Consider the following 56,667-nt stretch of genomic DNA (forward strand, 5'->3'; position numbering starts at 1 on the left):
CGTGGGTGGTCGGTGGGCGGTGGTCACCAGCTCTTGTTGCGCACGTCGTGCTCCTTCCGGGTTGTGCGGTCGGGGTGGGTGAGTCACCAGGACTTGTTGCGCACCGCGGGCTCCTTCGCTGTTCGTGTTCGGGCTGGTCGGGTGGTGTCACCAGGACTTGTTGCTGCTCACGGGGTCCTCCTCGTCGGTGGTGGGTGGTCGGTGGGTGGTGGTCACCAGCTCTTGTTGCGCACGAGCGGCCTCCTCCCGGTCGTTGCGGGCGTGGGCGGGCGGTCACCAGGACTTGTTGCGCACGGGCTCGCTCCTCTCCGGGGCGATGGACGGGTGGGCACGGCGGTCACCAGCTCTTGTTGCGCACGGTCACTCCTCTGCCGGCTTGCAGCGGCGGCGTATGGCGGTGTCGACGGGCCGGGTCGCGGCGAGCGCGTCCGACGTCGACGGCTGTCGGATCCGGCCCTGTTCACCAGCTCTTGTTGCGCACCGTGAACTCCCTCCGAAGTGGATGCGGCGCAACGGCATGGCGATTTTCGAGCCGACTTGTTGCGCATGCACCAATTCCTCTTTCCGTTTCCGGAATGCGTGCCGAATCGACGGGTCGCGTCGATGCGGTGGCGTTCGTCGTGGTCGTCGCGGTTCTGCGCGCGCTGAATTCGGCGGGTTCCGGGAAACGTGTTCCGGTGTGGGCCGTTGGCGCGCAGGGCCGTCCGGCGCGTGCTGCTCGTGTCGTCGCGACCTCGTGGTGGAGGGCGGCGACCGTGCGGGCACGGCGGGAACGGCGGGTGTCGTCAGTGCCAGCTCTTGTTACGCACCGCGCACCTCCTCCTGCGTCGTATCGGCAGTCGACCACGCTCGGTGACCCCCGGCACGTTCTCATGTGCCGTTGGGCTCACTGGCCATGACAGAGGCCGTCGCGATCAACTATTCTCACGTCCGGTGACAGCCGGACGACTGAGAGTATGAATGAGTAGCGAAGTGGGCGACGGAAGTACTCCGGACGGAGCATTTCCACGCCTGTGGAAAGTCACTCGATGGGCCGTGTGGAACGTGCCTGCTCGAGTGATGCTGCCTGTTTTCATGGTGGAACTGACGGCACTCGCTCTGGTCGTTCTGAGTGCCACCGCTCCGGGTGTGTCCACCGGGCGTCTTCTCGATGCGGCGACGCTGATGTTCCTGGGTGTCCTGCACACCGAGATCGCGGTTCGCGCCGAACGGGTGCGTCGCCGCGTCACCGAGACCCCGCACGTCGACCTCAGCTCGGTCTGGACGTTCGCCGGTGCGGTGCTGCTGCCGCCGGTGCTGGCCACGCTGGTGGCCGTCGTGGTGTTCACGCACCTGTGGTGGCGGGCGTGGCGGCCCCGGGTACCGGTCTACCGCCAGATGTTCAGCACGGCCACGGTCGTGCTGGCCTGTCTCGCGGCGGGCGCCGTCGTCAACTACGTGGCCCCTCATCACGTCACGGCCGGTCTCGGCGCCGGTACCGGTCCGGTGGCCCTGGTCCTGGCCCTGCTCGTCTACACGACGATCAACAGCGGGCTCATCGCCGGCGCGATCGCGGTCAGCTCACCGAACCCCACGGTCACCACGGTGCTGGGCCACTGGGACGAGAACGCGTTGGAGCTAGCCACGCTGTGTCTGGGCGGGCTCACGGCGATCGTCCTGGCCATCAACCCGTGGCTGGTCCTGTTCGTGCTGCCGGCGCTGCTGGTGCTGCACCGCGCGGTCCTGGTGCGTCAGCTCGAGGAGGCGGCCAGCACCGACGGGAAGACGGGCCTGCTCAACGCGGCGGCCTGGCACGCCTACGCCCAGCGCGAGGTGTCGCGCGCGGTGCGGCAGGGCGGCTCGGCCTCGCTGCTGATCCTCGACCTCGACCACTTCAAGTCGGTGAACGACCGGCACGGTCACCTGGCGGGCGACGAGGTGCTCGCGGCCGTGGCGGCGACGCTGCGCACGGAGGTGCGCGACAACGACCTGGTCGGCCGCTTCGGCGGTGAGGAGTTCGTGATCCTGCTCCCGGGTGTCGACGACAGCGACTACGGCAGTGCGGAGCTGCGCCTGGTCGCGGACCGCATCCGGCGCCGCGTCGAGGCGCTGTCGATCCAGATGCCCACGCCCGACGGGCCGCTCACGATCAGTGGGCTCACCGTGTCCGTGGGTGGTGCCGCGTTCGGCACCGACGGCACGGAGCTCACCCGGCTGTTGGAGACGGCCGACTCCGCCCTGTACTCGGCCAAGCGTGCGGGCCGGAACCGCGTGCACGTCGGCCTGCACAGCAGGAACGAGGGCGCGTCGGGTCGGGAGCCCGGGCCGGCGCTGCACGAGGCGGAGAGCGGCGAGTCCCCGGCCGCGGGCTGACCGCCCGTCGACGCATCGTCACCTCTCGTGACGTCCGGGGTGCGAATCCACCCCGATGAGTGACCGACTGTCGACTGACAGTTCCGTGTGCGGTCACTAACCTCGACCCTCGTCGGCATCGGGTGCCCGGGGGGAGGCTCGATCGTGTTCGCGTTCGCCGCTCGCTGGGCCCTCCGGTCCGAACCGGTCCGGGTGCGGCTGCTCGTCGTCGCCGCGGAGCTGCTCGCGGTGGTGTTCGTCGCCGCGGGCTGGCTGGTCGGCGGTGGGCCGAAGGGCGACGACGTCGTCCTCGCCGCGTGGCTGCTGGTCCTGGGCCTGGTGCACATCGAGGCGGCCACGGGCATCGAACGGGTGCGCCGCCGGGTCGCGGCGACCGCGTACTTCGACCTCAGCTCCGTGTGGACGTTCGCGGCGGCGCTCCTGCTGCCGGTGCGGCTGTCGGCGCTGGTCGTCGTCGTGCTGTACGGGCACCTGTGGCTCCGCGTGTGGAAGCCGGCCGGGGTGCCGATGTACCGGCTCGTGTACACCGCGGCGACGGTCGTCCTGGCGGCCCACGCGGCGTACGCGGTGGTCGCCCCGGTGCGCGACGCGGGCGCTGGGCAGGGGCTGCCGGCGCTGGGCTGGGTGGCGCTCGCCGCGGCGGCCTATCTCCTGGTGAACAACGTGCTGGTCGCGGCGGCGATGGCGTTGGGCGAGGGCCGGCCGTCGGCGCGTGAGCTGGTCGGCGGTGTCGACGACCACGTCCTCGAACTGGCCACGCTGTGCCTCGGTGTGATGGTCGCGCTGGCTCTCACGGCCGACCGCTGGACGGCGGCGCTGGCGCTCGCACCGCTGCTGGTGCTGCAGCGGGCGGTGCAGGTCCGCCAGCTGGAGGAGGCGGCGACGACCGACCCGAAGACGGGCCTGCTCAACGCGGCGGCGTGGCGGGCGGAGGCGGTGCACCTGCTGGGCCGGGCGCGGCGCACGCACGGCTCGGCCGCGGTGCTGATCGCCGACCTCGACCACTTCAAGGCCGTCAACGACACCCACGGGCACCTGGTGGGCGACGCGGTGCTGGCGGCCGTCGCGGCGGAGCTGCGGGCCGAGGTGCGTCAGGACGACCTGGTGGCGCGGTTCGGCGGTGAGGAGTTCGTCGTCCTGCTGCCCGATCTGCCCGGCACGGGCGTGGGTCGCCGTGAGGTGCTCGCGGTGGCCGACCGGGTGCGGCGGCGTGTCCAGGGTCTCGGTGTGCCGGTGACGACGTCGGCGGGACCGCTCGTCGTCGACGGTCTGACGATCTCCATCGGTGGCGCCACGTTCCCGGCCGACGGCCAGGACCTGGAGTCGGTGCTGGCCGCGGCCGACGCGGCGCTGTACGCGGCGAAGGACGCGGGCCGCAACACAGTGCGGGTCGCGGCCGCGCCACTGGTCCCGCAGGCGCGCGCTGCGGAGGACTGATCGCCTCGCGGGCGGGGGACCGGCACCGCACGCCGACGGGCCGTGTGCCGCTCGTCGAGCGGGGGCGGCGGGGGCGTGGACGCGCCGGGTCGAATGATCCCCACGACCGTATGGTGGGGGAGTGAGCCTGTTGCGTTCCCTCCACGGCCCGCGTGACCTCCGCCGCCTCGGCCCGGACGAGCTCGCCGAGCTCACGTCCGAGATCCGGCGGTTCCTGGTCGCGTCCGTCTCGCGCACCGGCGGCCACCTCGGCCCCAACCTCGGCGTCATCGAGCTGACGATCGCCCTGCACCGGGTCTTCGACTCGCCGCACGACACCCTGATCTGGGACACGGGCCACCAGGCCTACGTCCACAAGCTCCTCACCGGCCGTCAGGACGGCTGGGAGCGGCTGAAGATGACGGGCGGGCTGTCGGGCTACCCGAACCGTGCCGAGAGCGAGCACGACGTCGTGGAGAACAGCCACGCGTCGACGTCGCTGTCGTGGGCGGACGGGCTCGCGCGCGCCTACGCGCTGAAGGGCGAGAACCGCCATGTCGTCGCCGTGGTGGGCGACGGGGCGCTCACGGGCGGCATGGCCTGGGAGGCGCTGAACAACATCGCGGCGGCCCCGGACCGCAACGTCGTCGTCGTGGTCAACGACAACGGCCGTTCCTACTCGCCGACGATCGGCGGGCTGGCCGACCGGCTGGCGTCGCTGCGGCTGCAGCCGGGCTACGAGCGGATGCTCGACGCGGGCAAGCGCGCCCTGCGCGGCACGCCCGTCGTCGGGCCGGCGCTCTACGCGGGCCTGCACGCCCTCAAGGCCGGTGTGAAGGACGCGATCAGCCCGCAGGAGCTGTTCTCCGACCTGGGCCTGAAGTACTTCGGCCCGATCGACGGGCACGACGTGGCGGCGATGGAGTCGGCGCTGCGGCGGGCGCGGCGGTTCGGCGGGCCGGTCATCGTGCACGCGGTGACCCGCAAGGGCAACGGCTACCTGCCCGCGGAGAACGACGCGGCGGAGCAGATGCACAGTCCGTCGGCGTTCGACCCGGCCACGGGCCTGCCCACCGGCCCGAAGACGCAGGGCTGGACGAGCGTGTTCTCCGAGGAGATGGTGGCGATCGGCGAGCGCCGGCCCGACGTCGTGGCCATCACGGCGGCGATGCTGGGCCCGGTGGGGCTCGCGAAGTTCGCGGAGACCTACCCGGAGCGCTGCATCGACGTCGGTATCGCCGAGCAGCACGCGCTGACGTCGGCGGCGGGGCTCGCGCGGGGCGGGCTGCACCCGGTCGTCTGCCTGTACTCGACGTTCCTGAACCGCGCGTTCGACCAGCTGATGTTCGACGTCGCGCTGCACGAGCAGGCCGTCACGCTGGTGCTCGACCGGGCTGGGGTCACCGGCAGCGACGGACCGTCGCACAACGGGATGTGGGACCTGTCGATCCTCGGGATCGTCCCCGGGATGCGGGTGGCCGCGCCGCGCGACGCGGGGACGCTGCGCGAGGAGCTCGCCGAGGCCGTCGCGGTCGAGGACGGTCCGACGGCGTTGCGGTTCCCCAAGGGCGCGGTCGTCGAGTCGGTGCCGGCGCTGCGCCGCGTCGGCGGCTCGGTCGACGTGCTGGCCGAGCCCGCCGCGGGCGCGGAGCGGCCGACGGTGCTCATGGCGTGCGTCGGCGCGTTCGCCGAGCTGGGTGTGGCAGCGGCCGAACGGCTTGCGCACCAGGGCATCGGGGTCACGGTCGTCGACCCGCGGTGGGTGCTGCCGGTGCCCGAGGCCATGGTGGAGGTCGCGGCGGCGCACCAGCTCGTCGTGACGGTGTCCGACTCCGGCCGCCACGGCGGGTTCGGCTCGGCCCTGTCGGACCTGTTGCGCGACAACGAGATCGACGTCCCGAGCCGCGACCTGGCGCTGCCGCAGGAGTTCCTCGAGCACGGCAGCCGCTCCGATGTGCTGTCCGCTGTCGGTCTCACCGCGCAGGACGTGGCCCGCCGGGTCACCGAGTGGGCGTCGGCGCTGCCGGGTTGCCGCGTGGTGCAGGGCGCGGTCGAGGGCGGCGTCCTCGACGCGTCGGCCGCACAGGAGGAGCAGGCGGCGGAGGAGTCCGAGGGCCGGGCCCGCTGATGCGCGTGCTGGTCGTGGAGGACGAGCGGCCGCTCGCCGAGGCCGTGGCCCGCGGGCTGCGGCGCGAGGGCATGGCGGTCGACGTCGCCTTCGACGGCCTGGAGGGCCAGGAGAAGATCGGTATCACCCGCTACGACGTGGTGCTGCTCGACCGGGACCTGCCGTCGATCTCGGGTGACGAGCTGTGCGAGGAGATCGTCGCGTCGGCGGCGACGACGCGGGTGCTGATGCTCACCGCGAGCGGGTCGGTGGCCGACAAGGTCGACGGCCTGTCCCGCGGCGCCGACGACTACCTGGCCAAGCCGTTCGACTTCCCCGAGCTCGTGGCCCGGGTCCGGGCGCTGGGCCGGCGCGCCACGCCGGCCACGCCGCCGTTGCTGGTGGCGGGCGACGTGTCGCTCGACCCGGCCCGGCGCACGGTGCGTCGCGCCGCCGAGCCGGTGGAGCTCACCCGTAAGGAGTTCGGCGTGCTCGAGGTCCTGATGGGGGCCGGCGGCGCGGTCGTGTCGAGCGAGGAGCTGCTGGAGCGGGTCTGGGACGAGAACGCGGACCCGTTCACCACGACGGTGCGCGTCACCGTCATGACGTTGCGCAAGAAGCTGGGTGAGCCGGGCGTGATCGAGACCGTCGTCGGCGCCGGGTACCGCGTTCCGGCGGCGGGCTGACCGGGGCGACCGTGACCACGGCCCGACCATCGGGTCCGCCGGGGAACCCGCCCGGGCGGCGGTCCGGGCCGGGGCTGCGTCCACGGCTGACGGTGTTGGCCACCGTCCTGGTCGCGGGCGTGAGCGCGCTGCTGCTGTGGCTGGGCTGGCTGCTGGTGGGTGGGGTGGCCGAGAGCTCGGTGCCCGCGTTCCCGGCCGGGGGGACGGTCCGCGTCGGCGGGGTGGAGGTCGAGGCCACCCAGGTGGGCCGGGCCGTCGGTGAGGCGGCCCGCGCGGAGGTGCTGCGCGCCGGGCTGATCGCGTTCCCCCTGGTGGTGCTTGCCGCCGCGGTGGTGTCGTGGGTGCTGGTCGGGCGTGTCCTGGCGCCGCTGCACGCGGTGACGGCGACCGCGCGGCGGCTGTCGGCGGAGTCGCTGGACGAGCGGATCGCGCTGCGTGACGCCCGCGGCGAGGTCGCGGAGCTGGCCGAGGTGTTCGACGCGATGCTCGACCGGCTGCAGGCGGCCTTCGACGGGCAGCGCCGGTTCGTCGCCAACGCGAGCCACGAGCTGCGGACGCCGCTCGCGGTGCTGCGCACGGAGGTCGACGTGACGCTGGCCGACCCGGACGCCGATGTCGCCGAGCTGCGCCGGATGGCCGAGGTGGTCCGGGACGCGACGCGGCGGGCCGACGAGCTGGTCGGCGCGTTGCTGCTGCTGGCCCGCACGCAGGCGGTCGACCACGTCGACGCCCGCCCGGTCGACCTCGCGGAGCTGGCCGCGTCCGCGGTGGCGGCGGTGTCGGGGGAGGCGGCGGCGCGGGGCCTGCGGTTCGCGGTGTCGACGGCACCGGCCCACACCGCGGGCGATCCGGTCCTGCTGGCCCGCGTCACCGGTAACCTGCTCGAGAACGCGGTGCGCCACAACGTGTCCGGCGGGTGGGTGGAGGTGGCGACGGCACCGGCCGACGGTGGGGCGCAGCTGCGCGTCGCGTCGGGGGGCCCGGTGATCCCGCCGGACCGGGTGACGGAGCTGTTCGAGCCGTTCCGTCGCGGCCCGCGCGAGCGCACCGGCGACACGCCCGGCAGCGGGCTCGGGTTGTCGATCGTGCGTGCGGTCGTGCTCGCCCACGGCGGCACCGTCCGTGGCGACGCCGTGCCCGGCGGCGGGCTCGCGGTGACGGTCAGGCTGCCGGCGCCACTGCACGTCCCGGTGCCGCTGTCGCGTCCGTAGGCCCCTACGGCGCCCGGGTCTCGACCGCCTGCTCCAGCAGCGGACCGGTCAGCTCGACCTGCCACGGGCGCGCGCCCCCGGCGACGAGGGCGGCGCGGACGTCGCCGTCGGCGGGTGGGGCCCAGCAGATGCGGCGCAGCAGATCGGGCAGCAGCAGGTTCTCGACGGGGATCGTCCACTGCTCGCTCAGGCCGGCGAGGGCGGTGCGGGCCGCCGAGAGCCGGGCCGCCGCCTCGGGGTCGCGGTCGGACCACCGCGCGACCGGTGGTGGACCGTCGCCGGGGACGGTCGAGCGGGGCAGCTCGTCACCGGGGAGCTTCGCCGCCTCGTCGATCGCGGCGAACCAGTACGACGTCAGCCGCCGCTGCGAGCGCCCGCGGAACACCGGCAGAGCTGCCAGCGCGCCGGGGGTGGTGGGCGCGGTCACGGCGGCCTCCACGATCGCGGAGTCGGGCAGGACCCGGCCCGGCGCGATGTCGCGTTCGGCGGCGAGCCGGTCGCGTGCCTCCCACAGCGCGCGGACCGCGGCCAGCGGCCGCGGCTTGCGCACCTTGTGGATGCCCGAGGTGCGCCGCCACGGCTCCGCGCGCGGAGCCGGCGGGGGAGCAGTGCGCACGGCCTCGAACTCCTGCTCGGCGAACCCGAGCTTGCCCTGCTCGGCGAGCATCCGGGCGAGCAGGTCACGCAGTTCGACGAGAACCTCGACGTCGAGTGCGGCGTAGACGAGCCAGTCCTCGGGGAGCGGTCGGCGCGACCAGTCGGCCGCGCCGTGGCCCTTCTCCAGCGCGAGCCCCAGCAGCTGTTCGACCATGGGTCCGAGCCCGACGCGGGGGAGACCGGCGAGGCGGCCCGCGAGCTCGGTGTCGAACAGCGACGTCGGGGCCAGCCCGACCTCGGCCAGACACGGCAGATCCTGCGACGCCGCGTGCAGCACCCACTCCGGCCCCGTCAGCGCGGGTGCGAGCGCGGACAGGTCCGATCCGAGGGGGATCGGGTCCACCAGCGCCGAGCCCGCGCCCGCCCGGCGCAGCTGCACCAGGTAGGCCCGTTGCGAGTAGCGGAAACCCGAGGCGCGTTCGGCGTCGACCGCGATCGGGCCGGAGCCCGCCGCGAACGCCGCCGCGGTGCGCTCCAGCGCCTGCACGTCGGCCACCACGTCGGGCAGGCCGTCGGCAGGGCGCAGCAGCGGCACGGGTCCGTCGGGGTGGCCCGTCCCGTCGGTCGTGCCGCCCGCCCCGTGACGCGGGGGAGCGCTCGGTTGGTTCGTCGTCAGCGGATGACTCCCGCACGCATGGCGAGCGCCACCATCTGGGCCCGGTCGCCCGTGCCGAGCTTGCGCCCGATGCGCGACAGGTGGCTCTTGACGGTCAGCGCCGACAGGCTCAGCGCCTCGCCGATCTCCTTGTTCGACTGACCGTCGGCGACCAGCTGCAGCACCTCCACCTCACGGGCCGACAGCTCCCGTGGCGTGTTGTCGGTGCCCGGGACGCGCGTTCCCGTGGCGAGGAGCGGCGCCACCGTCGGGTCGGCGTAGACGCCGCCGTCCAGGACGCGCTTCACGCCGTCGGTCACGACGGCCGGCGAGGCCGACTTGAGCAGGTACGCCTGGGCCCCGGCCTGGAAGGCGGAGCGGACGGCGTACGGGTCGTCGGACGACGCGAGCACCACGAGCCGGTTCCAGCCCAGCGCGCGCAGCTCGGTCACCAGGTCGAGCCCGCTCCCGTCGGGCAGCCCGAGATCGAGGATCGCGAGGTCGCACGGCCCGTTGGCCTGCGCTCGAGCACGGGCCTCGGCCACCGAGGCGGCCTCGTGCACCGTTCCTGCCCCCATCGAGCGCAGCCGCGCGGCGATCGCCTCGCGAAGGAGCGGGTGGTCGTCGACCACCAGCACCGAGAACAACTCTTCCCGCGGGTGCGGGACCATGGCAGGCGACAGCACAGCTCCGGTGGAACTGCGCGTAGGTACGCCCTGGCCCACAACGGCCACGTTCTTACCTCCCTGGAGTCGGTCGTTGCCCCCCGACCGGCACCAGATCCCCGGGCCGACGGAGAGTTGCGCCCGACCGCCCGAGGAGGTGTCGTGGAGGAAGCCTAGCCCCCCAAGCGGTCTAACGTCGTGTATCCGATCGAACTTCTCCGGGTGAAAGTTACAGCGTTGTCGCGCTGTGTACACCCGTTCGGGTGATCAACTCTCTGTCACCGATCGACTCCGCGCCCGGAAACCGCTGGTGAGCACGCGCTCATACCGTTCGGCGCGCGAGTCGTGGCACGCCGACCGGTGGCAGGCCCGCGGCCGTCGCGACGAGCGTCGCGAAGGCCTCGGCGTGTCGCGTGAGCGTGTCGGGCTCGTCGACCGGGGTCCACGAGGCCCGCAGCTCGACGTCGTCGTCGCGACGCGGGCCGGCGATGTCACCGAACCGCACGGACGACGTCTGGGTCACCGTCCCGCCCAGCGCCGTGAAACCGGCGCCGCACCCGTCGAGCGCCTCGGTCAACCACGACCACGCGATCACCGGGAGCATCTCGTCGCCGAGCTGCTCACGTTCCAGGCGCGCCTGCACGAAGCACACGAGCCGGAACGTGCCGTCCCACTTGTCCTGCCCCGCCGGGTCGTGCAGCAGGATGAGCCGGCCGGACGTGTCCGGCTCGTCGAGGTCGTCGAGGCCGTCGCCGCGGTGACCGACGTCGGCCTCCACGCTGTAGGCCCACGAGAACGGCGCGAGCCGGGGTGGAGCCTCGAGCGGCCGGACGACGAGCTCGGGACGCGGCCGGTACGACGACAGAGCCGCCACCGCCTGGCGGAACTGTGGTGGTGGAGCGGTCGTATCGGGCACGAGCGGGGACTCTAGGTCGCGGCCCGGCCGGCCACCGGCAGGCGCGCCGGTATCCGATCGGGGGACGTGCTCCGACCTGTGGGATCATCGCTCGTGATGGCTGCCCTCCCTGACCTCGAGACCGCGGGTGCGGTGCGTCGCGACCTGCGCGCCGCGCCGTTCCTGGTGGCCGCCCGCGGCGGCACCCCGTCGCGGGTCCCGGTGTGGTTCATGCGCCAGGCCGGTCGGTCGCTGCCCGAGTACCGCGCCCTGCGCGCCGGCACCGGCATGATCCAGGCCTGCCTCGACCCCGAGCTGACCTGCGAGATCACGCTGCAGCCCGTCCGCCGCCACGGCGTCGACGCGGCCATCCTCTTCAGCGACATCGTCGTCCCGCTGTACCTGTCGGGCATCGGCGTCGACATCGTCGCCGGCGTCGGGCCGGTCGTCGCCCGTCCCGTCCGCACAGCGGCCGACGTCGAGGCCCTGCCCACGCTGCACCCCGAGCAGGTCACCCCCGTCACCGACGCGATCCGGCTGCTCACCCGCGCCCTCGGCGAGACCCCGCTGATCGGTTTCGCGGGCGCCCCGTTCACCCTCGCCTCCTACCTCGTCGAGGGCGGGCCCAGCCGCAACCACGAGAAGACCAAGGCGCTCATGCGCAGCGCCCCCGCGGTCTGGCACGCCCTGCTGGCCAAGCTCGCCGACTCGACGTCGGTCTTCCTGCGCGCCCAGATCGCCGCGGGCGTCGACGCCGTCCAGCTGTTCGACTCCTGGGCGGGTGCGCTGACCGAGCGCGACTACCGCTCGTTCGTCGCACCGCACTCCGCCGCCGTCCTCGGCCCGCTCGCCGCCGCGGGCGTGCCGCGCATCCACTTCGGCGTCGGCACCGGTGAGCTGCTCGGCGCGATGTCGGAGATCACCGACGTCATCGGCGTCGACTGGCGGGTCCCGCTCGACGAGGCCGTCCGCCGCACCGGCGGCACCCACCCCGTCCAGGGCAACCTCGACCCGGCCGTCCTGTTCGCCGACGCCGCGTCCGTCGAGTCCGAGGTCCGCCGCATCGCCGCCGAGGGCCGCGCCGCCCCCGGCCACGTGTTCAACCTGGGGCACGGCGTGCTCCCCGAGACCGACCCCGACGTCGTCACCCGCGTCGTCGACCTGGTCCACACGCTGCCCGTCCGGTGACGGCCCCGGCCGCCGCAGCCGCGGTCGCGCCTGTCGTCGCGGTCGTCGGTGCGGGCGTCTCCGGGCTCGCCGCCGCCCACCGGCTCCGCACCCTCCTCGGCGCGGCGGCGCGCATCGTCGTGTGCGAACGCGCATCGCGGACCGGTGGCGTCCTGCGCACCGTCGACCTCGCCGGAGTCGCCGTCGACGTCGGCGCCGAAGCGTTCCTCGCCCGCCGCCCCGAGGTCCCCGCACTACTCGCCGAGCTGGGCCTCACCGGCCGCGTCGTCCACCCCACGACGGCCGTCGCGTCGATCCGGGCGGGCGGGCGCACCGGCCCCCTGCCCACCGGAACCCTCCTCGGCGTGCCCACCGGCGCCGCCCGCCTCGACGGCGTCCTCACCGCCCGCGGGCTCGCCGCCGTCGCCGCCGAACCCACGCTCCCGCTCGACTGGGAACCGGGTGGCGACGTCGCCCTCGGCGGGATGCTCCGCGCCCGCTTCGGACCCGAGATCGTCGACCGCGTCGCCGACCCGCTGCTCGGTGGCGTCTACGCCGGCCGCGTCGACACCCTCGGGCTGCGGGCCACGATCCCCGCCCTCGCCGCCGCCCTCGACGCCGGCGCGGCGTCGCTCACCGAGGCGGCGTCCGGGCTCGCCGGCCCCACCGCGGCCACCGGGCCGGTCTTCGGTGGTCTCGACGGCGGCTACCGGGTGCTGCTCGACGCGCTCACCGCCGCCGCCCGCCCCGAGCTGCGGCTCGACACCACGGTCCGCTCCCTCTCCCGGACCCCCACGGGCTGGCGGCTCACCCTCGGACCCGTCCCGGCGCCCGAGCACCTCGACGTCGACGCCGTCGTCCTCGCCGTCCCCGCACCCGCCGCCCGCAAGCTTCTCGCCGACGTCGTGCCCGCCGCCGCGGCCGCCGCCGGCCGTATCGAGCTGGCGTCGTCGGTCGTCGTCGCAATGGCCTACCGGGCCGTCGACGCCGCGGGCCTGCCCGCCACCTCCGGTGTCCTCGTCGCCGCCGACGAACCGCTGTCGATCAAGGCCGCCACCCACACGTCCACGAAGTGGGGCCACCTCGCCCCGGACGCCACCGACGGCCTCGTCCGGCTCCGCGCCTCCCTCGGCCGGTTCGGGGAGGCCGCGACGCTGCAGGTCGACGACGCGGCGCTCGTCGTCCGCGTCCGCGCCGACCTCGCCGCACTGCACGGGATCACCGCCGCACCCGCCGCCGTCCACGTCCAGCGCTGGGGCGGGGGGCTGCCACAGTACGCCGTCGGCCACGTCGCGACGGTCGCCACGCTCGAAGCCGCCGTCGCCGCCGAACCCCGGCTCGCCGTCGCCGGGTCAGCGCTGCACGGGGTCGGGGTGCCCGCGTGCATCGGGACCGCGCGGGCCGCCGCGGAACGGGTCGCCGCGGCCGTCACCGCCGCCGCGTCCTGATCGGCTGCGTCCTCGGCGTGGCGCCGCCCACGGGTGCTGCCGACATCGCCGGCCGGCTCCGTAGACTCGGGGGCATGTCACGCCTCGACTACGCGCAGCTCAACGACACGATCCGCTACACCATGTGGTCGGTGTTCCGCGTCGAGGCCGGTCGGCTCGGCGACGACCGCGCCGGCGCCGCCACCCAGGCCACCGAGTTCGTCGAGGCCCTGGCGGGCAAGGGTGTCGTCGTCCGGGGCGTCTACGACCTCGCCGGTCTGCGCGCCGACGCCGACTACATGGTGTGGTGGCACGCCGAGACCGTCGAGGCCCTGCAGGCCGCCTACTCCGACCTGCGCCGCAGCACCGCGCTGGGCCGTGCCTCCGTCCCCGTGTGGAGCCAGACCGCGCTGCACCGGCCGGCGGAGTTCAACAAGAGCCACATCCCGGCGTTCCTCGCCGGTGAGGAAGCGCGGCGCTACGTCTGCGTGTACCCGTTCGTGCGCTCCTACGACTGGTACCTGCTGCCCGACGACGAGCGTCGCAAGATGCTCGCCGACCACGGCAAGGAGGCCCGCGGCTACCCCGACGTGCGGGCCAACACCGTCCCCGCCTTCGCCCTCGGCGACTACGAGTGGATCCTCGCGTTCGAGGCCGACGAGCTGCACCGCATCGTCGACCTCATGCGCCACCTGCGCGCCACCGAGGCCCGCCGCCACGTCCGCGAGGAGGTCCCCTTCTACACAGGCCCCCGCGTCGAGATCGGCGACCTCGTCAGCACCCTCCCGTAAGACCTCGAGCTCGACGTCAGCCTGGCTCCGAGACCTCCGGAACCAGGCTCAGGTCGAACTCGGCAGGGTGACGGTCAGACCTTCGTCCAGATGCAGCCCTTCTTCGCCGTCGCCGAGCCAGCGGCCTGGACGGTAGGCAGGTCGCCGACCTCGGGAACAGGGTTCGGTTCGACGTGAGGGCTCGGCGGCGGTCGCCGGGGAACCCTCACGTCGAACTCGGCGGGTCAGGACGTCGCGTCGGGCTCCAGCGTCATCGAGATCGAGTTGATGCAGTACCGCAGATCGGTGGGCGTCGCGTAGCCCTCGCCCTCGAAGACGTGACCGAGGTGGCTGTGGCAGTTGGCGCACAGCACCTCGACGCGGCGCATGCCCATGCTGGTGTCGACGCGCTCGATCACCGCCGCCGAGTCCTTCGGGCTGAAGAACGACGGCCACCCGCAGTGCGACTCGAACTTCGTCTCGCTGCGGAAGAGCTCCGCCCCGCAGGCCCGGCAGTGGTAGACGCCGACGGTCTTCGTGTCGGTGTACTCGCCGGTGAAGGGCCGCTCGGTGCCCGCCTGCCGGAGCACCTGGTACTCGGCGGGGGAGAGCTCGGCGCGCCACTGTTCGTCGGACTTGTGGACGGGAGCCTCGCCGAGCTCGGTGTCGGTGGTGGTTTCCTGGCCACGGCTGAACAGACCCATGCGTCCACGCTAACCCGTCGTGCAAGCTCGTGGAGGCCGCCTGGGAGGGTCAGCCGGACATGATCGTGAGGACGGCGGTCAGGATCGTCGTCGCCACGTAGACGACGCCGGCGAGCAGCAGCAGGACGACGAGTACGGCGGCCCAGCGCCGACCGCCTTCGGCGCGGTTGGCGGCGTCGGCGAAGTCGCCGACGCCGGTGAGGGAGGCCTCGACGGTGAAGGAGGGTTCGCGGCGCATCCGGTCGAGGTGGGCGGCGAAGGCCTGCACCTCGGGTTCGGCGGGGTCGAGGCCGAGGAGCTCGTCGTCGAACAGGCGTGACCGGCGGCCCGGGTCGGGCGGGTCGGTGTCACGCGGAGCCATCGCCCGAGGCTAGCGGTAGCGTCGCGGGCATGGCGGCCAAGACCGTGGTGCTGTTGACCGTGCCGGGGCCCGAGGGCGACCGGGAGGTACGCCTGACGAGCCCGGACAAGGTCTACTTCCCGGAGCGGGGGATCACGAAGCGGCAGGTCGTCGAGTACTACCTGGCCGTCGCGGAGCCGATGACGCGCGTCCTGCTGGACCGGCCGACGAACCTGAAGCGGTATCCCGACGGGGTCGACGGGGAGCCGTTCTTCGCGAAGCGCCTGCCGAAGGGGGCGCCGGAGTGGGTGCGGACGGCGCGGGTGACGTTCCCCAGCGGTCGGACGGCGGACACGTTCGCGCCGTCGGAGCCGGCCGCGATCGCGTGGGCGGCGAACATGGGCACGCTGGACTTCCACCCGTGGCCGGTCCGCGCGGCCGACACCGACCGTCCCGACGAGCTGCGCATCGACCTGGACCCGCAGCCGGGCACGGACTTCGCCGACGCGGTCGCGGTGGCGGCGGTGCTGCACGAGGTGCTCGACGAGGCGGGCCTGGTGGGCTGGCCGAAGACGTCGGGCGGGCGGGGCATCCACGTGTTCGCCCGGATCCGGCCGGAGTGGTCGTTCATCGAGGTGCGGCGGGCGGTGATCGCGATCGCGCGACGGGTGTGTGGCCGCGTCCCGGAGCGGGCGACGGTGGACTGGTGGAAGGAGGAGCGCGGCGAACGCGTCTTCCTCGACTACAACCAGGCGGCGCGGGACCGGACGATCGCGTCGGCGTGGTCGGTGCGGGGGCTGCCGCGGGCGACGGTGTCGATGCCGGTGACGTGGGAGACGCTGCCCGACGTGGCACCGGAGGACTTCGACGTGCTGACGGTCCCGGCCCTGCTGGAGCGTGACGGTGACGCGCACGCGGGGATGGACGACGCGGTCGGCGGGATCGAGACGGCGCTGGAGTGGTTCGCGGCCGACGAGCGCGACCGCGGGCTGGGCGAGCTGCCCTATCCGCCGGAGTACCCGAAGATGCCGGGGGAGCCGATGCGGGTGCAGCCGTCGCGGGCGCGTGCGGGCAGGGACGACGCCGGCTGAGCGGTCCGTTCGTCGTGTGCGGCGGGCATGTCGTCGCAGGTCGGATATGGGTTCGCTGTGTGCGGGCCCTGTTCTGCCGCAAGGGGTTCCCCGGATGAAGGAGCCTTCGGGCGAGGAGTAGTTTGCTACCCCACGTAGTCGGTTGGTCACGTCGCCGAACCGAATCCCAGCCGAACCAAAAACCGAGAGGGGAACGATGAGTCTCGTTGCGGTCCTTGCCGAGATGCCCGATCTGCTGGAGCGCACGATCAGTGAGCACGCTCCCGATCATCTCGGTCAGTGCCGCGAGTGCCGTGACTCGTCGGGTGTGTCGGCGCCGTGGCCGTGCATGATGCGCGAGATGGCCGACGAGGCCAGCGACATCCGCCGTGGCGGTCTGCCCGGCACCTACGGCGGGCGGCACCGCCCGCTGCGCTCCGTCCGCGTCTGACCGGTCACTGGGCCGCGAGGTCGGGGATCACGGCGGGCAGACCGTGTCGGCCCGTGGCATCTCGCCCTGCACGAGCATCCGGTCGACCACCCCGGTGACGCACGGGGTCCGCGGGTAGCTGCCGGTCCCGGTGCCCTGCCACGTCACGAGGCGTGCCGTTGTCAACGCGCCGGCGGCGCGGCGTACCGAATCGGCGCCGACCCGCGGGTCGTGGGCGGCGCCGAGGACGAGCATCGGCGGGGCGCCGGGGACGGGGCCCGGGCTGGGCAGGCCGGCGCCGGCGGGCCAGGGGGCGCAGGCCAGCAGCCGTGTCGCGAGCGGCGCCCCGAACAGCGGGTACGCGCCGGACCAGCGGGTGACGAGCCCGGCCACGTCGGGCGGGGTGAGCCTGCGGTTGGTGTCGTTGCAGGCCGTCGCGAGCGCCGAGTCGAACCGGCCCTCCCGGCCGAGGACGCTGTCGAGCAGGGCGAGCGTGCCCTCGGGCGCGCCGCGGCCCGCGTCGGCGAGGGCGGTGGTGAGCGCGGGCCAGGAGCGGGGCTCGCCGAGCGTCGCGACCAGGGCAGTGACGGTGACGCCGGCGGTGAGCCGCCGACCGTCGGCGGCGGGGAGCGGTCGGGTGCGCAGCGTCTGCAGCAGGTCGGTGACGGTGGCGCGCGGGTCCGCGCCGAGCGGGCACGTGCCGCTCGCGGTGCAGGCGGCGGCGAACGCGTCGAACGACTGCTCGGCGGCCGCGGCCCGGGTCTCGGTGACGTCGGGTTCGGCGGCGGCCGGGTCGGGGGGACCGTCGAGGACGAGGCGCCCGACGCTCGTGGGGTGCGCGCTGGCCCACAGGGTCAAGGCGGTGGCGCCGTCCCCGATCCCGATGGCGGACAGGCGGTCGACGCCGAGGTCCTCGCGGATCTGTTCGACGTCGGCGGCGGTGCCGGCCGTCGAGTACGTGGTGAGGGTGTCGGGCTCGGTGAGGTAGCAGTCCTGCACGACCGAGCGGGCGTCCTCGAGGACGGCGGCGAGGACCTGGTCGAGGGCCGCGCCCGGGGCGGCGGGGTCGCCGTCGAGGATGCCGAGCCGGGCGTCCTCGGGGGAGCAGTCGAGCAGGTCGGAGCCGCTGCCGCGGCGGTCGAGCCCGATCACCTGGTATCCGCCCAGGACCGCGGCGGAGACCTGCGTGGCGAGCAGCGTGCCGTGCCGTGCCGACGGGTCGGTGCCGCTGTCGCCGACGACGAGCAGCGGCGGCCGGTCGCGCGGCGCGTCGGTGGCGGAGGTGACGGTGACGCCGATACGGGTGACGCCGTGGCCGCGACGGGTGGGGTCGGTGGGGACGGTGACGTCGCCGCACTCGACGCGCAGCGCGACGCCGCCGGCCTGGGCGGGGTTGCCGAGGGAGCCGAGGGTGTCGGCGGTGCAGTCGGTGAGCCGGATCGTCGGGCGCATCGGTCCGGGTTGCGGGAGCGCGGACGCGGGTGCGGTCGAGGTCGGCGGTGGGGGTGGCGGGGCTACACCGTCGGCGCCGACGACGGCGACGGGTGGGCGTTGTGACGGCCCGACCGCGCAGGCGGCGGTGAGTGCGACCAACGCGGCGGCGACGACCGCACCTGCGACGCGGGCGCGCCGCCGTAGACCTGACACGCGCCCGTTCTCCCCTCACCGTGACTGCCGGTGCCAGCGTGCCCGACGCCCGGTGTGACGACGGTGAACGGGTCGGGGCGGGCGGGGCTCAGCGCACCCTCGGGCCCTCCGCGGTGTCGGCTTCGATGCGCACTGCGACGGGCAGGACCCGGCCGCCGAAGGCGTCGGTGGCGGCGGCCAGCACCTCCTCGGGGATGCGCCGGCACACCTCGGCGACGTCGGCGTCCTCGGCGAGCCACACGGTGAGCCGCAGGGCGGGTTCGCGCTCGTCACCGACCATGCGGGCCCGGGCGCGGGAGATGCCGGGCAGCGTGCGGGCCTGGCCGGCGACGGCCTCGGCGACCGCCGACGAGGTGACGACGACGGAGGTGTCGGGGCCGGCGTCGACGGCGAGGTCGGGGCGGCGTTCGGGGGCGAGGGCGCGGACCGCCCACACCAGCCCGGCGACGACGAGGACGACGCAGACGACGAGCGCGACGATCCGCGAGATCAGGGCCTGGGAGCGGAGGGCGTCGACGAGGATCGGGTCGAGCAGGGGGCGTTGGGCGCGGCCGCTGCCGAACACCCCGAACGCGAGCAGCGCGGTCCCGGCGCCGACGAGCAGGGCGATGAGGCCGATGAGGCCGACGACGCGCCGTTCGCGGCCGGCGGAACGGGCGACCGCGCGGCGCGAGCGGCGTTCGGCGCGGGGATCGGCGGCGGGGGCGGGGCCCACGTCGGTGGGCTGGCTCATCGCGGGCCGCCCAGTGCGCGGACGGACACGGCGACGCGGGGTCGGTGCGCGAGGGGCAGGTCGTCGAGCAGGGACTCGACGTCGGCGCGGACGGAGTCGGCGAGCCCCGGGGTGTCGGCGTCGGCGCGGGTGTCGGTGGGAGTCTCGGCCGGCCCGTCGGTCGACGGCGGGACAACCGTGCCCTCCCAGCCTTCGGCCCGCACGCTGACGGCGCGCCGCGACGCGGTGACGGAGGCGCCGGACACGGCGTCGGCGGCGCGGACCCGGCGGCCGACCATGCGCGCCAACGCCTGCGGCGACGTCGTGACGGTGACGTGCGGGGCGGGCGGGCGCAGCGGCACGTCGTGGCGGCGGGCGGCGAGCGCCGCGATCAGCAGCAGGAGCCCGACGACGCCGAGCACGATCCCGGTGATCTTCACCGGGGTGGTGGCCCACAGCTGCGTGTCGAGCGCACGCTGCCAGGCCCGCCACGGGACGAGCAGTCCGTCGCCGCCGCGTCCGGGCTGGAGCCACGCCGTGACGATCTCGACGACGCCCAGGACACCGACGGCGGCGAGGGCGAGGCCGAGCAGCGGCGCGAGGATGCGCACGAGCACGCGCACGGGGTCCTCCTCTCGATGGTTGCGACGGCGGGCTCAGCGCAGCCGCGGTGGCGGCGGCAGCCCGCGCAGGCCGGTCACGGTGACGGCGAGGGACCGCAGCCGGTAGCCGGTGAGCCGGGTCAGCTCCTCGGCGACGAGCCCGCGGACCTGGTCGACGACCCGGCGGACGGACCCGGGGTACTGCAGGGCCAGTTCGAGCCGGACGTCGACGTCGCCCGCGGGCCCGCCGACGCTGACCTTGGCGGCGGACCCGGCGTCGCCGACGTCGAAACCTGCGACGCGACGCTCGGTGCGCAGCGTCCCGGGCACCTGGTCGGCGTTGTACTCGACGATCTTGCGCAGCACGCTGGGCGCGATCTCGAGCCGGCCCCGGCCGGCGATCTCGGCGTCCGCGGCGGGGTCGGCGGCGGGGTCGGGCGGGGACGCCTTGGCGAGGTCCACCCCGGCGGACATCGCGCTCACCGGTCCTTGCCGCGGCCGAGGACGCCGCTGATGTCGAGGCGTCCGTCGAGCACGAGCCCGACGACCAGCCCCACCACGCCGACGAGCAGCGCGATGAGGAAGGCGCTGAACCCGCCGATCGCGCCGGCGGCACCGAGCACGAGGCCCGCGAGCAGGCCGGTCTGGGTGGCGTTCATGGAGCACTCCTGGTTCGAGAGGTGGAGCCGTCGGGTTCCGGGTCGGCAGCGAGGCGGTCGAGCCGGTCGCGGCGGTGCCGGCGCACGGTGCGCAGCAGGGCGACGGCGATCCGGGCGGGCAGCGGGACGTCGCGGACGAACACCACGTCGTCGGTGGCCGTGGGTTCCGGGGGTTCCGGGCGGGCACGCATCGCGGCGAGCCCCGCGACGAACGCGTCGGGGTCGCCTCCGCGGTCGGGATGGTTCTCGCGGACGAACGCCCGGTAGGCGGCCCGCTCCTCGGGGGTCACGACGGACCCCCACCGGGGAGCGCGGGGTCGAGCGCGATGTCGCTGACCGTGACGTCGACCGGGCCGGGGCGCAGTGCCGCCACGGCCGCGCGCAGCTCGGCCACGGCCTGCGGGATCGGCCGGCCCGCCCGCAGGACGACGGCGATCTCGACGGGCTCACCCGGCTCCCCGACCCGCACCCCGACGAGCCGGCGCCGCCCGGGCAGGTGCGTCGCGACCGCGCCGAACCGTCCGCCGTCGAGACGGACGACCGCGGGGTGCGCGGTGACGGCGGCCGCGAGCGCCTCGACGAGTGCGGCGCCGGGGTCGGGGCGGGCGGGGGTGTCGGTCACGTACTCGCTGCTCTCACTCGACGCGGGACACGACCGGGGCCGGGAGGTCCTCCGGGTTGTCGAGCTCGGGCAGGTGGATGTCGTTGACGGCGATGTTGACCTCGATGACCTCGAGTCCCGTCATCGACTCGACGGCGGTGATCACGTTGCGCCGCACCGCTCGTGCGAGCTCGCGGATGGAGGCGCCGTACTCGACGACGATGTCGAGGTCGATCGCGGCCTGCTTCTCGCCGACCTCGACCTGGACGCCGGCGATGTTGGCCGCGCCGGTGCCGCCGCCGGGGATGCGCTCGCGGATCGCGCCGAAGGCACGGGACACGCCGCCGCCCATGGCGTAGACGCCGGAGATCTCGCGGGCGGCGATGCCGGCGATCTTCTGGACGACGGACGCGGCGATCGTGGTGCGGCCCTGGCCGGTGTCCTCGGCGACGCGGGCGGGCGAGCCGGCGGTGGCGCCCGTGGCGGCGCCGCCGCCACGCGTCGTGGCGGTCGAGGTGGTGGTCGTGGGTGGGGTGGCCTCGGTCATCGTGGACTCCTCACGACTGCGGTCGGTGTCGCCGGGCGGGTGCCCGGCGGGCCGGTGTCTCCGGCGCACACACCCGATGGACGCCACGGCGCCCCCGGGCCTCACGCCGGATCACCCGATCGATGGATCGACGGCGGCCGGTCCGGTGCGGGTGTAGCGCAGCAGCAGCGCGTCGGGGGCGGTCAGCGCACCGGCGAGCGTGAGCCGGAGGTCGGCGGCGGGGCCGGTGGCGATGCGTCTCGCGGACCCCGCGAGCACCACGGGCGACAGCGTCAGGCACAGCTCGTCGACGAGCCCGGCTCTCGAGAGCGCCCCGAACAGCATCGGGCCGCCCTCGCACAGGACGCGGTGCAGGCCGCGCCGGCCGAGCTCGGCGAGCAGCGTCGCGGGCTCCAGGTCGGGGGCCTCGACGACGTCGGCGCCCGCGGCGCGCAGCGCGTCACGGCGGGCGGCGGGCGCGTCGGCGGTGGTGAGGATCACGGGGGCGACGGCGGTGTCGGTGAACAGCCGGGCGCCGGGGTCGAGGTCGGCCGAGGCGGTGACGACGGCGATCGGCGGCGGCAGGTCGCGTCCCACCGCGGGCCGGCGTGCCCCGCGGTAGTTCTCGGCGCGCACGGTGCCCGCGCCGACGAGGACGACGTCGGCGAGCCGGCGCAGCAGCCCGAAGACGACCTTGTCGGCGTCGGAGCCCAGCCCGGCGGACACGCCGTCGACGGTGACGGCGCCGTCGAGGCTCGACACGAAGTTGACCCGGACCCACGGGGTGCCGGCGCCCGAGGGGTAGGCGTAGTGCTCGAGGAGGGCGGCCTCGTCGAGTTCTGGGTCGAGTTCTGGGTCGAGATCGGCGGGGGACACGGGGAGCGGCCAGATGCGTCGCACGGTGACCATCCCAGCACCCGGTGCCGCCGGCTGTCGCGGCGGGAAGCGCCGCCGACCCCGGTGACAGTGACACAACAGCGAGGCACGGCTCTGTCATGCACAGGGTTGCCTCACCTATCGTGAGCCCGATCGGTGGGTGACCACCGGGCTCGTCGACGATCCCGCGGCGGGTCGAGGAGGAGTCCGACAGGGGGCCGGGGTGAACCCACGGTGACGACCGTCGCCACGCGGCCGACGAAGCCGCGTGCGCCGAGGTCGATGCGCAGCCGCCGGATCACCGGCCTGCTGCTGCTCGCGGTGCTGCTGGTGGTGGTGTGTCTCGCGAGCATCGCGGTCGGCGCCAAGGCGATCCCGCTCGACCACGTGTGGACGGCGCTGTTCAGTCCGACCGGCACCGAGGACGACGTCGTCGTCCGGTCGTTGCGCATCCCGCGCACGGTGCTGGGGCTGCTGGCCGGCGCCGCGCTCGGCCTGGCCGGTGCGCTGATGCAGGGCCACACCCGCAACCCGCTGGCCGACCCCGGCCTGCTCGGTGTCAACGCGGGTGCGGCGTTCCTCGTCGTCGTGGGCATCTACGTCTTCGGGATCGGTTCGCTCACCGGCTACGTGTGGTTCGCGTTCGCCGGGGCGCTGGGCGCGAGCGTCGCGGTGTTCCTGCTCGGCTCGACGGGCCGGGCCGGGGCGACGCCGGTCACGCTGGCGGTCGCGGGCGCGGCGGTGTCGGCCCTGCTGTTCGGGCTGACGTCGGCGGTCATCCTCACCGACGTCCGCACCCTCGACGCCTACCGGTTCTGGAACGTGGGCTCGCTCGCCGGGCGCGACCCGGTCATCGCCGCGCAGGTGGCGCCCTTCATCCTGGTGGGGGCGCTCATCGCGCTTGCCACCGCACCCGCGCTCAACGCGCTGTCGCTGGGCGACGACGTGGCCAAGTCCCTCGGGCACTCGGTGACCCGGACCCGGGTCCTGGGCGTCATCGCGATCACCCTGCTCGCGGGGGCGGCGACGGCGGCGTGCGGGCCGATCGCGTTCCTCGGGCTGATCGTGCCGCACGTCGTCCGGTCGTTCACCGGGCCCGACCACCGGTGGCTGCTGCCCGCGTCGGCGTTGTCCGGTGCGGTGCTGCTGCTCACCGCCGACGTCGTGGGCCGGGTCGTCGCCCGGCCGGGGGAGCTGCAGGTGGGGATCGTGCTGGCGCTCATCGGGGCGCCGTTCTTCATCGCGCTGGTGCGCCGCAAGAAGCTGGCGCAGCTGTGACCGCCACCGTGGACAAGCCGGCCGGGAAGCCGGGCCGGCGCCCGCCGGGGCTGGTCCCGGGGCGTGACCCGCTGCGCGTCGGCAGGTTCTCCGGGGTCTGGCGGCCGCGGACGGTCGTCGTGATGGCCGTGACCGCGGCGGTCCTGGTCCTCGGGGCCGCGCTCAACATCGGCCGGGGCGAGTTCCCGATCGGTGTCGGCGACGTGCTGGCCACGCTGTTCGGCGGCGGCGACCCCGCCCAGCAGTTCATCGTGCTCGACCTGCGGCTGCCGCGGACGCTGACGGGCGCGCTCGTCGGCGGGGCGCTGGCTGTGTCGGGGGCGATCCTGCAGGCGTTGGCGCGCAACCCGCTCGCGGCACCGGACATCATCGGCATCACCATGGGCGCGAGCGCCGCGGCCGTCGGCGTGATCGTCCTCGGCAGCGGTGTCAGTGCCTTCGCCGTCATCGCAGGCTCCGTGGGGCTGCCGATCGCGGCGCTGCTCGGCGGCCTGATCACCGCGACGCTGATCTACCTCCTCGCCTGGCGCAAGGGCGTGCAGGGCTTTCGGCTCGTGCTCGTCGGCATCGGGATGAACGCGATCCTGTACGCGCTGGTCAACTGGCTGCTGATCGCCGCCCAGGTCTACGAGGCGGCCCGCGCGCAGGTGTGGCTCAACGGGAGCCTCAACGCCCGCGGCTGGGAGCACGTCGTCCCGGTGGGGATCGCGCTGGCGGTCCTCGTGCCCGCCGCGTTGGTCCTGGCCCACCTGCTCGGTGCGCTGCAGTACAACGACGAGACCGCCCGGTCGCTGGGCGTCCGCGTCGACGGCGGCCGCACCGCGCTGCTCGCCGTGGCCGTCGGGCTCGCCGCGATCGCCACCGCCTCGGCCGGCCCGATCGCGTTCGTCGCGCTCGTGTCGCCGCAGATCGCGCAGCGGCTGGTCGGGGCGTCACGGCCGCCGATCGGGGCGTCGCTGCTCATCGGCGCGACACTCGTGGTGCTGTCGGACCTGTTGGCGCGCACCGCCTTCGGCACTGCGGAGCTGCCCGTCGGCGTCGTCACCGCCGTCCTCGGCGCCCCGTACCTGCTCTACCTGCTCGTCCGTCACGGCCGGGAGGCCCGAGTATGACCCAGACCGCCGGCAAGACCTCCGGGAACAACGGAGCCGCCCGTGACGTCACGAAGGAGCTCGGGGCCGCCGGTGTGCGGCTGCGCGCCGAGTCGGTGACCCTCGGCTACGGCGACCGCACGATCGTCCACGACCTCGACCTCGACGTCGTCCAGAACACGATCACGTCGGTCATCGGGCCCAACGGCTGCGGCAAGTCGACGCTGCTGCGCGCGCTCGGCCGCCTCCTCGTCCCCAGCAAGGGACAGGTGCTGCTCGACGGCAGGCGCATCGACAAGATGCCCACCAAGGAGGTCGCGACGATCCTGGGCATGCTGCCGCAGGCGCCGAACGCACCCGAGGGGCTCACCGTCGGCGACCTCGTCGCGCGTGGCCGCCACCCGCACCAGGCCTGGTACCGGCAGTGGTCGTCGGACGACGAGACGTCGGTGCACGAGGCGCTGGAGTGGACCAACATCGCCGACCTGGCCGAGCGCCCCGTCGACGAGCTGTCCGGCGGCCAGCGGCAGCGGGCGTGGATCTCGATGGCGCTGGCCCAGGGCACCGACCTGCTGCTGCTCGACGAGCCGACCACCTACCTCGACCTCTCCCATCAGGTGGAGGTCCTGGAGCTGGTGCGCCGGCTCAACCGCGACCTGGGCCGGACCGTCGTGATGGTGCTGCACGACCTGAACCTCGCGGCCCGCTACTCCGACCGGCTCGTCGCCATGCGCGAGGGCAGGATCATCGCCGCCGGCACCCCGGCGGAGGTCATCACCGAGCCGCTGCTCGCCGAGGTGTTCGGCCTGCACGCCAAGGTGATCCCCGATCCGGTGTCGGGCACCCCGCTCGTCGTCCCCATCGGGACGGCCGTGTCGGGGAGGATCGCCGCCGACGCCTGATGCAGCGCTATCGTGCGCGGATGGCGACGACGACGCGGTCCGCGCGCGAGACCTTCCGGGTGCCCCAGGGCGGCGTCGACCTGTCCGCGATCGACCCCGGCGCCACACCGATCGGCCCGCAGGGCAAGGGCAAGGCCGCGAAGGCGATGACCGAGCTGGGTGCCCGGCTCGACGCCCGCCAGGAGGCGCTGTACGCGGCCGCGGTGGGCGGGACGAGCCCGCGCGCGGTGCTGCTCGTCCTGCAGGGCATGGACACGTCGGGCAAGGGCGGGGTGATCAGCCACGTCGCCGGGCTGGTCAACCCGCAGGGGCTGCACATCGCGTCGTTCAAGCGCCCCACCCCCGAGGAGCTGGCGCACGACTTCCTGTGGCGCATCCGCAAGCAGGTCCCGCACGCCGGGATGATCGGCGTCTTCGACCGCAGCCACTACGAGGACGTGCTGGTCGTGCGCGTCGACGGGCTGGTGGGCGAGCCGGAGTGGCGCAGCCGCTACGAGCGCATCAACGCCTTCGAGGCCGAGTTCGACGAGCAGGGCGTCGCGATCGTGAAGTGCATGCTGCACATCTCCCCGCAGACGCAGGCCGAGCGGCTCGCCGCCCGCCTCGACGACCCGCAGAAGCACTGGAAGTACAACCCGGGCGATCTCGACGCCCGCGCCAAGTGGACCGACTACCAGGCCGCCTACGCCGACGCGCTCGCCCACTGCGACACCCACGCCGCGCCCTGGTACGTCGTCCCGTCCGACCGCAAGTGGTACCGCAACTGGGCCGTCGCGGCGCTGCTGGCCGAGACCCTCGACGCGATCGACCCGCAGTACCCGCCCGCCGACTTCGACGTCGAGGCGGAGAAGGCCCGGGTGCGCGCGGCGGTCTGAGACCGGCTCAGACCAGGAACAGGTGCAGCACCCAATAGGAGAGGGCGGCCATCAGCGCGGCCATCGGCAGCGTCAGGACCCAGGCGACGACGATGTTGCCCGCGACGTTCCAGCGCACCGCGGTCAGCCGCTTGGTCGCCCCGACGCCCAGGATCGACGACGTGATCGTCTGCGTCGTCGAGATGGGCGCGGCGAAGGCGAACGCCGTCGTGTAGAGCACGGCCGACGCCGTGGCCTCGGCGGCGAACCCGCGCGGCGGGTCGAGGTCGATGATCCGCCGCCCCAGGGTGCGCATGATGCGCCAGCCACCGGCGGCGGTGCCGGCCGAGAGCGCACCGGCCGAGATCAGGATGACCCACCAGGGGACGTCGAAGCCCTCGTGGTAGCCGCCGACGACGAGCGCCAGCACGATCACGCCCATCGTCTTCTGGGCGTCCTGCAGGCCGTGGCCGAGCGCCATCGCCGCCGCGGAGACGGTCTGGGCGTGCCGGAACCCGCGCGTGACGCGGTTGGGGCGGGCGTCCTTGAACAGCCACAGCAGCCCGATCATCACCAGGCCCGCGAGGACGAACCCGACGACCGGCGAGACGACCATGGGGATGACGACCTTCTCCACCACGCCGCCCCACTGCACGGTGCCGGCCGAGGCCAGCGCGGCCCCGACGAGGCCGCCGATCAGCGCGTGCGACGACGAGGACGGCATCCCGAACCACCACGTGATCAGGTTCCAGGCGATCGCACCGATCAGCGCCGCGAGCACGACGACGAGCCCGGCGGTGCCCTCGGGGGCGGCGATGATGCCCTTGCCGACCGTCGAGGCCACCGCGGTGCCCAGGAAGGCTCCGGCGAGGTTCATGACCGCCGCCATGACGAGCGCGGAGCGAGGGGACAGCGCCCGCGTCGACACCGAGGTGGCGATGGCGTTCGCGGCGTCGTGGAAACCGTTCGTGTAGTCGAAGCCCAGCGCGACGACGATCACCACGAGGATGAGCGCGAGCTCCACCTCAGGCCTCCTTGACGGCGATGCTCTCGACGGTGTTGGCCACCGTCTCGAACGCGTCCGCGGCCTCCTCGAGGGTCTCCACGACTTCCTTGATCTTCAGCACCGTCAGTACGTCGAGCGGGGTGACGTCGTCGTCGGGGGCGAGCAGGTCGCGCAGCAGCGAACGGTAGGCGGCGTCGCCCTCGTCCTCGAGGGAGTTGACGTGGACCCAGTACTCGCGCAGCGACTCCAGCTTCTCCAGCCCCGGCATGGCCTCGGCGGTCGAGATCGCGGCGCGCACCAGCACGTCGGTCTGCACCGCGATGCCTTTGGGCAGGTCGTCGAGACGGTAGAGCACGATCCGGTCGGCCGCCTCCTCCATCGCGTCGAGGACGTCGTCGAGCGAGGAGGCCAGCCGGTAGATGTCCTCGCGGTCGAACGGTGTCACGAAGACGGAGTTGAGCTTCACCATGATCTCGTGGGTGAGGTCGTCGCCCGCGTGTTCCAGGTCCTTCACCCGGGAGGCGAGTGCCGGCCGGGCCGCGGGATCCGCGGCGACCAGCTCGGCCAGTCCCTCCGCGGCGGCGACGATGTTCTCCGCCGCGCGCGTGAACAACGGGTAGAACCCTCGTTCATGTGGTGTCAACCGGAACGCCATGGGAGCGTTCTACCCGTGCCGTGTCGCGACGTTCCCGGCAGGTACCCCGAGCGACGGTGTCGCCGGACACGCGTGTACGACGCGCGGCCTCGACGAACGCGGAAGGGACGTGCACCGGCGGCGATTGCCGATTAGCGTCGCGACCATGAACTCCAGCGTGGCGTCGGTGAACCGGACCGATCATGCCGACGCCGTTGCTGACCTCGTCGAACGCTACCGTGCGGTGCCGCCGGGGCAGCGGGTCCGGCTCGGTAAGCCCTCGTCCAACCTGTTCCGTTTCGGTGGTTCGCGCCCGGATGTCCGTCTCCTGGACACGTCGCGGCTCACAGGTGTGATCGACGTCGACCCCGTCGCCCGCACCGCCGACGTCCAGGGCATGACCACCTACGAGGCCCTCGTCGACGCCACCCTGGCCCACGGGCTCATGCCGCTGGTCGTCCCCCAGCTCAAGACGATCACCCTCGGCGGTGCCGTCGCCGGGCTGGGGATCGAGTCGACGTCGTTCCGGCACGGCCTGCCGCACGAGTCGGTGCTGGAGATGGACCTGCTGACCGGCTCGGGTGAGGTCGTCACCGCCCGGCCCGAGGGGGAGCACGCCGACCTCTACGCCACGTTCCCCAACTCCTACGGCACCCTCGGCTACACCCTGCGGCTGTGCATCGAGCTGCAGCCGGTCGCGCCCTTCGTGCGCCTGACCCATCACCGCTTCGGGTCCGCGGCCGCGGCCGCCGCCGAGATCGAGCGGGTGTGCGACCTCGACGGTGCCGGCGCGGACGTCGACTTCGTCGACGGCACGGTGTTCGACGGCGGCGAGCAGTACGTCACGGTGGGACGGTTCGTCGACGAGCCGATGCCCGGCGCGCAGGTGTCCGACTACACCGGACAGCAGGTCTTCTACCGGTCGCTGCAGCAGCGCCCGGTCGACCACCTCACCACGCACGACTACATCTGGCGCTGGGACACCGACTGGTTCTGGTGCTCGCGTGCCTTCGGCGTGCAGAACCCGCTGGTGCGCAGGGTGTGGCCGCGCCGCTACCGCCGTTCCGACGTCTACCGCCGCCTCGTCGCGCTCGACCAGCGCCACGGTGTCACCAACCGGCTGGCCGACATCACACGGTCACCGCGCCAGGAGATGGTGATCCAGGACGTCGAGATCCCCGTCGAGAACCTGGACCGGTTCCTGGAGGTCTTCCACCGCGACGTCGGGATCTCGCCGGTGTGGCTGTGCCCGATCCGGCTGCGCGGCGAGCGCGAGTGGCCGCTCTACCCGATGGAGGCGGGCCGGCTCTACGTCAACGTCGGATTCTGGTCGACCGTCGACCAGGTGCCCGGACGGCCCGACGCGCACAACCGGCTGATCGAGGAGCTCGTTGCCGAGCTCGGCGGGCACAAGTCCCTGTACTCCACGGTGCACTACGACGAGGCCGAGTTCTGGCGCCGCTACAACGGCGACGCCTACCGGGCCGTGAAGGACCGCTACGACCCGGACGGGCGGCTGCCGGGTCTCTACTCGAAGGTGGTGGGCTGATCATGAGGGTGGCCGACGTACTCGGCAGGATCATCGGGCACGACGCGCCGATCCGGATCGTCGCTTACGACGGCAGCAAGTGTGGCCCCGACGACAGCGACGTCGCACTCCGCGTGGAGTCGCCGGCCGCACTGGCGCGGCTCGTGTCCGCGCCCGGCACGCTCGGGCTCGCCCGCGCGTACGTGACCGGTGAGATCGAGGTCGAGGGCGACCTCTACACCGCGCTGGACGCACTCGCCGACGTCGCCCTGCAGGGCATCCCGCGCAACGAGCAGTTCCGGCTGGTGCGCGAGCTCGCGCCGGTGTGGCTGCGCCACCGCAGGCCGGCCCCGGCGATCGAGGCGAAGCCGCGGGGGCGGCTGCACTCGAAGTTCCGCGACAGCCAGGCCATCTCGCACCACTACGACGTGTCGAACCGCTTCTACGAGTGGGTGCTCGGCCCGTCGATGACCTACACGTGCGCCTGCTACCCGACCGGCACCGCGACGCTCGAACAGGCGCAGGAGACCAAGTACGAGCTCGTCGCCCAGAAGCTCGACCTGCAGCCCGGCACGCGGCTGCTCGACGTCGGCTGCGGCTGGGGCGGCATGGTCCGCCACGCGGCGGCGCACCACGGCGTCCGCGCGCTCGGCGTCACCCTCTCGCGCAACCAGGCCGAGTGGGCGCAGGCCGAGATCGAGCGCCAGGGCCTCGCGCACCTGGCCGAGGTGCGCCACCTCGACTACCGCGACGTGCAGGAGTCCGGCTTCGACGCCGTCAGCTCCATCGGGCTCACCGAGCACATCGGCAAGGCCCAGCTGCCGTCGTACTTCCGGTTCCTCAACGCGAAGCTGCGTCCCGAGGGCCGGATGCTCAACCACTGCATCACCCATCCCTTCACCACCAAGCAGCGCCACATCGACCCGTTCATCGGCCGCTACGTGTTCCCCGACGGCCAGCTCGAGCCCGTCGGCACGATCATCACGGCGATGAACGACAACGGGTTCGAGATCCGCCACGAGGAGAACCTGCGCGAGCACTACGCGCGCACCCTCGCCGGCTGGGGCGACAACCTGGAGGCGCACTGGGACGAGGCCGTCGCCGAGGTCGGCCTCGAACGGGCCCGGGTGTGGCGGCTCTACATGGCCGCGAGCAGGCTCGGCTTCGACCGCGACAACATCCAGCTCCACCAGGTGCTCGGGGTCAAGCTGGGCGAACACGGCCGGTCGGGGTTCCCGCTCCGCGGGTGGAGGTCGGCCTCGTAGGCTGGTGATCGTGCCGGACCGACTGTCCCCGCTGGACGCGTCCTTCCTCTACATGGAACAGCCGACGACGGGCATGCACGTCGGCGGGGTGATGACGTTCCTGCCGCCGGAGGACGGGTCGGTGTTCGACGTCGACGCGTTCGTCCGGCTCGTCGGCAGCAGGCTGTCGCTGGTGCCGCGCTACCGGCAGCGGGTGCGCGAGGTGCCGGGGCGGCTGGGGCTCCCGGTCTGGGTCGACGACCCGGACTTCGACCTCAGCTACCACATCCGGCGCTCCGCGCTGCCCGCGCCGGGCACCGACGACGCCCTGCGCGAGCTGGTCGGGCGGCTGCTGAGCCGCCGCCTCGACCGGGACCGCCCGCTGTGGGAGCTCTACGTCGTCGAAGGGGTGTCGGGCGGGCGGTTCGCGCTCGTCACGAAGACCCACCACGCGATGGTCGACGGCATCGCGTCGATGGACATCGGTGCGTTGCTGCTCGACCGCACCCCGCAGCCGCGCGAGGTGCCCGACGAGGAGTGGGTGCCCGAGCGGGAGCCCTCGGGGATCGAGCTGGCGGCGTCGGCGGTCATGGAGAACCTGCGCCGCCCGCGCAGTGCGGTCGACGCGGCCGCCCGCGCGGTGGCCGACCTGCGCGCCGCCGTGACCACGGTGGGCCGCACGATGTCGGGCATCGCCGAGGCCACCCGCGGCGCGGCGCAGGCAGCGGGTCCGCTCGACGCCCTCAACCGCCCGATCGGTGAGCAGCGCCGCTACTCGATGGCCCGCACGTCGCTCGCCGCGCACCGCGCCGCGCGCAAGGCCCACTGCGCGGGCGGGGTCGGCACCGTCAACGACGTCGTCCTCGCCGTGGTGTGCGGGGCGCTGCGGTACTGGCTGATGACGCGCGGCGAGGCGCTGCACCCCGACACGACGATCCGGGCGATGGTGCCGGTGAGCGTGCGCCGCCGCCGCGCCGCCTCTGACGCGGCCGCCGAGGGCAAGCCGGGCGGCAACCAGATCTCGGCCTACTTCGTCGACCTGCCCGTGGGTCTCGACGAGCCTGCCGCGCGGCTGCACCGCATCGCCGAGCAGATGCAGGCGCAGAAACGCGGGGCCCACGACGCGGCGCCGACCGCGCTCGTCGGCCTCGCCGGGCTGATGTCGCCGCAGCTGCACAGCATGGGCGCGAAGCTGACCAGCCGGTTGTCGAGCAGGCTGTTCAACGTGCTGGTCACCAACGTGCCCGGGCCGCCGCGCCCGCTCTACGCGATGGGTGCGCGGCTGCAGGACCTGTTCCCGGTGGTGCCGCTCGCGCACGGCCAGGCCGTCGGGATCGGGGTGACGTCCTACGACGGCTCGGTCTGCTACGGCCTCAATGCCGACCGCGACACGATGCCCGACGTGAACGTGCTCGCCGAGGCGATGAACTCGGCGCTCGCCGAACTCCTGGACGACCAGCCCCTGTGAGCGGCGATAGTCGTTGTCGCGACTATTGCCGCTCACGACCGGCTGTTCACGATCGTGGTCAGCCCCTGGACACCCGCATGACGTGGGAGTATCCGGCCGGGTCGACCCGGGCGTCGAGCAGGAACGGGCCGTCGCCGCTGCCTGCGAGCGCCGCGCGGACTCCCGCGAGATCGCCGGCGACGGCCGAGCGGATGCCCATCCCGGCCGCGACCGCGGCGAAGTCGACGTCGGTGAACCGGACGGCGCCCGCGCCGCCCTGGCCCTCGCGCTGCTTGAGCTCGATGAGGGTCAGCGCGGCGTCGTCGAACACGACGACCGTGACGGGCAGGTTCAACCGGGCCAGCGTCTCCAGCTCCGCGAGCGTCATGCCCAGGCCGCCGTCGCCGACCATGCAGACGACGCGTTCGCCCGGCCGCGCCAGGGCCGCGCCGACCGCGGCGGGCAGCGCGTAGCCCATCGTCGCCAGGCCGTTGGAGATCAGGACCTGGTGCGGACGGTCCGCGTCGCACAGGGGCAGCACGGCGAGCATGTGGGCGCCGGCGTCGACGGTGACCTGGACCGGCCCGTGATGGTCGAGCACGGCGGTCGTGAGGTCGACCGGGTGCAGGCCGTCGCCGCGCGGTGCCGCCCGCAACGCGGCCCGGAACTCCTCGCGGCGGCGGGCCCCCGTACCCGGCTCCCACGCGGGCGCGGCCGCGTCGAGCAGCGCGGCCAGCGACGCCGCCGGAGGGCCCGTGACCGGTTCGGGGGCGCCGTAGAACTCGGTGTTCGTGTCGGGGCCGAACCCGGCGTCGTCGAGCAGCACGACGGGCGCCTCCCACGGCCACTCGCCCGGCATCGGCTCCACACCGTCGAGACCGACGCCGACGACGAGGTCCGCCTCGGCGAGCAGGCTCCGCTCGGGGCTGCCGTTGGTGTAGAGCCCGGCGGCGTCGGGTCCGCCCGTGCCGATCGTGCCGAGGCCCTGGTAGGTGGTGAGGACGGGAACGCCGGCGCCGTTAAGGACGGCACGCAGCGCGGCGGCGTGCCGCGGCGCTGAGCTGCCGAGCACGACGACCGGGCGGCGGCGGCCCCGGGCGGTCGCGACGGCGCGGTCCAGCGCGGCCTCGTCGAGCGGGGCGGGGCCCGGCACCGCGGGCGCGGCGTCACCGGGTACCGACGGGTCGAAGTCCAGGTGCACGGCACCGGGGCGCGGACCCGACGCCACCGCGCACGCGGCCGCGGTCACCCGCGCAGGGTCGGCCGCGCCGAGGATGCCGTTCCAGCGGGTCACCGGCGCGGCGACGGCGACCTGGTCGAGCAGTTGGTGCCCGATCCGCGCCCGGCGGTCCGCCGGCACGGTGTCGGACACGAGCACCAGCGGGGCCCGGTCGAGCGTCGCCTGTGCGAGCCCGTTGACCGCGCTGGTCAGCCCCGGCCCGCGGGTCACGACGGCGACCCCCGGCGTCGCGGTGAGCAGCCCGAACACCCCCGCCATGACGCACGCCGCGGTCTCCCCACGGGCGAGGGTGAAGCCGATACCGTGCTCGTGGGCCGCGCCGATCATCTCGAGGTTGGGTCCGCCGCCGGGCATCCCGAAGATCCGGCGCACCCCGGCCGCCGTGAGCCCCGCGGCCATGCCCGCCGCCGGGGAAGGGGCTGTGCGAGAGGGGGTGGCGCTGGTCGACATGGCCTTACGCTAACGCCATGACGATCAGTGTTGCTCGTTTCCTCGACGTCGCCGACGGGCTGCAGCCCGGCCAGTTCACCGTCGGCGACCACGACACCGTCGGTTCCCTCGCCGATCTCCCCGACGTCTACAAGCGGCTGCTCGACGAGCCCGTCACCGCGATCGTGTCGGTGACCGGCAACGACGGGCGCTCCAACCTCACCCCGGTGTGGTTCGACTACGCGGGCGACGTCGTCCTGCTCAACCTCGCCACCCACCGCAAGAAGGTCGGCTGGCTGCGGCGCAACCCCGAGGCGACGTTCCTGCTCATGAACCCGGAGAACACCTACCACTGGCTCTCGATCAAAACCACCGTCGCAGGCGAGATCTCCGAGGACGACCCCGAGGAGGGTCCCCGGGTCACCGCGCAGCTCGACCACATCTGGACGAAGTACACCGGCAACGAGCCGCCGTACGGGCTGCGCGACCCGTCGATCGACGAGCGCCGGGTGCTGTTCGAGCTGTCCGTCGACCGGGTCGCGACCTTCGGCAAGCCGTGACGCTCCCTTCGGTCGTCGTGGTCGGCGGGTCGCTGGGCGGGCTCAACGCCGCGCTCGCGCTCGCCGACCTCGGCTGTGACGTCCGGGTGTTCGAACGCTCGGCGTCGGCGCTGCAGGCCCGGGGCGCGGGGATCGTCGCGCTCGACGAGACCCTGCGCTGGTTCACCGGACGCCCGGGCGTCGACCCGGAGTCGTTGTGCAGCTTCACCTCCTGGGTGCGGTTCCTCGACCCGTCGGGCGGCGTCGTGCACGAGCGGTGCCACCGCAACAGGTTCTCGTCGTGGAACACGATCTACCGGGCGATGCTGGAGGACTTCGCGTCGCTCGCCCCGGGCCGCTACGGTCTCGGCCGCGAGGTCACGACCGTCACGCCCGACGGCGACGGCGTCCTGGTGACCGACGCGGCGGGGGTGACGACGCGGGCCGACCTCGTCGTCGCCGCCGACGGCATCACCTCGCCGACCCGCGCGGCGCTGCTGCCCGACGTCGCGCCCCGCTACGCCGGCTACGTCGCGTGGCGGGGGACCGTGCCGGAGGCGGAGCTGCCGGAGAAGGTGTTCGCCGAGCTGCGCGACGCGATCACCTATCAGGTCCTCGCCGACAGCCACGTCCTCGTCTATCCGATCCCCGGCCCCTCCGGGTCCGTCGTGGCGGGGGAGCGGCTGATGAACTTCGTCTGGTACCGCAACGTCGCCCCCGGTCGTGTGTTCGACGACGTGATGACCGGTGTCGACGGCCAGGTCCGGTCGGTGTCGCTGCCGCCGGGCGCGATGCGCCCCGAGCACGTCGACGCGCTGCGCGGCGACGCCCGGCAGCTGCTCGCACCCGTGATCGCCGACGCGATCGAGGCGGTCGCGGAGCCGTTCGTGCAGGCCGTCTTCGACATCGAGGTCCCGCGGATGGCGTTCGGCCGGGTGTGCCTGGCGGGCGACGCGGCGTTCGCGGTCCGGCCGCACGCGGGCGCGGGCACGGCCAAGGCCGCGGCCGACGGCTGGGAACTCGCCGCCCGGCTGGCCGCCCACCCCGGCGACCTCGACGCGGCGCTGGCCGACTGGGAACGCACCCAGCTGGGGGTGGGTCGCGCACTGCTGGCCCGCTGCCGCGAGATCGGGGACTCGTCGCAGGTCACGGGCACCTTCACCCCGGGCGACCCGGCTCTGTCCTTCGGCCTGCGCGGCCCCGGCACCTGACGACCCCTGTGAGTGGCGATGGTCGCCATGGCGACCATCGCCACTCACGAGGGGCTCGGGCGGTCACCAGCCGGACGCCGTCGGCAGCACACCGGCGCCGATCGCCTCGACCAGCCGGGCGTGGTCGACGGCGTTCTGGTCGGCGTAGGCCGAGGCGAAGGCGGTCATGCCGTCGTCGAAGGCCCGGCCGCGGCCGAGATAGGCGTCGATCGCCACCGGGTCGCCGGACCGGGCGTGGGAGCGGGCCAGGACGTGCCCGCACGCCGTCGCGAACTCGGGAAGCCGTGGCGCGATCAGCTCACCGTGCGCGATGACCTTCATGTCCCGGAACTGTCGCACGTAGTAGTCGTGGCCGCGCGCACTCGCCCAGCCGACGAACACGTCGGTCGCGCTCTGCACCAGCCGTTTGCCCTCGATCACCCGGCGGCCGTGGGCGACGTAGCGGCTCGACCCGCAGAACGGCTCGTACACCGACTCGCCCGCCTGCTTGATCTGCAGGAACAGCGGATCGGTCGTGTCCCGGCCCTGCAGCAGGAGCAGGTGCACCCGCATTCCGACGCTGCCGACGCCGACGACCTGACGTACCGCGTCGACGGGGGTGAACCGGTCGAGCAGGTGACGACGCTCGTCGGGCAGCGACTCGCGGTAGTGGGCGAACAGCTCGTCGGCGGGGCCGTCGGGGCGGTGCTCGCGGATCGGTGGGTCCTCGCTGATCCGCAGCCGGCCGTCGCGGATCTCGGTGAGCTTGCGCAGCACCCCGCGGTGGGTCCGGCGCTGCGCCTTGCGCGCGATGTGGGCGGCGGCGCGCGGGCGGTCGGCGTCGGTGAACACCGACAGGAACCTGTCGACGTGGATCAGGTCGTACCAGGTGTCGAGGACGTGTGCGCCGGCGTACCGCGCGATCTGCGTCCGGTACGCGGTGAGGCACTGTGCGACCGCCCCGGCCGCGTCGCCGCCGTGTTCGCGGGCCAGCACCTCGATGCTGGTGACGAGCCGTGCGACGTCCCACTCGAAGGGCCCGGGCAGGGTCTCGTCGAAGTCGCGGAGGTCGAACGACAGGTTCCGTTCGGGGGTGGCCCAGAGCCCGAAGTTGAGCAGGTGGGCGTCGCCGCAGAGCTGGACGGTGAGCCCGCTGTGCGGGCGGGCCGCGAGGTCGGCGGCCATCACGGCTGCCGCTCCGCGGTAGAACGTCCATGGTGACGCGCTCATCCGGCCCCAGCGCACGGGGACGAGGTCGGCGGCGCGGATCGCGTTCTGTGCCTGGAGGATGTCGAGCACGTCGAGGGTGCGCAACGACGGCGTCCAGTCGCCGAACGCGCGCCGGGGTGCGCGCTCCCGAGCGGCTCTGCCGAGGTCGGCGCCGTCTTGTTCCGCCACTCCGGCCACTGTGGTCACACGCAGACGCTAGCGGCGACAGGGCCGTCGACGGAACTCGTTCTCGTGAGCGGTAATAGTCGCTATGGCGACTATTACCGCTCACAGGAGTCGTCGACGGGCCCAGCGTAGGTCGGCCTTGCCGCTCGCCAGCCGTTCCACCTCCGGGGCCAGCAGGAGCCTGCGGGGCTTCTTGTACGACGCCAGCCGGGAGGACACGAAGTCGCGCAACGTATCCGGGTCGGCCTCGCGGCCCTGCTCCAGCGCGACGACGGCGCCGACGACGCTGCCGTAGGTCGGGTCCGGCACCCCCACGACGACGACGTCGCGCACCGCCGGGTGCTCGCGCAGCACGATCTCGACCTCGTCGGCGTACACCTTCTCGCCGCCGGTGTTGATGACGGAGCTGCCGCGGCCGAGCAGTTCGAGGCGGCCGTCGGCGCCGAGGCGGGCCATGTCGCCCGGGATCGAGAGCCGGACGCCGCCGAGGTCGCGGAAGGCGCCCGCGGTCTTCTCGGGGTCCCCGGCGTACCCGGCGTTCTCGACGACAGGCGCCGCGAGCAGCCCGACCACACCCGAGCCGGGGACGACGTCGTGGTCGTCCTCGTCGAGCAGCCGGGCGCCTGCGGCGAGCTCGAAGCCGCCGAGCCGGTCGTCGGGGGTGTCGCGGGTGACGACCGAGACCGCGTAGAGCCCGCCCTCGGACGCGGCGATGGAATCGTGCAGCGCCAGGTCGGCGTGCGTGAGCAGGCGGCGTTTGACCGCCGGGCTCCACACGGCGCCGATGCTGCGGATCCGTCGCAGGGACGCGATGCGCGACGGCCGGTCCGCGGCGGCGTCGGCGTCGAGGGCGTCGAGCAGGCGCAGCGCGAACGCGTCGCCGACGATCGTCAGGTCGGTGACGCCGTGCCGGTCGATCGTCGACGCCAGGTCCTCGCCGGAGGTGCTGCGGCCCGGCAGCAGCGCGACCGGTGCCCCACCGGCCAGTGACCCGAGTGCGGAGTACAGCCCGGTGCCGTGCATCAGCGGCGGCGCGGGCAGCCAGACGATCCCGTCGGGCCCCTTCGGGTCGACGGCCAGCGCGGCGCGCAGGGCGTCGACGCCCTCGGCCCGGTCCAGCCCCAGCAACCGCAGCGTCCCGGACTGGGCGGTGCGGCAGCGCTCGGTGTGCGACCCGACGACCGCCTTCGGGTTCCCCGTCGTCCCGCCGGTGTAGAGGAGCCACTCCCGGTCGCCGTCGCGTTCGGTCCGGGGGAGAGGCGGGCCGTCGACTCCGTCCCCGAGGCGCGCCACTATCGGTGCCCGGGCGACGTCGAGCAGGTCCTCGTCGGCGATCACCGCTTTCGCGTCCGCGTCGGCCAGCACGTAGGCGGCTTCCTCGGCGCGGTAGCGGTAGTTGACGTTGACCATCGTCGCCCGCAGCTTCCAGATCGCGAACAGCGCGACGAGGTAGCCGGGGGAGTTGCGGGCCATCATCGCGACGCGGTCGCCGTCGCCGATGCCGTGCCCGGCCAGCCACCCGGCCAGCCGGGCGGCGGAGTCCTCGAACGCGCCCCAGGTCAGCGACTCGTCGCCGCAGGCGACGGCGAGCCGGTCCGGAGCGAGGTCGGCGACGAGCTCGAAGTGCGTCGCCAGATCGTCCGGAAGGGGTGTCACCGCGACTCCAGCCCGAAGAGCCGCGCCGCGTTGTGCAGCATGATGTCGGGCTTGACCGAGTCGCGGATCTCGGTCTTCTCCAGGTCGGCCGTCCAGCGCTCCGGGGTGAACAGCGGGAAGTCCGTCCCGAACAGGACCTTCTTGCGCAGCAACGTGTTCGCGTACTGCACCAGCTGCGGCGGGAAGTACTTGGGCGACCAGCCCGACAGGTCGATGTAGACCTGCGCCTTGTGCGTGGCCACCGACAGCGCGACGTCCTGCCACGGGAACGAGGGGTGGGCCATGATGATCGGCATGTCGGGGAAGTCGACGGCGACGTCGTCGAGGTGGAGCGGGTCGGAGTACTTGAGCCGCACCCCGCCCCCGCCCTTGGTGCCCGCGCCCACGCCGTTCTGGCCGGTGTGGAACAGGGCGGGCAGCTGGTACTCGGCGAGCACCTCGTAGATCGGGAACGCGACCGGGTCGTTGGGATAGAACTCCTGGACGCTGGGGTGGAACTTGAACCCCCTGAACCCGTAGGTCTCGATCAGCCGCCGCGCGATCCGCGCGCCGCCCTTGCCGCGCAACGGGTGCACGCTCGCGAACGGGATGATCGCGTCGGTGTGCTCGGCCGCGAGCTCGCCGATCTCCTCGTTGGTCGGGGCGTGCTCCGACGGTTCGCCGAGGCTGTCGATCGTGAACGCGACCGCGGCCATGTTGCGCTGCCGGTAGAACTCGGCGATCCCGGGCAGGTCCATGCCGAGGATGTCGGAGCCGAACCGGGCCCGCATCTGCTCCATCCGCGCCCCGCCCTCGGGACTCGCCGCGGCGGCCCGCGAGAAGTGGACGTGGGTGTGGACGTCGATGGCCCGCAGGGTGGCGATGTCGAGGCTCATGAGTGGCGCTCCGGGGCGTAGGCCTGCAGGTGCGGCTGCAGCTGCGCGGGGAACTCCTTGGCGATGGCCTCTGCGGTCCATCCGCCGGGCATCGACGCCTCCGCCGCGACGGCGGGGTGCGTCCAGACGGTGATGTTGTCCCCACCGACGCCGAGCGCCTGTCCGGTGACCTCCGCGGCGGCGTCGGACAGCAGCCACACCAGCAGCGGAGCGACGTCCTCGGCGCTGCCCACGCCGCCCGCCCGCAGCGGCTCCGGCACCGGCTCGCCACGTTCGAGGGCGGCGACGGCGTCGGCGAACGCGGGGATCGTCGCCACCATGCGGGTGAGCGCGACCGGGACCAGCGCGTTCACGGTGATGCCGTGGCGGGCGGTCTCGGCGGCCAGGGTGCGGGCCATGCCGACGATCCCGGCCTTGGCGGCGGAGTAGTTGGTCTGCCCGAAGCTCGCGCGCTGGCCGGCGGGGGAGCCGACGAGCACGAGCCGCCCGCCCTCGCCCTGCTCGCGGAACCGGGCGATCGCGGCGCGGGCGCAGGTGAACGTGCCGCGCAGGTGGGTGGCGATGACGGCGTCCCAGTCGTCGTCGGACATCTTGGCGACGGACCGGTCGCGCAGCAGGCCTGCGTTGGTGACCATGGCGTCGAGCCGGCCGAAGCGCTCGACGGCGGCGGCGACGAGCGCGTCGGCGGTCGCGGTGGGTCCGACCGGCGCGACGACGGCGACCGCAGCGCCACCGTCGGCCTCGATCTCGGCGACGACCCCGGCCGCGGCGTCGGCGTCGACGTCGTTGACCACGACGCCCGCCCCGGCCGCCGCGACGGCCTTCGCGTAGGCGCGGCCCAGGCCGCGCCCCGATCCGGTCACGACGACCGAACGTCCTGTCAGCATCTCCTGATCACTCCCCGATCGTGGCGAGGGCGACGTGGCCCTTGAGCAGGTTGCGCGCGATGGTGCGGCGCTGGATCTCGTCGGTGCCCTCGTAGATGCGCAGCAGCCGCAGCTCGCGGTACCAGCGCTCGACGGGCAGTTCCTTCGTGTAGCCCATGCCGCCGTGGATCTGCAGGACCCGGTCGACGACCTGGTTGGCCATGAGCGCGCCGGTCAGCTTCGCGATCGACGTGGCGTGCCGGGCGTCGCGACCGGTCTCGGCCCGCCACGCCGCGTGCAGCGTCAGCCACTTCGTCGACTCGATCTCGACGGCCGAGTCCGCGATCTGCCACTGGATCGCCTGGTACTCCGCGATCTTGTGGCCCATCGACTCGCGGACCGTCGCGTGCTCGACGGCCATGCCCAGCAGTCGTTCCGCCGAGCCGACGGCTTTCGCCGGGATCAGGTAGCGGCCCTGCCCGATCCAGCGCAGCGCCTTCTCGAAGCCCTTGCCCACCTCACCCAGGACGTTGCGCGCCGGCACCCGGACCTCGTCGAACGACAGTGACGCCGGCCCCCATTCGCCCATCGTCGGGATCGGCGACGAGGTCCAGCCCATCTCGCGGTCAACGAGGAAGCAGGTGACGCCGCCGTCGGCACCCAGGTCGGGGTCGGTGACGGCGAACAGGATGGCGAAGTCGGCCTCGGTGCCGCCGGTGATGAACGTCTTCTCACCCGTGATCACCCAGTCGTCGCCGTCGCGGCGGGCACGGGTGCGGATGTTGCGGGCGTCCGACCCCGCACCCGGCTCGGTGATCGCGAAGCAGCTGCGCCGCTGCCCGGCGATCGTCGGCAGCAGGTAGGTGTCCTGCTGGTCCGGCGAGGCATCGAACAGGATGTTGTCGGCCGACCCGCCGAACCGGAACGGGACGAACGTGCGGCCCAGCTCCATCGTCAGCACGGCGTTCATGACGGGCCCCAGCGCGATCCCGCCGAACTCCTCGGGCGTGGTGATGCCCCAGAAACCCATTGTGTGGGCCTTGTCCTGCAACGACTCCAGGACACCCGGTTCGAGACCCGGCCGGCCGTCCCGCTCGTTGCGCAGCACCTGCGCCTCGAGCGGGACGACCTCACGGGTGACGAACGCGCGCACGGTGTCGCGGATCGCGCGCTGCTCGTCGGACAGCGAGAAGTCGATCATCGCTCCGTCACGCTCGCCCGGCCGCGGTCGAGCACCACCGTGCCGTCGTCCAGACGAGTGCGGAACCAGACGTCGCCGCCGTCGCGCCAGGCCTCGACGGTCAGCGTCTGCCCGGGCAGCACCGTCGAGGAGAACCGGCCCGACATCGCGGCGAGGCGGTCCGGGTCGCCACCGCACACCGTCGCGAGCAGCGCCCGGCCCGTCACCCCGTAGGTGCACAGCCCGTGCAGGATCGGGGTGTCGAACCCGCCCTTGGCCGCGAACGCCGGATCGGAGTGCAACGGGTTGCGGTCGCCCGAGAGCCGGTAGAGCAGCGCCTGCTCCGGGCGGGTCGCGTAGGTGACGGTGTGGTCGGGCGCCCGGTCGGGCGGCGTCCACGTCTGCGTCGAGCCCCGCTCGCCGCCGAAACCGCCCTCGCCGCGGATGAACACGGCGCTGCGGTTGGTGGCGAGCGGCGCGCCACCGTCGAGGACCGCCGTGGCCTCGACGGACACGAGCGCACCCGATCCCTTGTCGTGCACGCCGGTGATCCGGGCCGTCGTCGTCACGGTGCCCTCGACGGGCACCGGGCGGTGCAGCACCAGGTCCTGCTCGGCGTGCACGAGCATCGCCCGGTCGACGTCGCCAAAGCTCGGCGTCGGCGCCTGGGACAGGAGCACGGCGAACGTGGGGAGCACCCGCTGCACCACGCCGTCGGAGTTCTCCGTCGTGAACTCCAGTTCCTCGGTGGGGGCGCCGAGCCCGGCACCCACCCCGACGGCGTACAGCAGTGCGTCCGTCGAGTCCCACGACCGCGTGCACGGCGCACCCTCGCGCCCGACGGCGCCCGGGTCGATCGGCATGTCAGCTCTCCTTCGTGGGGGCGGTCACCGGTCGAGCCACATGTTCGCGAAGAACGTGTCGCGGGTCAGATACCGCTGCATGCCTTCGACCTCGGGCTTCGCGATCGTCGACAGGTAGCCGCGGCTGTAGTACGCGACCGCCAGGTCGTCGTTGGTGAGCTGCTGGACCTGCTGGTAGGCCTTCGCGAGCTCGTCCGGGTCCGTCGTCGACACCGCCGTGTCGAGCAGGGCGTCGACCTGAGGGTTCGAGTATTCGCCGTAGTTCGTGCTGCCACCGCTGTGGAACAGGTTGTAGGCGCCCGGGAACGGGGTGTCGGTGGGCCCGCCGACCCAGCCCGCGATCTGGAAGTCGTGGCTCTGCACAACGCTCGAGGAGTACTGCGCGAGGTCGTAGAACTGGACCTGGATGTCGATACCGGCTGCCTTGAGCTGGGCCTGCAGGAACTCCGCGAACGCGACGCGGTTGGGCGCGTTGGTCGTCTTGTACTGGACGGTCGCGTTGCCGCCACCGGCCTTGTAGTCGGCGACGAGCTGCTTGGCCTTCTCGATGTCGAACGCGGGCCAGCTGTCGCGCGACTGCTGGGTCGAGTACGGCGTGTCGTCGCCGAAGTAGCCGCTCGCGCGCTCCATCTGGCCGCGGTACTGGCTGGCGGCCAACGCGTTCAGGTCGATCGAGCGGATCACGGCCTCACGCATCCGCCGGTCGTCGAACGGTGCCTTCTGCTGGTTGAAGTAGATGTACTCCGCCCCGTTGCCGGAGCCGTAGTAGACCTTCAGGTTCGGGTTGCCCAGACCGCGGATCAGCTCGGTGTGATAGCCGCCGAACATCACGTCGACGTCACCGTTCTCGATCGAGGCGTAGCGGGTCTCGGTGTCGGGCAGCGGCCGGAACTCCAGGCCGTCCAGATGCGGGAGCCCCTGCTGCCAGTAGTTCGGGTTCTTCGACAGGGTCAGCTTGGAGTCGCGCACCCAGCTGCTGAACACGAACGGCCCGGCCCCGACCGGCTCCTTCGCGATCCCGGCCTCGCCCTTCTCCTGCAACGCCTTCGGGGAGACGATCGTGCCGAGGTTGCCGGAGCTGAACGGCAGCGCGAACAGCTGCGGGAACGTGCCGCTGGGGTTCTTCAACGTGAACTCGACGGTCGTCGGGTCGACCGCGCGCATCGATCCGATGACGACGGCGTACCGGTTCGAGGGCGAGGACTTCTTGTCGATGTGGCGCTGCACGTTGGTGATGACGGACTGGGCGTCGAGCGGCGTGCCGTCGGAGAACGTCACCTCGGGGCGCAGGCCCATCCGCCAGGTGGTGCCGTTGTCGGTGGTGTCCATCGACTTGGCCAGGTAGGGCTGGGGGACGCCCTTGTCGTCGAGCTTGAGCAGTGAGTCGTAGACGGCCAGGGCGGCCATGTTGGAGTTCTGGATGGTCGGGTCGAAACTGACGATCTCGCGGTCCTCGGCGAGGATCAGCGTGCCGCCGTTCTTCGCGGGGGCCTCGGTGGCGAGGTCGTCGCCGAACGGGTTCACGGTCCGCAGCTCGGGCCCGTCCGCGCCGCCGCCGGCGTTGCTGCCGCAGGCCGTGAGCAGGAGGGTGCCGACCGCGAGGACCGCTACCGCGGCGCGGGTGGGCCAGCGGCGTGGGAGAGACCGGTTCATACCGGCACCACCCCCCTGGGGCACTGGTGCAGCGTTCCGGTCAGCTCGTCCGTCGACAGTGACGGCAACACCCATGGTGGGCCTCCCGCTCTCGGTATGAAACGGACCGTAGCGATGTGGCCCCAATTATGGCAACCAGATTGTTAACAATCATGGTGACGGCGAGGGCGGGTTGGAGCGCGGTCACACCTGGGCCCGCACCCACTCGACCAGACCGGGCATCGCCGACTCGATCAACAGGAGGACCTCGTCGAATCCCTCCGGCGGGCCGTAGAAGGGGTCGGGGACCTCGGCGTCGGAGGGGGCCTGCGGGTCGAACGAACGCAGCAGCCGCACCCGGTCGGGCTCGGGCACCTGCCTGCGCAGCAGGGTCAGGTGCCCGCGGTCGAGCGCCACCACCAGATCGGCCGACAGGCTCTCGGAGTCGATCTGGCGTGCCACGTGGTCGGTGTCGTAACCCTTGCTGCGCAACAGTTCCACGACCCGGGGGTCGGCGGGCTCACCGGCGTGCCACCCGCCCGTCCCGGCGCTGGTGACGACGACGTCACGCACACCGGCGCGGTCGAGATGGGCGCGGAGCACCTGCGCGGCCATGGGGGAGCGGCAGATGTTGCCCGTACAGACGAAACTGACATGCACCCGGCCACCGTAGGGCGCACCACCCGCGGTGCACGCCCGCGCGAGCCGGATCACAAACCGGGCAGGCCCCCGGCGTCACGGCTCGTCCCGGCAAGACGCCCGGACCGATCACCGTAGGGTGACGTCCCATGGTGGCAGACCACGACGACCCCGGCCCGCTCCCCGCGGATCCGCTGCGTCACCACGGCGACGTCGAGACCGCGCCCGGCCTGCTCGACCTCGCCGTCAACGTGCAGGGCGACGCGCCGCCGCGGTGGCTGCGCGACCGGCTGGCCGCAGCGCTCGACGACCTCGCCGCCTACCCGACGGCCGCCCACGACGCCGCCGCCCGCGAGGCCGTCGCGGTCCGGCACGCCCGCTCCGTGGACGACGTCCTCGTGCTGGCAGGCAGCGCCGAGGGCTTCGCGATGCTCCCGCGGCTGCGGCCCGCGCTCGCCGCCGTCGTGCACCCCGGGTTCACCGAGCCCGAGGCCGCGCTGCGCGACGCCGGCGTCCCGGTCGCCCGCGTCCTCACCGACGCCGACGACGGGCACCGCCTCGACCCGGCCGCCGTGCCCACCGACGCGGACCTCGTCGTCGTCGGCAACCCCACCAACCCGACCGGTGTGCTGCATCCCGCCGACACGCTGCGCGCCCTGGCCCGGCCGGGGCGGACGCTCGTCGTCGACGAGGCGTTCGCCGACGCCGTGCCGGGCGAGCCCGAGTCCCTCGCCGCTGCCGCCGGTGTCCCGGGGCTGCTGGTGCTGCGCAGCCTCACCAAGACGTGGGCGTTGGCCGGGCTGCGCGCCGGCTACGCCCTCGGTGCCCCGGAACTCCTTGCGCGCCTTGCGGTGGGGCGGCCGCACTGGCCCGTCGGCACCCTGGTGCTGGAGGCGGTGCGGGCGTGCAGCGAGCCCGCCGCGCTCGCCGCGGCCGCCGACGCCGCCGCGCAGCTCGCGGACCGGCGCGCCACGCAGGCCGCCGCACTGGCTGCGGTCCCCGGGGTGCACGTGGCCCCCGGTGTCGCGCCCTACCTGCTGCTCACCCTGCCCGCCGGCACCGGCCCGGCGGTGCGCGACCGCTTGCGCGCCAGGGGGATCGCCGTCCGCCGGGGCGACACGTTCCCCGGCCTCGGACCCGACCACGTCCGTGTCGCCGTCCGCGCCCCACACGTCGCCGCCCGCCTCGCCGACGCCCTCCGGGACGCCCTCGCCGACGTCACCCGGGAGGCCGCCGCATGACCACCCTGCGCGAGGTCGTCGCCGCCCTCGACGCCGCCTACCCGCCGCGGCTCGCCGCCGACTGGGACGCCGTCGGCCTCGTCTGCGGCGACCCCGACGACGAGGTCCGCCGCGTCCACATCGCCGTCGACCCCGTCGCCGAGACCGTCGACGAGGCGCTCGCCGCCGGTGCCGACCTGCTCGTCACCCACCATCCGCTGCTGCTGCGCGGCGTCCACGGCGTCGGCGCCGACACCCCCAAGGGGGCGTTGCTGCACAGGCTGATCCGCGGTGGCGCCGGCCTCTTCACCGCCCACACCAACGCCGACTCCGCCTCGCCTGGGGTGTCCGACGCGCTCGCCGCCGCGATCGGCCTCACCGTCGAGGGGCCGCTGCAGGCCGCGCCCGCACCGGCGCTCGACAAGATCATCGCGTTCGTCCCGACCGGCCCCGAGCTCACCACCGTCCACGAGGCCCTCTCCGACGCCGGCGCCGGGCACATCGGCGACTACAGCCACTGCTCCTTCGCGACGGCGGGGACCGGCCAGTTCCTGCCCCACGAGGGCGCCCGGCCCACGATCGGCGCCGTCGGCAAGCTCGAACGCGTCGCCGAGACCCGCATCGAGATGGTGCTGCCCCGGCACCGCCGTGCCGCCGTCGTCGCCGCGCTGCTGGCCTCCCACCCCTACGAGGAACCGGCCTACGACGTCCTCGAGCTCGCCGAGCTGCCCTCCCAACTCGGGCTCGGCCGGATCGGGACGCTCGACACCGCGGAACCGTTGTCCGCCTTCACCGATCGTGTCGCCGCGGGCCTGCCCGCCACCGCGTGGGGCGTGCGCGCCGCGGGCGATCCCGACCGGATGGTCCGGCGCGTCGCGGTGTGCGGTGGCGCCGGCGACTCCGCCCTCGACGCCGCCGCGGCCGCGGGCGTCGACGCCTACGTCACCGCCGACCTGCGCCACCATCCCGCCTCCGAACACGTCCTCGCCGGGACCGGTCCCCGCCCGCCGCGGCCGGCGCTCGTCGACGTCGCACACTGGGCGTCGGAATGGCCGTGGTGCGCGCAGGCCGCCGACGTCGTCCGCGCCGCGACAGGCGGTAGCGTCGACGTCGGTGTCTCGCGGTTGCGGACCGACCCGTGGACCATCGGAAGGAACCCCACATGAAGGCCGACCCGGCCGACCAACGCCGGCTGCTGGACCTCGCGGAGGTCGACGCCGAGCTGGCCCGGCTCGCCCACCGTCGCCGCACCCTCCCCGAGGACGGCGAGCACGCCACCGCGGAGAAGGCGGTGCAGGCGGCCAAGGACAAGCTGGTCGGCATCGAGACCTCCGCGGGGGACCTCGACCGCGACATCCGCCGCATCGAGCGCGACGTCGAGGGCGTGCGCGCCCGCACCGTCCGCGACCAGGAGATGCTGGCGTCGGCCGGGGTCGGTGCCAAGCAGGCCTCCGACCTGCAGCACGAGCTCGAGACCCTCGCCCGCCGCCAGGGCGTCCTGGAGGACGAGCAGCTCGAGATCATGGAGCAGCGCGAAGCCGTCGGCATCGACCTCGACCACGCCCGCGGTGAGCTCGCCACCGCGGAGGAGACGCTGACCGACGTCGGCGCCCGCCGTGACTCCGCGCTCGCCGACATCACCGCCTCCGAGGCGGGCAGGCGACGCGCCCGCGCCGACGCGGTCGCCTCGATCGGCGCCGCCGACCTGCTCGCCGCCTACGAGACCCGCCTGAGCCAGGGCCGGGTCGGGGCCGGGCTGCTGCGCGAACGCCGTTGCGGCGCATGCCGTCTGGAGCTCGACCGGACGTTCATCGGCCAGCTGCGCGCCGCCGCTGCCGACGACGTCGTCCACTGCGAGGAGTGCGGCGCCATCCTCGTCCGCACCCCGGAGTCGGGTCTGTGACGTCGTCCGCCCCGGCGGCGAGCGCCGCCTGGACCGGGCAGGTCGGCGCCCCCACCCGGATGCTGCTGCTGCGCCACGGCCAGACGCCGCTGTCGGTGGAGCGCCGCTACTCCGGTCACGGGGACCCCGAGCTCAGCGACCTCGGCCGCGCCCAGGCCGCCGGCGCCGCCGCCCGGCTCGCCGGCGTCACCGGGATCGCGGCCGTCCTCACCTCGCCGCTGCGCCGCACGCGCGCCACGGCCCAGGCGGTCGCCGACGCGACGGGGGCGCCGCTGGTCGTGCGCGACGGTCTGATCGAGACGAACTTCGGAACCTGGGACGGGCTCACCTTCGCCGAGGCGCGCGAGCTCGATCCCGACGCCCACGCCCGCTGGCTGGGCAGCCAGGACGTCGCCCCGCCCGGGGGAGAGAGCTTCGCGCAGGTCGGCGCCCGGGTGGTGGTCGAGCGGGACGCGATCCTCGCCGAGTACCCGGCGTCGACGGTCGTCGTCGTCAGCCACGTGACGCCGATCAAGCTGCTGCTGCAGCAGGCGCTGGGCGCGGGCCCGTCGATCCTCTACCGGCTGCACCTGGACACCGCGTCGCTGTCCATCGCCGACTTCTATCCCGACGGCGGCACCTCGGTCCGGCTGGTGAACGACACCTCGCACCTGCCCTGATCGCCGGTCGTGGTGGATCGGCGACGGATGCGTCGCCGATCCGCCTCATCCCATGATCACAGGCCTGCTACGCGCAGGGCCAGCCACAGTGCGCAGGTCGCGGCAGCGAGCGCGGCGGGGACGGTCAGCAGGCCCAGCCTCGTGAACTCGCCCGGCGCGACCCGGGTGCCGCGCGCGCCCAGGATCTGCCGCCACAGCAACGTCGCCAGCGACCCGACGAACGTCAGGTTCGGGCCGATGTTCACCCCCAGCAGGACGGCGAGGACCAGGCCGGTCCGGGTGCTCGGGGGAGCGGTCGCGACCACGTCGAGCAGCACCAGCGTCGCCGGGATGTTGTTGACGACGTTCGCCAGCACCGCCGCGATCCCCGCCACCGCCAGCAGCACGAGCAGCGAGGTGGCGTCCGGGGTCGGGACGAGCCTGCGCAGCAGGTCGGTCAGCCCGTGCGCGCCCACCGCCGCCACCACGATCCCCAGTGCCGGCACGAACAGGCAGAACAGCGGATCGACGGCCCGCACGACCCCGGCGACGCCGATCCACCGCGTCGTCAGCGAGCGGGCCGCCAGCACCACTGCTCCGGCGGCCGCGACCCAGACGGGCTCCAGCCCGACCGTCGACGACACCCCGAACCCGACCAGCGTCAGCCCCAGCACGACCAGCGCGAACCGCGGCGGTGCGGTTCCGTTGGCCGGCGTCCTCGGAGTCGTCGTCGGAGTCGGCGTCGGAGCGGCCGCCGGCAGGTCGGCGCGGAAGAACAACCGCACGACCACGTACTCGACGGCGACCGCCACCAGCCACGGCAGCGCCATCAACCCCGCGAACCCCAGGAACGACACCCCCGCCGCGCCGAACGCCAGCAGGTTCGTCAGGTTCGACACCGGCAGCAGCAGCGACGCGGAGTTCGACAGGTGCCCGCACGCGTAGGCATGCGCCCGGCCCGGCACCGCCAGCCGGCGCGCCGTCAGCAACACCACCGGCGTCAGCAGCACCACCGTCGCGTCCAGGCTCAGCACCACCGTCGTCGCCGACGCCGCCCCGAACACCAGACCCAGCAGCCGCACCGGCCGCCCCCGCGACCCCACCGCCAGCCGCGCCCCCAACCAGGCGAAGACGCCCTCGGCCTCGGCGAGCCGGCCCAGCAGCAGGATCGCCGCCAGGAACCCGACCGTCGGCCCCAACGCAGCCACCTCGGCCAGCGCCGCCGGCACCGGCAGCAACCCCACCGCGACGACGACCGCGGCCGCCGGCACCGCGGCCACCGCCTCGGGCAGCCCACGCGGGCGCACCGCCGCGACGACGAGCACCACGACGAGCAGCAGCGCCGAGACCGCGGCGGCCATCTACGCGGCGGCCATCTACGTCAGGAACAACCAGATCGAGACGCCCACACCGAGGAGGACGACGCACCAGCGCAGCACGTTCTCCGGCATCCTCCGCGCGATCCGCGCCCCCACGAAACCGCCGACCAGCGTCGCCGGGGCCAGCAGCGCCACCGCCGACCACTCCACCGGTGCGCGCAGCGAGAAGATCAGCACCGTCACCGTCGCGACGATCAGCGACAGCAGACCCTTCAGCGCGTTCAGCCGGACCAGCCGGTCGTTGGCCAGCAACGACAGCGTCGAGATCAGGATGACGCCCAGCGCCCCGCCGAAGTAGCCGCCGTACACCGCGGCCAGGAACACCGCGGGCAGCAGCACCCCCATGCGGTCGGGCGCCTCGGCCTCCGGTGTGCCGATCTTCTTCTTCAGCCACGGCCCGACTGCCATCACCAGGCTCGCCAGCAGCACCAGGACCGGGACGACGGCGTCGAACACGCTCTGCGGCAACAACAGCAGCAACACGCACCCGACCGCGGCCCCCGCCACCGCCGCCACGGCCGTGAACGCGATCCGGCGGCCCTGCCCCACCAGCTCGGTCCGCTGCCCCACGACGTTGCCGAGATAGCCGGGCCACTGCGCGATCGAGTTCGTGACGTTCGCGTTCAACGGCGGCAGCCCCACCGCCAGCAGGGCCGGGAACACCAGCAACGACCCGCCGCCCGCGATGGCGTTCACCGCACCGGCCACCAGGCCCGCCACGAGCAGGAACGTCAGACTTCCGGCGGTCAGGTGCAGCACGTCCCGACGGTAATCGGCGTCCTCGGCCTTCGCCGCCGCGACCCCGTGGTGATCGCGCCACACCGGGGGCCCGTAGAGTTCAGGGCGCGGACGAGTCGGTCGGGCGGCCGCGTCGACGGCCTCCGGGTCGTCGCCGAGGAAAGTCCGGACTCCGCAGGGCAGGGTGGTTGTCAACGGCAACCCGGGGCGACCCGCGGGACAGTGCCACAGAGAACAGACCGCCTCCGGTGAGAATCGGGGGTAAGGGTGAAACGGTGGTGTAAGAGACCACCAGCACCCCGGGTGACCGGGGTGGCTAGGTAAACCCCACCCGGAGCAAGGCCAAGAGGCTCCCGCGAGGGAGCTGCGCAGACGTTCGAGGGCGGCCCGTCCGAGTCTGCGGGTAGGCCGCAGGAGTGCGTCGGCAACGGCGGACCGAGATGGATGGTCGCCGAACGGAGGGCCGCGAGGTCCCCGGGAACAGGATCCGGCTTACAGACCGACTCGTCCGCCCCGTCTCCCGCGACAGGTCGCTCGGATCCGAACGACCGTTGCGGCGATTGTCCGAGTCGATACGTCCGAGCGGCGGAGCCCGCGACAGCGCGTCACAATTTCGGCAGCGAACGACCCCATTTTGGTCACGGTCCGCAATGCAGTGAATTGCATTCTCGCTCAATGGGGTGGCTCGAGCAGCGTGCCGAATTCGATCTACTACGGTGAGTCGCATCCGCGGTCGGGGGACCGGAGAGAACTGGGCCCATGGGGTCCTTCTTCCGGACGGGCCGACGATGGGGAGCGACGACTTGGCACGTCTACACGTCCTCGGTGACTGGCACGGCCCGGGCGAGGAGGGAACCGCGCGGCGGCTCGCTCACGAGCTACCGGCCGACTGGGACATCGTCGCCGGCCGCGACATCCCCGACGGGATGGGCACCGTCGACCTCGATCTCGTCGTCGTCTCCCCACGGGCGGTGTACCTGTGCGAGGAGAAGTCGTGGGGCCGCCACGTCGTCGTCGGAGAGGTCGGCTGGTACGTCAACGGGGAACGCCGGCACAGCCCGAACAGCCAGGTGCAGCACGCCACCCGGGTGCTCGCCGGACGGATCAAGACCCGCATCCCCGGTTGGCGCAAGGCCGAGAACGCATTTCCGCACGGGCACCGGATGGTGCGCGGACATGTCGTGCTCTCGCACCCGACGCTGCACCTCGAGGGCGCCGCCGAGCTCGGCGAGGACGTCGTGCTCGCCCTCGACGACGCGGCACCCACGCTGCTCCGCCTGGATGCCACGTGCCCGACGTCGATGGCGCCGCTGCGGCAGGAGCTCATGGGATTTCTGCTCGGGCTCCCCGCCCGGGGGCCCGAAGCGCCGCCGACGTTCATCTACCAGTACCGCGTCGAGCGCCGTCCGATGCAGCGCGGACACGCGCTCGTCTACCCGTCGCGCAACCCGGCGGGCGAGCTGGTGGACCTGGTGTCGGTACCGGTCGCGGGTGCCGCTGACCCCGAGCGGGCGCGGCTCCTCGCGACCCGTGAGCACGACGCACTGGCCGCCCTGGCCGCCGACGACCGGGCCTGGCGCGTCCAGGGCTGGTTCGAGCTGGACGGCCGACTCATCACCCCCACCACCGTCGCCACCGACGGCACCAGCCTGGCGAAGCTCGCCGCATCCCGGCGGGCGGAGCCGGGTGACGACGGCCGGGTGCCGCCGAGCATCGGAGTCCCGGTCGTGCACGACGCCTTCCTCGCCCTGGCCCAGGTCCATGCGCGCGGCATCACCCACCGCGCGCTGCGGTTGCGCAGTATCGAGGTCACCGAGCACAACCGGGTCCGGTTCCGCGACTTCGACCGCGCGCACCTCCCGACGGCGGAGACGATCGCGCCGTCGCTCGACGACACGCACCCGTCGGCGAGCTTCCGCGCGCCGGGCGTGACGATGGAGATGTTCACCCCGGCCGACGATCTCTACAGCCTCGCGCTGAGCCTCGTCCAATGGCTCCACGGCGACGCCACCGATCACCCCGACCACGCGCTCGCGGCCCGGCGTGCCCCCGAGTACCCCGTCGTCGGTGAGGTGCTGGCGCGATGCCTGGCACGCACACCGGGGGACACCTTCACCGCAGCCGACGCCGCCACCGCGACCGACCAGGCGCCGCCACCGGCCCCGCCCGAGCCGCCGGGCCCCCGCCGGACCGACCCGGTCGACGACGAACGGATCGGGCAGGACGCCCTGCTGGCAGGGCGCTATCGCCTGCTGCGCAAGCTCGGCGAGGGCGCATGGGCAGTGACGTGGCTCGCCCACGACGAGAACCTCGACGAACGTCGGACGATCAAACACCTGCGGCCGGGCCGCGTGACACCCGAGCAGGTCAAGGCGGAGTACGAGCACGCGAGCCTGCTGCGCAGCCACCGGTGCGCCCGGGTGTACGACCGCCTGGCTCGGCCGGAACCCGGAGTGCTGGTGCAGGAGTACGTCCCCGGGGAGACGTTGCACGAGCTCACGACGGGACGCCCCGCACTCGATCGTGAGCAGGCCCGCCGGATCGCGGTCGACGTGCTGAACGGCCTGGCCCACGCTCACTCGCAGTCGATCTACCACCGCGACGTCAGCCCCAACAACATCGTGGTCCGTGAGGACGGCCGTGCCGTTCTGATCGACTTCGGGTTGGCCTCGCGGGCCGACGCGGCGCAGTCCGCGGTCGGGTCGCCGCCCTACACCGCTCCCGAGGTGTGGTCGCGGCGGCTGTGGTCGCCGTCGGCCGACATCTACAGCGCCGCCGCGTCGGTCCTGCACGCCCTGCTCGGGCGGCTGCCCTACGCGGGTCCGGGCATCGACGAGCGTCGCACCCTGGTGCCGCCCGCGGCGGACAAGGTCGAACGGTACGGCCGCCTGCTCGACGCGCTCTACCGCGCGGTCCAGGCCGACCCCGGAGACCGCCCGTCCGATGCCGGTGCCTTCGCCGAGGAGCTGGCGCGTGTCGACGACATCGTCGTCGTCCCGGGACGGCGCGTGGTGAACCCGACGGTCGCTGCGTTGCGCGGCCTGTACCGGCACAGCGGGATCGGCAACTCCGGCAACCGGGGCCTCGACGACGAGTTCGCCCACGACACCTACGTCCGCACCCGTCTGGATCACGAACTGCTCCCGGCCGTCGTCGCCGGGGAGCTCGACGTGGTGGTGCTCTCGGGCAACCCCGGCGACGGGAAGACGTCGTTCCTGGTCAAGGTCGGCACCGAGCTCGACGCGGCCGGTGCGGTCACCGTCCACGAGGACGAGGCAGGCTGGCGCCGCCGGCTCGACGGCCGGACCTACGCGGCGGTCTACGACGCGTCGGAGTCGCACGGCGAGCTCAGTTCCGACGATCTCCTGCGTCGTGCTCTCGATCCTGGCGAGGGCGACGACCCGGCCCGTCGCACCGTGTTGATCGCCGCCAACGACGGACGGATCGCGCAGTTCTGCCTCGACAATGCGGAGCGCTATCCCGATGCCTCACGGGAGCTGGACCGGCAGCGGCTCGGCGCGCCCGCCCCACGCGGCTCCCGGACGGTGCTGGTCGACCTCAAGCGTCGTGCACTCGCGATGCCCGACCTCGACGGGCCGGCGCTGGGCGCGAACGTCCTCGCGTCGTTGACGGTGCTGCACCGGTGGCAGGTCTGCGGGGGCTGCGAGGTGCGCGACGTCTGCCCGATCAAGCGCGCAACGCCGAGCAGTTCCGCACGGGCCAGGCCAAGAAGGCGGTGGCCGAGCTGCTGCTGGTGAGCCATCTGCGCCGGAGGCGCCGGGCGACCGTCCGGGACCTCCGCTCGGCGTTCGGCTGGCTCGTCACCGGGGACGCGTCGTGCGACGACATCCACGACGACGTGGAGCGGGGCCTCGACCCGCGACGCGGCCGGCGGGCCTTCGACCTCGCGTTCGACGCCGCCAGCGGCGACTACCTCGTCCAGGAGTGGGCCGACGTCGACCCGGCACGGCTCCCGGCGCCGGCGGTCGCGCGGGCGGCGCGCGGCCGCCGCGACCTGGTGCCCGACCTCGCGGGGCTCGACACCGCGACGATGACGCATCTGAAGCGGGCGGTGTACTTCGGCGAGGCCGACATCGCGACCGCGCGCGCCGAGGTCCGCAGCTACCGGCACTTCGAGGCGTTCCTCGACGCGTTGCGGAACCCCGTGGCAGGCCTGCCGCGGATCCTGCTGGGAATCTCGCGGGTCCTGGCGTTCGCCGGGTATCCCGACGAAGGTGCGCTCGCGTTGCGCGAGAGGGTTTTCGACGACCCGTCGGTACGGTCGATCGTGGTGGTCAAGGAGCTCCCGGCCGCGGACTTCGAGCTCGTGAGCGCGACCGCCGAGGCGCCGTACGTCGAGTCGTTCCCCGACCAGCTGGAGCTGCGCCACCGCGGCTCGAACGCGCGGCTGCGGATCACCCTCGACACCGCGGAGCTGTTGCTGCGCTCGGCCGACGGGGAGATCCTCGGCGACACCGCGTCGGCGGCGCTGCGCAAGGAGATCCAGAGCTTCGGTGACCGCCTACGTCTGGAGCCGGCGCGTTCGGTGCGCATCGTCGACGGCGCGGGCTCGTCGCTCAGTGCGCGTGTGACACCTGACGGCCGCATCGTGCGGGAAGGCTGAGAATGACGATCACGCTGCCGCTGCCGCTGCGCACCTACCAGTACCGCACACTGACGGTGTTCTCGTTGCTCGACACCGACACAGACCGGGTCCTGCCGCAGCTGTTCGAGATGTGTGTCAAGGGCGGCAGGTCGAGCCGCTCGCGCACCGACGCGAAGGACTACGACGGCTACCGCCGCACGATGCTGGCGAGCAGGACGGTGGAGGGGTTCGACGACCATCCCCGCGACCTGGCGCTGCTCGACGGCTGGCTGCGCTCGTGCGTGGTCGACATGGGTGCGGTGGGGCGGGCGAATACCGGTGAGCAGATGCTGGCGGTCGCCCCGTCGACCCTGGCGGTGTACCGGGCCGGTCTGCCGAAGGAACGTCACCGCCATCGCGGGATCGACGACGTCGTGTACCGACTCATGCTCGAGGCGGTCTCCCGGCAAGGCCGGGCCGAAGACACCGGAGTCGCGACGGCCGAGCTGCGTGACCTCGTGACCCGCACGATCGGCCGTGGTCTGGCCATCGGCCCCGGGCCTCGGTGGGAGCCCCGCCTGGAGGACCCGGCCGCCCTGGACATCGGTGCGTTGCTCGCGTTCCGGTTCGTCGAGGGCTTCGACATGGGCGACGCCAGAGAGGTCGACACCGACGCCGCCGACAGCTCCCTGCCCGGCGTCGCCGCGGCCCTCGGTGACACCCTGCTCGCCCACCTGCGCGTCTACGGCGAGCGCCTGCCGGTCCCGGCGCTGATGTCGAGCTTCGCCGCCGTCATGGCGCTGGGCCTGTTCACCTTCAGCCTGCGTGCCGACGCCGCAGCCCACCACCTGTTGCGCACCGGCGAACGTCCCGGCGACCTGGGCGACGGGCCCGCACCGGCGTCGCCCCTGGAGATGTACTGCGACTTCACCGGCGACCTCGGGTCCGAGTCCGACCGGCTGTCGCGCCGCTGCGTCGAACGCGACCTCGACCGGGTGCGGCTCGCCTTCCGGGACCGCATGACGTTCGTCGTCGTCGAGCAGGCCCTCCCACGCATCGCCGGGGAGCTGGAACGGCTGGCCGGAGCCTCGCGTGCGGACCGGCTCGTCCGGCTGGCCGAGCTGCGCGACCACCGGCGCGTCGAGTCCTACGCGGAAGGCAGGATCGACGACCTGGTCGCCGAGGCCGCGGACTCCGACGAGGCTACCGGTCCCGAGCTCGACTTCCTGCGCAAGGTGCAGGGGGCCGACACGTCCGAGCTGGACAAGCTGCTGGACATCGTCGAGCACGTCAACCAGACCCGTGCGATGAAGAACGCCGTCGCCTGGTTCTGGTCGGTGGGTGCGCTCGAGAAGCCCTACGGGCTTCTGCGCGGATCGTCACGCCACCGGCGCTCCTGGCGCTACGCCCCGGGGGACGAGCTGCTCACCGCCCTGCTCATGGCCGTGTTCGTCGACGAGGACGGCAGGTCCAGCCGCGAGACGATGTCGCTGCGGGAGGTCCTCGACGCGCTCGCGAACCGATTCGGCATCCTCGTCGACCGACCGCCGGCGTTCCTCGACGGGGCCGAGGCCCGCGAGGCCGCGACCGCGAACCGCAAC

Annotated in this window: 53 protein-coding genes and 1 other RNA gene (1 of these 54 only partly in view); 27 read left to right on the plus strand and 27 right to left on the minus strand. The window is 73.5% G+C overall.

The window, feature by feature from the left end:
• Positions 1-1,128 precede the first annotated feature (1,128 nt).
• The 5 genes from PSU4_RS17505 (at position 1,129) to PSU4_RS17525 (ending at position 7,772) form a co-directional block, all read left to right on the plus strand.
• Positions 1,129-2,352 (plus strand): GGDEF domain-containing protein, encoded by a 1,224-nt coding sequence (locus PSU4_RS17505; RefSeq protein WP_186817022.1) that lies wholly within the window; start codon positions 1,129-1,131, stop codon positions 2,350-2,352.
• A gap of 144 nt (positions 2,353-2,496) precedes the next feature.
• A complete protein-coding gene (locus tag PSU4_RS17510) occupies positions 2,497-3,789 on the plus strand; it encodes a GGDEF domain-containing protein (RefSeq protein ID WP_147109585.1) in 1,293 nt (430 codons plus the stop codon).
• A 121-nt stretch (positions 3,790-3,910) separates the two neighbouring features.
• Positions 3,911-5,896, plus strand: coding sequence for a 1-deoxy-D-xylulose-5-phosphate synthase (gene dxs, locus PSU4_RS17515; protein WP_147109587.1), 1,986 nt, complete (start codon positions 3,911-3,913; stop codon positions 5,894-5,896).
• Entirely contained in the window at positions 5,896-6,561 is a 666-nt protein-coding gene (locus tag PSU4_RS17520; RefSeq protein ID WP_147109589.1) for a response regulator transcription factor, read from the plus strand. Before dxs ends, PSU4_RS17520 begins: the two co-directional genes overlap by 1 nt.
• A 92-nt stretch (positions 6,562-6,653) precedes the next feature.
• Complete coding sequence (locus PSU4_RS17525; protein WP_246115181.1) at positions 6,654-7,772, plus strand: sensor histidine kinase; 1,119 nt, start codon at positions 6,654-6,656, stop codon at positions 7,770-7,772.
• Positions 7,773-7,776: 4 nt separating this feature from the next.
• Here PSU4_RS17525 and PSU4_RS17530 read toward each other — a convergent pair whose 3' ends face one another.
• The 3 genes from PSU4_RS17530 to PSU4_RS17540 all read right to left on the minus strand — a co-directional run bounded on the left by PSU4_RS17530 (position 7,777) and on the right by PSU4_RS17540 (position 10,605).
• The gene (locus tag PSU4_RS17530; RefSeq protein ID WP_147109593.1) at positions 7,777-8,964 is read right to left on the minus strand and encodes an HRDC domain-containing protein; all 1,188 of its coding nucleotides are present in this window, start codon (positions 8,962-8,964) and stop codon (positions 7,777-7,779) included.
• Between the two features lie 77 nt (positions 8,965-9,041).
• Positions 9,042-9,695: a response regulator gene (locus PSU4_RS17535; RefSeq protein ID WP_147109596.1), complete on the minus strand. Its 654-nt coding sequence runs from the start codon at positions 9,693-9,695 to the stop codon at positions 9,042-9,044.
• Positions 9,696-10,011: 316 nt separating this feature from the next.
• Complete coding sequence (locus PSU4_RS17540) at positions 10,012-10,605, minus strand: DUF3000 domain-containing protein (RefSeq protein ID WP_147109598.1); 594 nt, start codon at positions 10,603-10,605, stop codon at positions 10,012-10,014.
• A gap of 96 nt (positions 10,606-10,701) precedes the next feature.
• Here PSU4_RS17540 and hemE point away from each other — a divergent pair, with 96 nt between their 5' ends.
• The 3 genes from hemE to hemQ all read left to right on the plus strand — a co-directional run bounded on the left by hemE (position 10,702) and on the right by hemQ (position 13,969).
• Positions 10,702-11,772 carry a uroporphyrinogen decarboxylase gene (hemE, locus tag PSU4_RS17545; protein WP_147109600.1) on the plus strand — a complete coding sequence of 357 codons (1,071 nt, stop codon included), beginning with the start codon at positions 10,702-10,704 and terminating at the stop codon, positions 11,770-11,772.
• Positions 11,769-13,199, plus strand: a complete 1,431-nt coding sequence (gene hemG, locus PSU4_RS17550; RefSeq protein ID WP_147109602.1) for a protoporphyrinogen oxidase — start codon at positions 11,769-11,771, stop codon at positions 13,197-13,199. The genes hemE and hemG overlap by 4 nt, the downstream gene beginning before the upstream one ends.
• 74 nt (positions 13,200-13,273) lie before the next feature.
• A complete protein-coding gene (hemQ, locus tag PSU4_RS17555; protein WP_147109604.1) occupies positions 13,274-13,969 on the plus strand; it encodes a hydrogen peroxide-dependent heme synthase in 696 nt (231 codons plus the stop codon).
• A 224-nt stretch (positions 13,970-14,193) separates the two neighbouring features.
• Here the strand turns inward: hemQ and msrB are convergent, their stop codons facing one another.
• Both msrB and PSU4_RS17565 read right to left on the minus strand, forming a co-directional pair.
• A complete protein-coding gene (gene msrB, locus PSU4_RS17560) occupies positions 14,194-14,652 on the minus strand; it encodes a peptide-methionine (R)-S-oxide reductase MsrB (protein ID WP_147109606.1) in 459 nt (152 codons plus the stop codon).
• A 49-nt stretch (positions 14,653-14,701) separates the two neighbouring features.
• Positions 14,702-15,013, minus strand: a complete 312-nt coding sequence (locus tag PSU4_RS17565; protein WP_147109608.1) for a hypothetical protein — start codon at positions 15,011-15,013, stop codon at positions 14,702-14,704.
• A gap of 29 nt (positions 15,014-15,042) precedes the next feature.
• Between PSU4_RS17565 and ligD the strand changes: the two genes are divergently transcribed.
• Positions 15,043-16,083: a non-homologous end-joining DNA ligase gene (gene ligD / locus PSU4_RS17570; protein WP_147109610.1), complete on the plus strand. Its 1,041-nt coding sequence runs from the start codon at positions 15,043-15,045 to the stop codon at positions 16,081-16,083.
• Between the two features lie 196 nt (positions 16,084-16,279).
• Positions 16,280-16,513 carry a hypothetical protein gene (locus PSU4_RS17575; protein ID WP_147109612.1) on the plus strand — a complete coding sequence of 78 codons (234 nt, stop codon included), beginning with the start codon at positions 16,280-16,282 and terminating at the stop codon, positions 16,511-16,513.
• Between the two features lie 27 nt (positions 16,514-16,540).
• Here the strand turns inward: PSU4_RS17575 and PSU4_RS17580 are convergent, their stop codons facing one another.
• The 9 genes from PSU4_RS17580 to PSU4_RS17620 form a co-directional block, all read right to left on the minus strand.
• Positions 16,541-17,944 carry an alpha/beta hydrolase gene (locus PSU4_RS17580; protein WP_147109614.1) on the minus strand — a complete coding sequence of 468 codons (1,404 nt, stop codon included), beginning with the start codon at positions 17,942-17,944 and terminating at the stop codon, positions 16,541-16,543.
• A 283-nt stretch (positions 17,945-18,227) separates the two neighbouring features.
• The gene (locus tag PSU4_RS17585; protein WP_147109616.1) at positions 18,228-18,872 is read right to left on the minus strand and encodes an Asp23/Gls24 family envelope stress response protein; all 645 of its coding nucleotides are present in this window, start codon (positions 18,870-18,872) and stop codon (positions 18,228-18,230) included.
• Positions 18,869-19,474 carry a DUF6286 domain-containing protein gene (locus PSU4_RS17590; protein WP_147109617.1) on the minus strand — a complete coding sequence of 202 codons (606 nt, stop codon included), beginning with the start codon at positions 19,472-19,474 and terminating at the stop codon, positions 18,869-18,871. Before PSU4_RS17590 ends, PSU4_RS17585 begins: the two co-directional genes overlap by 4 nt.
• Positions 19,475-19,507: 33 nt before the next feature.
• Complete coding sequence (locus PSU4_RS17595) at positions 19,508-19,927, minus strand: Asp23/Gls24 family envelope stress response protein (protein ID WP_147109690.1); 420 nt, start codon at positions 19,925-19,927, stop codon at positions 19,508-19,510.
• A gap of 5 nt (positions 19,928-19,932) precedes the next feature.
• Positions 19,933-20,112 (minus strand): hypothetical protein, encoded by a 180-nt coding sequence (locus PSU4_RS17600; RefSeq protein WP_147109619.1) that lies wholly within the window; start codon positions 20,110-20,112, stop codon positions 19,933-19,935.
• Positions 20,109-20,402, minus strand: coding sequence for a hypothetical protein (locus PSU4_RS17605; RefSeq protein WP_147109621.1), 294 nt, complete (start codon positions 20,400-20,402; stop codon positions 20,109-20,111). The genes PSU4_RS17600 and PSU4_RS17605 overlap by 4 nt, the downstream gene beginning before the upstream one ends.
• Positions 20,399-20,734: an Asp23/Gls24 family envelope stress response protein gene (locus tag PSU4_RS17610; RefSeq protein ID WP_147109623.1), complete on the minus strand. Its 336-nt coding sequence runs from the start codon at positions 20,732-20,734 to the stop codon at positions 20,399-20,401. Before PSU4_RS17610 ends, PSU4_RS17605 begins: the two co-directional genes overlap by 4 nt.
• Positions 20,735-20,747: 13 nt before the next feature.
• Positions 20,748-21,260 (minus strand): Asp23/Gls24 family envelope stress response protein, encoded by a 513-nt coding sequence (locus tag PSU4_RS17615; protein ID WP_147109625.1) that lies wholly within the window; start codon positions 21,258-21,260, stop codon positions 20,748-20,750.
• A gap of 111 nt (positions 21,261-21,371) precedes the next feature.
• Positions 21,372-22,148 carry a pyrimidine reductase family protein gene (locus PSU4_RS17620; RefSeq protein ID WP_147109627.1) on the minus strand — a complete coding sequence of 259 codons (777 nt, stop codon included), beginning with the start codon at positions 22,146-22,148 and terminating at the stop codon, positions 21,372-21,374.
• A 201-nt stretch (positions 22,149-22,349) separates the two neighbouring features.
• On the opposite strand from PSU4_RS17620, the gene PSU4_RS17625 reads away from it, so the two are divergent.
• Genes PSU4_RS17625 through PSU4_RS17640 form a run of 4 tightly spaced genes read left to right on the plus strand, consistent with a single transcriptional unit; the run spans position 22,350 to position 26,261 of the window.
• Entirely contained in the window at positions 22,350-23,393 is a 1,044-nt protein-coding gene (locus PSU4_RS17625; RefSeq protein WP_373866069.1) for a FecCD family ABC transporter permease, read from the plus strand.
• Positions 23,390-24,505 carry a FecCD family ABC transporter permease gene (locus PSU4_RS17630; protein ID WP_147109629.1) on the plus strand — a complete coding sequence of 372 codons (1,116 nt, stop codon included), beginning with the start codon at positions 23,390-23,392 and terminating at the stop codon, positions 24,503-24,505. The genes PSU4_RS17625 and PSU4_RS17630 overlap by 4 nt, the downstream gene beginning before the upstream one ends.
• Positions 24,502-25,386, plus strand: coding sequence for an ABC transporter ATP-binding protein (locus tag PSU4_RS17635; protein ID WP_147109631.1), 885 nt, complete (start codon positions 24,502-24,504; stop codon positions 25,384-25,386). Before PSU4_RS17630 ends, PSU4_RS17635 begins: the two co-directional genes overlap by 4 nt.
• A 20-nt stretch (positions 25,387-25,406) precedes the next feature.
• A complete protein-coding gene (locus PSU4_RS17640) occupies positions 25,407-26,261 on the plus strand; it encodes a PPK2 family polyphosphate kinase (RefSeq protein ID WP_147109633.1) in 855 nt (284 codons plus the stop codon).
• Positions 26,262-26,268: 7 nt separating this feature from the next.
• Here the strand turns inward: PSU4_RS17640 and PSU4_RS17645 are convergent, their stop codons facing one another.
• Complete coding sequence (locus PSU4_RS17645; protein WP_147109636.1) at positions 26,269-27,264, minus strand: inorganic phosphate transporter; 996 nt, start codon at positions 27,262-27,264, stop codon at positions 26,269-26,271.
• A gap of 1 nt (position 27,265) precedes the next feature.
• Positions 27,266-27,901 carry a DUF47 domain-containing protein gene (locus PSU4_RS17650; RefSeq protein ID WP_147109638.1) on the minus strand — a complete coding sequence of 212 codons (636 nt, stop codon included), beginning with the start codon at positions 27,899-27,901 and terminating at the stop codon, positions 27,266-27,268.
• A 145-nt stretch (positions 27,902-28,046) separates the two neighbouring features.
• Between PSU4_RS17650 and PSU4_RS17655 the strand changes: the two genes are divergently transcribed.
• Genes PSU4_RS17655 through PSU4_RS17665 form a run of 3 tightly spaced genes read left to right on the plus strand, consistent with a single transcriptional unit; the run spans position 28,047 to position 32,120 of the window.
• Positions 28,047-29,429 (plus strand): FAD-binding oxidoreductase, encoded by a 1,383-nt coding sequence (locus tag PSU4_RS17655; RefSeq protein WP_147109640.1) that lies wholly within the window; start codon positions 28,047-28,049, stop codon positions 29,427-29,429.
• 2 nt (positions 29,430-29,431) lie between these two features.
• Positions 29,432-30,673 (plus strand): SAM-dependent methyltransferase, encoded by a 1,242-nt coding sequence (locus tag PSU4_RS17660; RefSeq protein ID WP_147109643.1) that lies wholly within the window; start codon positions 29,432-29,434, stop codon positions 30,671-30,673.
• A gap of 10 nt (positions 30,674-30,683) precedes the next feature.
• On the plus strand, positions 30,684-32,120 hold the full coding sequence (locus PSU4_RS17665) for a WS/DGAT/MGAT family O-acyltransferase (RefSeq protein ID WP_147109645.1): 1,437 nt from the start codon (positions 30,684-30,686) through the stop codon (positions 32,118-32,120).
• 58 nt (positions 32,121-32,178) lie between these two features.
• On the opposite strand, the gene PSU4_RS17670 is transcribed toward PSU4_RS17665, so the two are convergent.
• Entirely contained in the window at positions 32,179-33,789 is a 1,611-nt protein-coding gene (locus PSU4_RS17670; RefSeq protein ID WP_147109647.1) for a thiamine pyrophosphate-binding protein, read from the minus strand.
• A 17-nt stretch (positions 33,790-33,806) separates the two neighbouring features.
• Here PSU4_RS17670 and PSU4_RS17675 point away from each other — a divergent pair, with 17 nt between their 5' ends.
• Together PSU4_RS17675 and PSU4_RS17680 are read left to right on the plus strand one after the other, a co-directional pair.
• Complete coding sequence (locus tag PSU4_RS17675) at positions 33,807-34,328, plus strand: pyridoxamine 5'-phosphate oxidase family protein (protein WP_147109649.1); 522 nt, start codon at positions 33,807-33,809, stop codon at positions 34,326-34,328.
• Complete coding sequence (locus PSU4_RS17680) at positions 34,325-35,518, plus strand: FAD binding domain-containing protein (protein ID WP_186817023.1); 1,194 nt, start codon at positions 34,325-34,327, stop codon at positions 35,516-35,518. The genes PSU4_RS17675 and PSU4_RS17680 overlap by 4 nt, the downstream gene beginning before the upstream one ends.
• 63 nt (positions 35,519-35,581) lie before the next feature.
• Here PSU4_RS17680 and PSU4_RS17685 read toward each other — a convergent pair whose 3' ends face one another.
• From PSU4_RS17685 to PSU4_RS17720, 8 genes are all read right to left on the minus strand, one after another.
• On the minus strand, positions 35,582-36,913 hold the full coding sequence (locus PSU4_RS17685) for a DUF2252 domain-containing protein (protein WP_147109653.1): 1,332 nt from the start codon (positions 36,911-36,913) through the stop codon (positions 35,582-35,584).
• 81 nt (positions 36,914-36,994) lie between these two features.
• Positions 36,995-38,548 (minus strand): AMP-binding protein, encoded by a 1,554-nt coding sequence (locus tag PSU4_RS17690; protein ID WP_186817024.1) that lies wholly within the window; start codon positions 38,546-38,548, stop codon positions 36,995-36,997.
• Positions 38,545-39,423 (minus strand): amidohydrolase family protein, encoded by an 879-nt coding sequence (locus PSU4_RS17695; RefSeq protein WP_147109657.1) that lies wholly within the window; start codon positions 39,421-39,423, stop codon positions 38,545-38,547. Before PSU4_RS17695 ends, PSU4_RS17690 begins: the two co-directional genes overlap by 4 nt.
• The gene (locus PSU4_RS17700) at positions 39,420-40,310 is read right to left on the minus strand and encodes an SDR family NAD(P)-dependent oxidoreductase (RefSeq protein ID WP_147109659.1); all 891 of its coding nucleotides are present in this window, start codon (positions 40,308-40,310) and stop codon (positions 39,420-39,422) included. The genes PSU4_RS17695 and PSU4_RS17700 overlap by 4 nt, the downstream gene beginning before the upstream one ends.
• A 7-nt stretch (positions 40,311-40,317) precedes the next feature.
• Positions 40,318-41,487 (minus strand): acyl-CoA dehydrogenase family protein, encoded by a 1,170-nt coding sequence (locus PSU4_RS17705; RefSeq protein WP_222596310.1) that lies wholly within the window; start codon positions 41,485-41,487, stop codon positions 40,318-40,320.
• Positions 41,487-42,332: a MaoC/PaaZ C-terminal domain-containing protein gene (locus PSU4_RS17710; RefSeq protein ID WP_147109663.1), complete on the minus strand. Its 846-nt coding sequence runs from the start codon at positions 42,330-42,332 to the stop codon at positions 41,487-41,489. The genes PSU4_RS17705 and PSU4_RS17710 overlap by 1 nt, the downstream gene beginning before the upstream one ends.
• A 24-nt stretch (positions 42,333-42,356) precedes the next feature.
• Positions 42,357-43,985, minus strand: coding sequence for an ABC transporter substrate-binding protein (locus tag PSU4_RS17715; protein ID WP_147109665.1), 1,629 nt, complete (start codon positions 43,983-43,985; stop codon positions 42,357-42,359).
• A gap of 183 nt (positions 43,986-44,168) precedes the next feature.
• Positions 44,169-44,624: a low molecular weight protein-tyrosine-phosphatase gene (locus PSU4_RS17720; protein WP_147109667.1), complete on the minus strand. Its 456-nt coding sequence runs from the start codon at positions 44,622-44,624 to the stop codon at positions 44,169-44,171.
• Between the two features lie 128 nt (positions 44,625-44,752).
• On the opposite strand from PSU4_RS17720, the gene cobC reads away from it, so the two are divergent.
• Genes cobC through PSU4_RS17740 form a run of 4 tightly spaced genes read left to right on the plus strand, consistent with a single transcriptional unit; the run spans position 44,753 to position 48,385 of the window.
• Positions 44,753-45,844, plus strand: a complete 1,092-nt coding sequence (gene cobC / locus PSU4_RS17725; protein WP_147109669.1) for an Rv2231c family histidinol phosphate aminotransferase CobC — start codon at positions 44,753-44,755, stop codon at positions 45,842-45,844.
• Entirely contained in the window at positions 45,841-46,989 is a 1,149-nt protein-coding gene (locus tag PSU4_RS17730) for a Nif3-like dinuclear metal center hexameric protein (protein ID WP_147109671.1), read from the plus strand. Before cobC ends, PSU4_RS17730 begins: the two co-directional genes overlap by 4 nt.
• Entirely contained in the window at positions 46,986-47,726 is a 741-nt protein-coding gene (locus tag PSU4_RS17735) for a zinc ribbon domain-containing protein (RefSeq protein WP_147109673.1), read from the plus strand. Before PSU4_RS17730 ends, PSU4_RS17735 begins: the two co-directional genes overlap by 4 nt.
• Complete coding sequence (locus PSU4_RS17740) at positions 47,723-48,385, plus strand: histidine phosphatase family protein (RefSeq protein ID WP_222596311.1); 663 nt, start codon at positions 47,723-47,725, stop codon at positions 48,383-48,385. Before PSU4_RS17735 ends, PSU4_RS17740 begins: the two co-directional genes overlap by 4 nt.
• A 56-nt stretch (positions 48,386-48,441) precedes the next feature.
• Here PSU4_RS17740 and PSU4_RS17745 read toward each other — a convergent pair whose 3' ends face one another.
• Both PSU4_RS17745 and PSU4_RS17750 read right to left on the minus strand, forming a co-directional pair.
• Positions 48,442-49,725, minus strand: coding sequence for an ArsB/NhaD family transporter (locus PSU4_RS17745; RefSeq protein WP_147109675.1), 1,284 nt, complete (start codon positions 49,723-49,725; stop codon positions 48,442-48,444).
• 15 nt (positions 49,726-49,740) lie between these two features.
• Positions 49,741-50,502: a sulfite exporter TauE/SafE family protein gene (locus tag PSU4_RS17750; RefSeq protein WP_147109678.1), complete on the minus strand. Its 762-nt coding sequence runs from the start codon at positions 50,500-50,502 to the stop codon at positions 49,741-49,743.
• Between the two features lie 91 nt (positions 50,503-50,593).
• On the opposite strand from PSU4_RS17750, the gene rnpB reads away from it, so the two are divergent.
• The 4 genes from rnpB to mads7 all read left to right on the plus strand — a co-directional run.
• An RNA gene (rnpB, locus tag PSU4_RS17755) (RNase P RNA component class A) lies at positions 50,594-50,992 on the plus strand.
• Positions 50,993-51,284: 292 nt separating this feature from the next.
• Positions 51,285-54,239 carry a protein kinase domain-containing protein gene (locus PSU4_RS17760; protein ID WP_186817025.1) on the plus strand — a complete coding sequence of 985 codons (2,955 nt, stop codon included), beginning with the start codon at positions 51,285-51,287 and terminating at the stop codon, positions 54,237-54,239.
• A complete protein-coding gene (locus tag PSU4_RS17765; RefSeq protein ID WP_147109682.1) occupies positions 54,218-55,105 on the plus strand; it encodes a hypothetical protein in 888 nt (295 codons plus the stop codon). The genes PSU4_RS17760 and PSU4_RS17765 overlap by 22 nt, the downstream gene beginning before the upstream one ends.
• A 2-nt stretch (positions 55,106-55,107) precedes the next feature.
• A protein-coding gene (gene mads7, locus PSU4_RS17770) for a methylation-associated defense system protein MAD7 (protein ID WP_147109684.1) crosses the window boundary here: on the plus strand, positions 55,108-56,667 show its 5' portion. Its footprint extends 96 nt past the window's final position; 1,560 of the gene's 1,656 nt are visible here — the first part of the coding sequence; it begins with the start codon at positions 55,108-55,110; its stop codon lies beyond the right edge, outside the window.

The sequence above is a fragment of the Pseudonocardia sulfidoxydans NBRC 16205 genome (assembly GCF_007989085.1).
In the GTDB taxonomy this organism is placed as follows: domain Bacteria; phylum Actinomycetota; class Actinomycetes; order Mycobacteriales; family Pseudonocardiaceae; genus Pseudonocardia; species Pseudonocardia sulfidoxydans.

What these genes read in the sequence shown, in the direction of transcription:
- msrB (WP_147109606.1), bottom strand. Translation starts at nt 14,652, where the DNA reads ATGGGTCTGTTCAGCCGTGGCCAGGAAACCACCACCGACACCGAGCTC.
- PSU4_RS17520 (WP_147109589.1), top strand. Translation starts at nt 5,896, where the DNA reads ATGCGCGTGCTGGTCGTGGAGGACGAGCGGCCGCTCGCCGAGGCCGTG.
- ligD (WP_147109610.1), top strand. Translation starts at nt 15,043, where the DNA reads ATGGCGGCCAAGACCGTGGTGCTGTTGACCGTGCCGGGGCCCGAGGGC.
- PSU4_RS17635 (WP_147109631.1), top strand. Translation starts at nt 24,502, where the DNA reads ATGACCCAGACCGCCGGCAAGACCTCCGGGAACAACGGAGCCGCCCGT.
- PSU4_RS17565 (WP_147109608.1), bottom strand. Translation starts at nt 15,013, where the DNA reads ATGGCTCCGCGTGACACCGACCCGCCCGACCCGGGCCGCCGGTCACGC.
- PSU4_RS17640 (WP_147109633.1), top strand. Translation starts at nt 25,407, where the DNA reads ATGGCGACGACGACGCGGTCCGCGCGCGAGACCTTCCGGGTGCCCCAG.
- PSU4_RS17650 (WP_147109638.1), bottom strand. Translation starts at nt 27,901, where the DNA reads ATGGCGTTCCGGTTGACACCACATGAACGAGGGTTCTACCCGTTGTTC.
- PSU4_RS17655 (WP_147109640.1), top strand. Translation starts at nt 28,047, where the DNA reads ATGAACTCCAGCGTGGCGTCGGTGAACCGGACCGATCATGCCGACGCC.
- hemQ (WP_147109604.1), top strand. Translation starts at nt 13,274, where the DNA reads ATGTCACGCCTCGACTACGCGCAGCTCAACGACACGATCCGCTACACC.
- PSU4_RS17575 (WP_147109612.1), top strand. Translation starts at nt 16,280, where the DNA reads ATGAGTCTCGTTGCGGTCCTTGCCGAGATGCCCGATCTGCTGGAGCGC.
- PSU4_RS17735 (WP_147109673.1), top strand. Translation starts at nt 46,986, where the DNA reads ATGAAGGCCGACCCGGCCGACCAACGCCGGCTGCTGGACCTCGCGGAG.
- PSU4_RS17700 (WP_147109659.1), bottom strand. Translation starts at nt 40,310, where the DNA reads ATGCTGACAGGACGTTCGGTCGTCGTGACCGGATCGGGGCGCGGCCTG.
- PSU4_RS17710 (WP_147109663.1), bottom strand. Translation starts at nt 42,332, where the DNA reads ATGCCGATCGACCCGGGCGCCGTCGGGCGCGAGGGTGCGCCGTGCACG.
- PSU4_RS17600 (WP_147109619.1), bottom strand. Translation starts at nt 20,112, where the DNA reads ATGAACGCCACCCAGACCGGCCTGCTCGCGGGCCTCGTGCTCGGTGCC.
- PSU4_RS17730 (WP_147109671.1), top strand. Translation starts at nt 45,841, where the DNA reads ATGACCACCCTGCGCGAGGTCGTCGCCGCCCTCGACGCCGCCTACCCG.
- PSU4_RS17535 (WP_147109596.1), bottom strand. Translation starts at nt 9,695, where the DNA reads ATGGTCCCGCACCCGCGGGAAGAGTTGTTCTCGGTGCTGGTGGTCGAC.
- PSU4_RS17670 (WP_147109647.1), bottom strand. Translation starts at nt 33,789, where the DNA reads ATGTCGACCAGCGCCACCCCCTCTCGCACAGCCCCTTCCCCGGCGGCG.
- PSU4_RS17695 (WP_147109657.1), bottom strand. Translation starts at nt 39,423, where the DNA reads ATGAGCCTCGACATCGCCACCCTGCGGGCCATCGACGTCCACACCCAC.
- PSU4_RS17715 (WP_147109665.1), bottom strand. Translation starts at nt 43,985, where the DNA reads ATGAACCGGTCTCTCCCACGCCGCTGGCCCACCCGCGCCGCGGTAGCG.
- cobC (WP_147109669.1), top strand. Translation starts at nt 44,753, where the DNA reads ATGGTGGCAGACCACGACGACCCCGGCCCGCTCCCCGCGGATCCGCTG.
- hemE (WP_147109600.1), top strand. Translation starts at nt 10,702, where the DNA reads ATGGCTGCCCTCCCTGACCTCGAGACCGCGGGTGCGGTGCGTCGCGAC.
- PSU4_RS17745 (WP_147109675.1), bottom strand. Translation starts at nt 49,725, where the DNA reads ATGGCCGCCGCGGTCTCGGCGCTGCTGCTCGTCGTGGTGCTCGTCGTC.
- PSU4_RS17660 (WP_147109643.1), top strand. Translation starts at nt 29,432, where the DNA reads ATGAGGGTGGCCGACGTACTCGGCAGGATCATCGGGCACGACGCGCCG.
- PSU4_RS17580 (WP_147109614.1), bottom strand. Translation starts at nt 17,944, where the DNA reads ATGCGCCCGACGATCCGGCTCACCGACTGCACCGCCGACACCCTCGGC.
- PSU4_RS17620 (WP_147109627.1), bottom strand. Translation starts at nt 22,148, where the DNA reads ATGGTCACCGTGCGACGCATCTGGCCGCTCCCCGTGTCCCCCGCCGAT.
- PSU4_RS17615 (WP_147109625.1), bottom strand. Translation starts at nt 21,260, where the DNA reads ATGACCGAGGCCACCCCACCCACGACCACCACCTCGACCGCCACGACG.
- PSU4_RS17585 (WP_147109616.1), bottom strand. Translation starts at nt 18,872, where the DNA reads ATGAGCCAGCCCACCGACGTGGGCCCCGCCCCCGCCGCCGATCCCCGC.
- PSU4_RS17675 (WP_147109649.1), top strand. Translation starts at nt 33,807, where the DNA reads ATGACGATCAGTGTTGCTCGTTTCCTCGACGTCGCCGACGGGCTGCAG.
- PSU4_RS17595 (WP_147109690.1), bottom strand. Translation starts at nt 19,927, where the DNA reads ATGTCCGCCGGGGTGGACCTCGCCAAGGCGTCCCCGCCCGACCCCGCC.